This window comes from Acidovorax kalamii (genome assembly GCF_002245625.1).
Classification (GTDB): Bacteria; Pseudomonadota; Gammaproteobacteria; order Burkholderiales; family Burkholderiaceae_C; genus Acidovorax; species Acidovorax kalamii.
In genome coordinates this window covers 170,687-227,593 of record NZ_NOIG01000013.1, presented here as the reverse complement: position 1 = coordinate 227,593, position 56,907 = coordinate 170,687, and the positions used below count along the sequence as shown (strand labels likewise).

Sequence of the window (56,907 nt, the reverse complement as noted above, 5' to 3'; positions counted from 1 at the left end):
CCGATGCCGTGCATGCGCCAGAGGCTCCTGCTAGTGCGGCCGCACCCGCACCGGCTGCCGTTGCGGCTCCTGCTGCTGCGCCTGCCGCTCCAGCCAGCGCCCAGTAAGCGTTCAACCTTGTGGCCTGCAGGCGCCGCTGAGGCGCCCCGCCCCCTGTGGTGGCGCGAAGCAAAAAAGCCCGGTGCGTCAGCCCCGGGCTTTTTTTTAGGTGCTGCTGCGTCAAGCGTCAGCGGCTCCGCGCTTCAGTGCTCCTGCGGCTCAGCGCTTGAAGCGGCCGTCACTGCCAATGATGGACAGATCGGCAAACACCAGGCCACTGTGGTCGGTGGGGCTGTAGCTCAGCTCCACGCCGCCCAGGTCCCATTTCTTGATGCTCTCCAGCCCGGCATGCAGCTTGGCGCGGTCCGGCTTGGGGCCCGCGCGCTTGATGCCTTCCACCAGCACCTTGGCACTCACAAAACCCTCCACCATGGCAGGGGTGAGGTCGGAAATGTTCCTGGCCCGTGCCAGCTCCATCGCCTCCTTGACGACGGGGTAGTTGAGCGAGCGCTCCGACGGAAACACCTGCGTGACCACCACGCCCCGGGCCTGGTCGCCCAGCAGTTTCACAAAGCCGCCAGACGCGTTGTTGGACAGCGTGACGATCTGCCCGGTGACGCCCGCTGACCGCAGTGCCTTGATGCCGTCCACCACCGCCGCCCCGGTACCAATGAAGACCACGGCCTGCGGCTGCTTTTGCGCCACCCGGGGCGCGATCGCGCTGTAGTCGGGCTTGGCGCGGTCAAACTTCTCGATGAAAAGCGCGTCCAGCTGGTTGGCCTTGAAGCCGGATTGCGCGCCTGCGAGGCCATCGGCGCCAAAGGTGTCGTCCACATGCACCACGCCAATGCGCTTGATGCCCAGCGTGTTGAGGTGGGTGATGGCCTTCTCCACCTCGCGCTGGTAGGGAGCCCGCACATTGAAGATGTACTTGGGCACGGGCTGGTGCAGCACCATGGCTCCGGTGGAGGGGCCCACCAGCGGCACGCCATGCTGCTCCAGCAGCGGCATGATGCCCTGCGTGTGGGGTGTGCCGCGTGTCATGAACAGGCCGATCACGCCCTTTTCTTCAATCAGCGTCTTGGCGTTTTGCAGTGTGAGTTTGGGGTCGAACTTGTCGTCGAGCGAAATCACTTCGACCTTCTGGCCGCCTACGCCGCCTTTGGCATTGACATGGTCGATGTACAGGGCTGCGCCCTGCATGGATTCGGCCACCGTGGCGGCGGCCGAGCCGGTGATGCCCACGGTCTGGCCGATCAGGATCTGTGCGTGGGCCGAACTGATGCCCAGGGCGGTAGCCAGGGCGCAGAGCGCGCCGGCCAGGCCAGTTGTCTTCATGGGGTTGTCTCCTGCTTGTGGAGCGCCCGAGTGTAGGGACGCCCCAGCGCGGGACAACTGTAAAAACGCGTAGGCGGACGTTCAGCGGCGGAAGCGCCCGTCCGTGCCGATGATGGCCAGATCGGCAAAATCCAGCCCGGTATGGTCCTCGGGGCTGAAGTTCACCTCCAGCCCGCCCAGGTCCAGCTTCTTGATGCTCTCCAGGGCAGTCTGGATCTTCTCGCGGGTGGGCTTGGGGCCCGCGCGCTTGAGGCCTTCGACCAGCACCTTGGCGGCGGCAAAGCCCTCCAGCATGGCGGGGCTGATTTCGGTGAGCCCCTTGGCCTTGGCCAGCTCCTGGGCTTCCTTGACCATCGGGTAGGTCACGGCACGCTCGTTGGGGAACACTTGGGTCACGATCACGCCTCGGGCGTTGGCCCCCAGGCTCTTGATGAAGCCGCTGGAGGCATTGTTGGACAGCGTCACGATCTGCGCGGCCGAACCTGCCGTGCGCAGGGCGTTGGTGGCGTCCACCACCGCAGAGCCCGAGGCCACCATCAATACCGCCTGCGCATCGGCCTTGGCCACCTTGGCGGCAATGGGGGCGAAGTCGGGCTTGGCGCGGTCAAATTTTTCGGACACCACGGCGGTCAGCTTGGCGGCCGTCAGGCCCTTCTGTGCGCCCTGGATGCCGTCCGCGCCAAAGCTGTCGTCTGCATACACCAGTGCCACGCGGGTGATCCCCATGGAGGCGAGGTGGGTGATCGCCTTTTCCGCTTCGCGCTGGTAGGTGGCGCGCACATTGAAGATGTATTTGCGCACCGGCTGGTGCAGCACCATGGCGCCGGTGGATGGTGCCACCAGCACCACGCCGTGTTTGTCCAGCAGCGGCAGGATGGCTTCGGTGTGGGGGGTGCCCCGGTTGAGGAACAGGGCAGAGACGTTCTTGTCCTCGATCAGCGTGCGGGCGTTTTCCGCTGCCAGCTTGGGGTCGAACTTGTCATCCAGGGAGATCAGCTCGATCTTCTGGCCATTGACCCCGCCTTTGGCGTTGATGGCGTCGATGTACAGCAGTGCGCCGTCGGTGGTCTCTTTTACCCCGGCGGCGACCTGGCCAGAGAAGCCGGCCGTCTGGCCGATCAGGATCTGGGCATGGCTGGCTGCACTGGCCGCAAGCGCCAGGACCATGCCAGCCGCCCGCAGTTGCCATTGTTTTGTCATGGCGGTCTCCTCTAGTTTTGTGTGGAGGCCGCAGTCTAAACGGATGTTTCCGGCCAGAACACCCGCTTTTCCCTAGCCGCTGCCCCATTGCGCCCGCTTTGTCCACGGTCAAAAGCACCGCAGCGCGTCCCGGGGGTAATCGGCACGCGCGGGCGCAAACCCGAAGCGCGTCCCTAGAATGTTCCGCCTCACCCCAGAAAGACCGCCTCCATGACCCAGGGACTGATCCGTATCCGCGGCGCACGCCAGCACAACCTCAAAAATCTGGACCTGGACATCCGCACCGGCGAACTCACGGTGGTGACCGGCCCGAGCGGCTCGGGCAAGTCCAGCTTGGTGTTCGACACGCTGTACGCCGAAGGCCAGCGCCGGTACGTGGAGACCTTCAGCGCCTACGCGCGCCAGTTCCTGGACCGTATGGACAAACCGGCCGTGGACAAGGTCGAGGGCGTGCCTCCGGCCATTGCCATCGACCAGACCAACCCCGTGCGCTCCAGCCGCTCCACTGTGGGCACGATGACGGAGCTGAACGACCACCTCAAGCTGCTGTTTGCGCGCGCGGGCCAGTTGTTTGACAAGCAGACCGCGCAGCCGGTGCGGCACGATTCGCCCGAGACCATTTATGCCGAGCTGCAGCAGCGCAGTGCCGCTGCAGGCGACCCGCGCATCGTGCTGACCTTCCCGGTCGAGCTGCCTGCCAACACATCGGCCGAACAGGTCGAACAATGGCTGTCCGCCAGCGGCTTCACCAAGGTGCAGGCCGAGCGCGAGGTGGCCACGCCCACCGGCCCGCGCAAGGTGCTGGATGTGGTGGCCGACCGCTTCCGCCTGGGCAACGCCGAGAAGGCACGGGTGATCGAAGCCATCGAGGTGGCGTTGAAGCGCGGAACCGGGCGCTTGAATGTGTACCGCCTGGTGGATGAGGGAGAGCCGGAACTCTGGAGGTTCTCGACAGGCCTGCACTGCCCCGACAGCGACCTGCGCTACGGCGACCCCATCCCCTCCATGTTCTCGTTCAACTCGGCCGTGGGCGCCTGCGACAGCTGCCGGGGTTTTGGCCGCGTGATCGGTGTGGACTACGGCCTCGTCATCCCCAACGACAAGCTCACGCTGCGCGCGGGCGCCATCAAGACCATCCAGACTCCCGCCTGGCAAGAGGCGCAGGACGACCTCATGCGCCATGCCGAGGCCGCAGGTATCCCGCGCGACACGCCCTGGTACAAGCTCACCGATGACCAGAAGAAATGGGTGATCGGCGGCGCCCCTGGCTACAAGGAAGGCCAGTGGAGCAAGCAGTGGTATGGCATCAAGCGCTTCTTCGAATACCTGGAGAGCAAGGCCTACAAGATGCACATCCGTGTGCTCTTGTCCAAGTACCGCAGCTACACGCCGTGCCCCACCTGCGCGGGTGCACGCCTCAAGACCGAGAGCCTGCTCTGGCGCATCGGCCGCAAGGAAGACGCCGACGCGGTGCTGGAGCCCGGCAAACGTTTCATGCCCGAGGGCGTGCAATGGTCGCGTGAGCAACTCGAAGCGCTGCCCGGCCTGTGCCTGCACGACCTGATGCTGCTGCCCATCGACCGCCTGCGCCAGTTCTTTGCGCGCATGCAGCTGCCCGTGGGTGACGATGCCAAGGGTGGCGACGCGCAAGCGCTGAAGCTGCTGCACGAAGAAATCACCACGCGCCTGCAGTACCTGTGCGACGTGGGCATTGGCTACCTCACGCTCGACCGGCAAAGCCGCACCCTGAGCGGCGGCGAGGTGCAGCGCATCAACCTCACCACGGCCCTGGGCACCAGCCTGGTCAACACGCTGTTTGTGCTGGACGAGCCCAGCATCGGTCTGCATCCACGCGACATGCACCGCATCACCGAGGCCATGCTGCGCCTGCGCGATGCGGGCAACACCTTGGTGGTGGTGGAGCATGACCCGGCCGTGATGCTCGCGGCGGACCGCATGATCGACATGGGCCCCGGCCCGGGCCGCCTGGGCGGTCAGATCGTGTTCGACGGCACCACGGCGGATTTGCGCAAGGCCGACACCCTCACCGGTGCCTACCTGGGCGGCCGCAAGCATGTGGGCTTTGGCTTCAAGCGCATGGTGACGGAATCGACCCCGCGCCTCATCCTGGAAGGCGCGCGCGAGCACAACCTGAAGGATGTGACGGTCGAATTTCCGCTACAGCGCCTGGTCACCGTGACCGGCGTGAGCGGCTCGGGCAAGTCGAGCCTGATCCAGGACGTGCTGGCCCCTGCGCTCTTGCGCCACTTCGGCAAGGCCACCGACAGCCCGGGCGCGCATGAGCGCATGCTGGGCGCGGACCATTTGTCGGACGTGGTTTTTGTGGACCAGTCTCCCATCGGCAAAACCGCGCGCTCCAACCCGGTGAGCTACGTGGGCGCGTGGGACAGCATCCGCGAGCTGTTTGCCGTGGCACCGCTGTCCAAGCAGCGCAGCTACACCGCCGCCAAGTTCAGCTTCAACAGCGGCGATGGGCGCTGCCCCACCTGCGGCGGCTCGGGCTTTGAGCATGTAGAGATGCAGTTCCTGTCGGACGTGTACCTGCGCTGCCCCGACTGCGATGGCAAGCGCTACCGCCCCGAGATTCTGGAGATCACCATCGACCGGGGCGGGCGCACGTTGAACGTCGCCGACGTGCTGGCCCTCACGGTGGCCGAAGCTGCCGCCTTGTTCGCGGACGACCGCGACGTGATCCGCGCGCTGCAGCCCATTGTGGACGTGGGGCTCGAATACGTCGCGCTGGGCCAGCCGGTGCCGACGCTCAGTGGCGGTGAAGCGCAGCGCCTCAAGCTGGCTGGCTTCCTGGCCGAGGCGGCAAAGACAGCCTCCAAATCCCGCCAGGCCGTGGCGCGCAAGGGCACGCTGTTCCTGTTTGACGAGCCCACCACCGGCCTGCACTTTGACGACATCGCCAAGCTCATGCGCGCATTGCGCAAGCTCATCGATGCGGGGCACTCGCTCATCGTCATCGAGCACAACCTCGACGTGATCCGCGCGAGCGACTGGCTCATCGACCTGGGCCCCGAGGGTGGCGACGGCGGTGGCCTCGTCGTAGCCGAGGGCACGCCCGAAGACGTGCGGGCCCACGCTACATCCCACACCGGGCAGGCGCTGCGAGACTACGAACTGGCACTGGGCGTGGGCGGCCATTCAGTGCACGAAAAAGCTGCAGAGCTACGAAAAAGAGAGCTGCTTGCGCTTGATGGACAAGCGCTAGAGGCCAAAAATGCCATTGAAATCGTCAACGCCAAGGAACACAACCTCAAGAACCTGAGCGTGGACATTCCGCGTGGCAAGTTCAACGTGGTGACGGGTGTGAGCGGCTCGGGCAAGTCCACGCTGGCGTTCGACATTTTGTTCAACGAAGGGCAGCGCCGGTACCTCGAATCGCTCAATGCCTATGCGCGCAGCATCGTGCAACCTGCGGGGCGGCCCGAGGTGGATGCGGTGTACGGCATCCCGCCCACCGTGGCCATCGAGCAGCGCCTGTCGCGCGGCGGGCGCAAGTCCACCGTGGGCACGACCACCGAGGTGTGGCACTTTTTGCGGCTTCTGTACGTCAAGCTCGGCACGCAGCACTGCGTGAACGACGGCGCCGCCGTGCAGCCGCAAACGCCCGAGAGCATCGCCGCGCAGCTGCTCACCCAGTTCCGCGGCCAGCACATTGGCCTGCTCGCGCCGCTGGTGATGAACCGCAAGGGCGTGTACACCGAGCTGGCCGACTGGGCGCGCCCGCGCGGCTACACGCACCTGCGGGTGGACGGCAACTTTTTGCCCACCACCAACTTCCCGCGCATCGACCGCTTCAAGGAGCACACCATCGAGCTGCCCGTGGCCAGCCTCGATGTATCGCCCGAGAACGAGGCCCAACTCCGCACTGCGCTGGCCGATGCGCTCACGCACGGCAAGGGCGTGGTGCATGTTCTCTCAGGCATCACAGGCCTGCGCGAAGCCATGGAGAGCGGCCAGCCCACGGCGGGCATTGGCACGCTGCAGGCGTTCTCCACCAAGCGTGCCTGCCCGGTGTGTGCAACGAGCTATGCCGAGCTGGACCCGCGCCTGTTCAGCTACAACAGCAAGCACGGATGGTGCCCCGACTGCGTGGGCACGGGCGTCAAGCTCACCAAGGACCAGCGCAAGGTGTTTGACGACTCGGTGCAGGACGACAAGGAAAAAGGCCGCGAGCAGACCTTTGCCGAGCCCGAGGTGGAAGACCTGGCCGACACGGCCTGCCCCACCTGCAGCGGCACCCGTCTGAACGCCACGGCCCGCGCTGTGCAGTTTGCGGGCGTGGGCATCACCGACATTGCCGCGCTGTCCGTCACGGACGTGCGCCGCTGGGTGGAGACCCTGCGCGTGGAAGGCGGCATGACGGCCCGCGAGGCCGACATCGCCCGCGACCTGGTGCCCGAGATCCAGAGCCGCCTCGAATTCCTCGAGGAAGTGGGCCTGGGCTACCTCACGCTCGACCGGGGCGCGCCCACGCTCAGCGGTGGGGAGGCCCAGCGCATCCGCCTGGCCGCGCAGCTGGGCAGCAACCTGCAAGGCGTGTGCTACGTGCTCGACGAGCCCACCATCGGCCTGCATGCGCGCGACAACCAGATCCTGCTCAACGCTCTGCACAAGCTCGGCGACAAGGGCAACACGCTGGTGGTGGTGGAGCATGACGAGGACACCATCCGCCGCGCCGACCACATCATCGACATTGGCCCCAGTGCTGGCAAACGTGGCGGGCGCCTGGTGGCGCAGGGTTCGGTGAAAGACCTCACGGCCGCCGAAGATTCTCAAACCGGCCGCTACCTTCTGCACGCGATGAAGCACCCGCTGCAACTGCGCCGCAGCATGGTGGCGGGCGAGGTGAGCGCCGAAGCCACGGCCGCGTTCGCGCAGGCTGAAGCCGCAGCGCCCACGGGCCGCCAAAGCGCCGCCGTGAAGAAGCGTGCCGCCCAGGCCGCTGCGCTGGCCGCCGATGCACTCACCGAGGCCAAGGAGCGCGCAGCCATGCGCTGGCTCACGGTGCACGGCGCGCAGCTGCACAACCTGCAGAACGTCACAGCCACCGTGCCGCTGCACCGCCTGGTGGCGGTGACGGGCGTGAGCGGCTCGGGCAAGTCCACCCTGGCGCGGGATGTGTTGTTGGCCAACGTGCAGGCCTGGGTGCAGCAGCGCAGTACCAAGGCAGGGCGCGATTCCATGGATGCAGGCAAGGCGCCGCCGCTGGTGGGTTGCTCGGGGCTGTCGGGCTTCGAGAGCATCGACCGCGTGCTCGAAGTGGACCAGACGCCCATCGGCAAAACGCCGCGTTCCTGCCCCGCCACCTACATCGGCTTCTGGGACACCATCCGCAAGCTGTTTGCCGAAACGCTGGAGGCCAAGGCCCGTGGCTATGCCGCCGGGCGCTTCAGCTTCAACACCGGCGAAGGCCGCTGCCCCAGCTGCGAAGGCGCGGGCGTGCGCACCATCGAGATGAGCTTTTTGCCCGATGTGAAGGTGCCCTGCGAAACCTGCCACGGCGCGCGCTTCAACCCCGAAACGCTGGCCGTGACCTGGCGCGGCAAGAGCATTGGCGATGTGCTGCAGATGGAGGTGGACGAGGCGGTGGACTTCTTCGCCACCATGCCCAGCATTGCGCACCCGCTGCAACTGCTCAAGGACGTGGGCCTGGGCTACCTCACGCTGGGTCAGCCGTCGCCTACGCTCAGCGGCGGCGAGGCGCAGCGCATCAAGCTGGTGACCGAGTTGACCAAGGTGCGTGACGAGGTGGGCCGCCGGGGCCAGAAGGCGCCGCACACGCTGTATGTGCTGGACGAACCCACGGTGGGCCTGCACATGGCCGATGTGGACAAGCTCATCCGCGTGCTGCACCGCCTGGTGGATGGCGGCCACAGCGTGATCGTGATCGAGCACGACCTGGATGTGATCGCCGAGGCCGACTGGATCCTGGACCTGGGACCGGAGGGTGGCAACGCGGGTGGGCGCATCGTGGCGGCCGCTACGCCGGAGCAGGTAGTGGCGGCAGGCACGCACACGGGCAAGGCGCTGGCGCCGGTGCTGGCGCGCTGAGCTGCGCGAGGGGGGCGAGGGCGCACAGCCCCGTCGGCCGCTGTCCTACGCGCAGCGCGGAACATGGCGCACGCGGTGTGCGGCATGGGCTTCCTACGATGGGTTGCAGGGGATTCGCTCCCCACTTTCCATCCACATCCAAGGACGCCCATCGCCATGAATACGCTCCATTTCCTCAAGACCTGTACCGCTCTCGCGGCCACCTCCGTGTTGCTGGTCGCCTGCGGCGGCGGCAATGACGACGACCCGACACCTAGCAATGAGCCCGGTGTGCTCACGGTGAGCAATGCCACCCTCGATGGCCTCAATGGCGTCTATGGCAACGGCGCGCTCAACCTCACCGAGGTGGACAAGAAGAACCCCATCGGCTCCACACCCGAGCTGTGCACCTTCCGCTTTGATGGCGCCAACAAGGTGGGCTCGTCCGCCACGGCCTTTGGCGACATCCGCTACCGCCCCGATGCCACCAGCCTGCACCAGGTGTTCCTGACCTTTGACGGCAAGGAATACGGCAGCGGCGAAGCGACGGACACCGCCGTGGTGCGCGAGAGTGATCAGGTGCGCTTCACCGGCAAGACGCTGACGGCCACCGATGGCTCCGGCGCCACGCTGCGCGTGAGCGGCATCGTGCCGATGCGTCCCAACCGCCCCCAGGGCTGCTGAGCCTGCATTTCGACACACCCATTGTTTGTCTCCCTCCCGGCCCTTCGGCCGGTTCAGCCTCTGCTGCAATCGTGGCAGGGGCTTTTTTGCTTGCGCAAGGGCCGTGGCAGGCCGCTGTCCTGCGGGTGGTGCTGCATGCTGGGCGGGCGCGTGGCCCCTGCGCTTTCGGAGCGCGCCGAGCTGTGCTGGCGGCACAATGCAGCGGTGTTTTTGCGGCGCCGTGGCCGCGTTGCACTTTGCCCGTCGCCCATGCCAATACCACCTTCTCACCGACCCACCGTGGTCTGGCTGCACCCCGAGGCGCCGCCCAAGCCTGCCGAAGGCGCGCCCTGCAACGGCTGCGGCCTGTGTTGCCTGGCCGAACCCTGCCCGCTGGGTGTGCTGGTCTCGCGCCGCCGCAAGGGCGCTTGTGTGGCCCTGCGCTGGAGCGATGCGGACCAGCGTTACTGGTGCGGCATGGTGGCCGACCCGGGCGGCGTGACGGGGCTCACCCAGCCCTGGGTGGTGCGAGTGATGTCGGCACTGGCGCGGCGCTGGATTGCATCGGGCATTGGCTGCGATGCGCGGCTGGATGTGGAGCCGCCTTCTGACGGGTAGATTTGGTTTGCTATCAAATATATAGCTGTAAAGGTATGACTATCAGGCGGTAACGGCATTTTTTGCTTGAAAAATATCCCGCCGTGCCAGGTGGATGCCCGCCAGCATGCAGCGCACCGACCCACCCGCCAGCTCGATGGTGGGCACGGCCAGGGGCAGCAGCGTGGCGCTGCGGTTGATCACGGCCCTTTGGGCGGGCGACAGGCTGGCGGCCGCGCGCGTTGACATTGCCAGCACCCGGCCCTGGGAGCCCTGCAGCTCCAGCGCATTGCCTGCAAATTCGCCGATCTGCCAGGGGCTCAGCTCCACCAGCTCCCGCCCCGTTTCGCGCAGCCGTGCGCGCACGGCGTGGCGCCGCGCGGGGTCGGTGATCAGGTCGAAGCCGCCCAGTGCAAAGTCGGTGCCCACGCACAACATCACGTTGGTGTGGTAGCAGGCCCGGCCCTCGGTATCGGCCGTGGCAAAGGCCATGGGCTCGTAGTTGAAGTGGGTGCAAAAACGCTCCAGCGCCACCGGGTCGGCGCGGTTGGATTGCGCGGTGTAGGCGATGCGGTGGATGTGGTCGAGCACCATCGCGCCCGTGCCTTCCAGAAACATGCCGTCGGCTTCCAGACCCGAGTAGTCGATCACGTCCTGCACGCGGTACTCGGCCTTGAGCAGCTCGATCACGTCGCTGCGCCGCTCGCGGCGGCGGTTCTCGGCACACATGGGGTAGATGGCCACATGCCCGCCCGCGTGGGTGGAGAACCAGTTGTTGGGGAACACCGCATCGGGCGTGTGGCGCTCGCCCCGGTCGTCGAACAGGTGCACGCGCACACCGGCGCCCTGCAGCGCCGCAGCGGCGGCAGTGACTTCGGCAAAGGCGTGGCGTGCAATGTCATCGGCGGCCAGGCCCGTGGTGCGCGCCTGGAAGCTGTTGTCCCCAGCGGTTTCTGGGTTGGGGTGGAAGTGGTGGGGGCGCACCATCACGACGGCGCTGGGGGCTTGGATGGAGGGGGGCATGGTGGTTGGGGGGACGCCGCAAGCGCGGGGTGGTAGAAGCAAAGAAGGCACCATTTTCTGAACAGCGCATGCTATTCAATAGCACCATGATTGTTCAAAATGCGCTAAAAAATGCCGATCTGACGGTTGCAAGACCCACCATGACCAAACTCGACGACACCGACCGCGAAATCATCAGCATCCTGCGTGCCGACGCGCGCACCCCCGTGGCCACGTTGGCGCAAAAGCTGCGCGTGTCGCGCGGCACGGTGCAGAACCGGCTGCACAAGATGGAGGAGAGCGGCGTCATCACCGGCTACACCGTGCGCCTGCGGCCCGATTCCGAACCCCAGCGCATCCGCGCCTGGATGAGCATTGCGGTCGAAGGCAATGCCGCCCCCGCCGTGATCCGCGCTCTGCGCGGCGAGCCCACGGTGGGCACGCTGCACACCACCAACGGCCGCTGGGACATCGTGGCCGAGGTGCGCGCCGAGAGCCTGGAAGCATTTGACGCAGCCCTGGGCCGCATCCGCCTCACGCCGGGCATTGCCAACACCGAGACCAGCATCCTGCTCTCGACCTACAAGGCGTGACCATCCCGGTGGCGCCTTGGCGACATGGGCTAGGGGGTTTCCGCATGCCCTCGCAGCAAGGGCTGCAGTTCAATGGCGAAGTCTTTGTTTTTGCTTTTCAGGAGCCCCGCCATGCAACGTCGCCAGATCATCCAATGGGGAGCCGCCAGCCTGGCTGCCCCCGCATTCCTGGCACAGGCCCAGAGCTTTCCCAACAAACCCATCAAGCTGGTCATCGCCTTCCCGGCCGGCGGCCCCACCGACATCACCATGCGCGCGCTGGCTGACAACGCCAGCAAGATCCTCGGGCAGACCGTGATTGTGGAAAACAAGCCCGGCGCGGGCGGCACCTTGCCTGCCCAGGCGCTGCAGACGTCGCCTGCTGACGGTTACACCGTCGCGCAGATTCCGCTGGGCGTGTTCCGCCTCCCTTACACCACCAAGATCAACTGGGACCCGGTCAAAGACATCAGCTACGTGCTCAACGTCACAGGCTACGCGTTTGGCCTGGTGGTGCCCGCCGACTCGCCACTCAAGACCTGGACGCACTTCGTGGCCTGGGCCAAGGCCAACCCCGGCAAGCTCAGCTACGGCTCCACCGGCACCATGACCAGCCCGCACCTGACCATGGAGCTCATCGCCCAGCAGCTGGGCCTGGAGCTGCTGCACGTTCCCTACAAGGGCAGCGCCGACCTCATGCAGTCCATCCTGGGCGGGCAGATCATGGCGGCGGCCGACTCCACCGGTTTTGCACCGCAGGTGGAAGCGGGCAAGCTGCGCGTGCTCAACACCTGGGGTGCCGAGCGCCTGGCCAAGTTCCCCGATGCACCCACGCTCAAGGAACTGGGGCTGAATCTGGTGCAGAACTCGCCCTTTGGCATCGGTGCACCCAAGGGCACGCCCGATGCGGTGGTCAAGCGCCTGCACGACGCCTTCAAACAGGCCATGGAGCAGGAGAGCTACAAGACGGCCCTGGCCCGCTACGACATGGTGCCGATGTACATGAGCACGTCGGCGTACAAGAAGTTTGCGCAGGACACGTTCACGCGCGAGAAGGCGCTGGTGGAGAAATTGGGCTTGGCCAAACCCACCTGAGGCCACTCCCTTCGGAGGGGGCAATGCGTTCCGTGTGATGATCCGTCCCAACTTTGAACGGAACACCACGAGCATTTATGGCATCCCCCTCCGACAGCATCAGCATGGCCCTGTTCTGCGACTTTGAAAACGTCGCCCTGGGCGTGCGCGATGCGCAGTACGAAAAGTTCGACATCAAGCCCATCCTGGAGCGCCTGCTGCTCAAGGGCTCCATCGTGGTCAAGAAGGCCTATTGCGATTGGGAGCGCTACAAGGGCTTCAAGGCCACCATGCACGAGGCGAACTTCGAGCTGATTGAAATCCCCCATGTGCGCCAGTCCGGCAAAAATTCGGCCGACATCCGCCTGGTGGTGGACGCGCTGGACCTCTGCTACACCAAGTCGCACGTCAACACCTTCGTCATCATCAGCGGCGACTCGGACTTCTCGCCACTCGTCTCCAAGCTGCGCGAGAACAACAAGCAGGTGATCGGCGTGGGCGTGAAGCAGTCCACATCCGACCTGCTGATCGCCAACTGCGACGAGTTCATCTTCTATGACGACCTGGTGCGCGAAAACCAGCGCGCGCAGGCTCGACGCCAGAGCCCTGGCAGCAACCCGCCACCCGCACCCCGCCGCAGCCCCGAAGAAGAGCGCAGCCGCAAGGAAAACCAGGACGCACGCCGCGCCCAGGGTGTGGAGCTGGCCGCCGAGACCTTTGAAGCCCTGCTGTCCGAGCGCGGCGACACCGGCAAGATCTGGGCCTCGGTGCTCAAGGAGGCGATCAAGCGCCGCAAGCCCGATTTCAGCGAAGGGCGTTACGGCTTCCGCACCTTCGGCAACCTGCTGGAAGAAGCGCAGGCGCGTGGGCTGCTGGAGTTTGGGCGCGATGAAAAGTCGGGAGCGTATGTGTACCGCAGCCATGGTGGGCCAAGCGCCCCATCCGCGCCCGCACGGCCTGAAGGTACTGGAGAGCGTACCCATGAGCGCGCCAGCCAGGGCGGCGCCACGCGGCATGACTTTCATGCGGTGGCGACGGCACCTGATCTGCGCTCTGACAGCAGCGAAGGGCATGGCGCGCCGGGCCGCAGCCGGGGGCGTCGTGGTGAGGGCGCAGACCGTGCAGACACGCGCCCCACGCAGCGCAACGAACACGCTGAGTCCGAGCAGGCCGATGCCCCCTCCGAGCGCCCGGCCAGCCGTTACTTCAGCCAGCCTGTGGCTCCTGAAGCGGCGCCGCCAGAGCCGGAGATCGACACCACCACCACACCGCAAAAAGAGCTGCGCTCCGAGGTGGAAAAGGGTGAGAACACGCCGGTAGGTGGTGCGTCCATCGAGGCTGATGGCTCCGAAGCTGCCACCCCTCGCCGCAGCCGCGCTCGCAGTGGAGACAGCGCAAAGTCGGGCGCCAGCTCCCGCAAAGCGGCCACGCCCCGTGCACGCGGAGTGCGTGCTGGGGTAGGTGCCGGCGATGCGGCCAACGCCGAGTCGCCCGCCGCTGCGCCCGAGACCTCTGCCGCAGAGGCGGAAGGCACCACACCCGCCAAGGCGCCCGCTGCCCGCCCCCGCAGCCGGGCACGTAAACCGGCAGCCAAGCCGGCCGAGTAAAGGCTACCGGCCCGCTGCGGTCGCTGGGCGCCGCAACGCCAGCCGCTCTTGCACTTCTTCGTAGCGGGGTGGCGTGCAACCCGCCCGCTCCACACAGTGGCTGGCGCTGGCCAGCGCGTGGTGCAGCACTGCGCTCAACCGGGCTTCGGTGACGGGAGCCGTCAGGCCGCCCAAGCGTTGGGCCAGCGCTTCCTCCCCCCGCTGGGGCCCGGCCAGCAAGGCCGTGATCAACCCCGCCAGAAAACAGTCGCCCGCGCCTACCGTGTCCACCACCGTGATCGGTGCTTCTTCGCGCGCACGCACGGCCAGGCCATCGCGCTGCAGCAGCCAGGCGCCGTTTGGCCCCAGGGTCAGGGCGAGCCATTGGGCCTGTGTTTGCTGCTGCAAATAGTGGGCACGTTCCAATGCGTTGGCGCCCGGCACAGCCAGCGCCTCCAGGTCATCGTCGCTCACCTTGATGAGATGGGCGTGCTGCAGGGCGCTCATCACGTTGGCGCGGTAGGCCTCCGCTTCGTCCACGGCCGACAGGCGCAGGTTGGCATCCACCGCCACCATGCGGCCCGCAGCGCGTTGCGCTGCCAGCCAGGGCTGGTAAACGGCAGCGTCCTGTGCCACCAGCGCCAGGCAGCCCGTGGCCACTACCTGCAGCTCAGGCAATGCGGCGCAGGCGGCCGTCAGCGCGGCGGCCGTCACCTGGCGGTCGGCCACGCCGTCGCGGTAGAAGCTGTAGCTGGCCTTGCCCTCGGCATCCAGCGCGGCCAGCGCCAGCGCGCTGGGCGCGCGCACCGGCGTGGGGGAGGCCAGGGCCACGCCCGCATCGTGCAGGCCACGCGCCAGTTGCCGCCCCAGCATGTCGCCCGACAGCGGGTTGAGGTACAGCGTGCCCACGCCCTGCAGGCCCAGCGCGCGGGTGAGGTTGTAGACCGCGCCGCCCGCGCAGGGTTTCAGGCGGCCGTCCGGCTCTTCGATCAGGTCAAACAGGGCCTCGCCCGCCGTGGCCACCCGCAGCGGCGGTGCGGTGTGGGCGGGGCTGGAGTCGGCGGACTGGATAGGGAAAACCATAAGTAAATCCACTTGATTTATTAACTTGTCGGCCACTATAGTTCGATCCCATCCACCCGACAAGAGTGGTTCACCTGCCAGCCGCGCAGCACGGGGCCGACAGGAATCTGCCATCCCAACACCTGGAGACAACGCCATGCAACGCACCCCCGCCTTTGCGCTTTCTGCCCTTGCCCTCACCGGCGCCCTGGCCTGTGGCCTGGCCCAGGCGCAAACGTCCGAACCCGTCATCGGCCTCATCACCAAGACCGAGACCAACCCCTTCTTCGTGAAGATGAAAGAGGGCGCCACGGCCGAGGCCAAGAAGCTGGGCGCCAAGCTGGTGTCGGCCGCAGGCAAGACCGACGGCGACAACGCGGGTCAGGTCACGGCCATGGAGAACCTGATCGCTGCCGGTGCCAAGACCATCCTGATCACCCCCAGCGACGCCAAGGCCATCGTGCCCGCCATCAAGAAGGCGCAGGCGCGCGGCGTGATGGTGATCGCACTCGACAGCCCCACCGAGCCCATGGATGCGACGGACGCGCTGTTTGCCACCGACAACTACAAGGCGGGCGAGCTGATCGGCCAGTACGCCAAGGCCGCCGCTGCAGGCAAGAAGCCCGTGATTGCCACGCTGGACCTGTTCCCCGGCCACCCGGTGGGCGCGCAGCGGCACAACGGTTTCCTGAAGGGCTTTGGCCTGCAGGCCAACGATGCCAAGAGCAACGAACTGTCGCGCCCCGCCGAAGTGGTCTGCATGGCCGACAGCTTTGGTGACCGCGCCAAGGGCCAGACCGGCATGGAAAACTGTCTGCAGAAGAACCCCGACATCAACATCGTCTACACCATCAACGAGCCCGCCGCCGCCGGTGCCTACAACGCGCTCAAGGCCGCAGGCAAGGAGAAGAACGTGCTCATCGTCTCGGTGGACGGTGGCTGCGCGGGCATCGCCGACGTGGGCAAGGGCGTGATCGCCGCCACCAGCCAGCAGTACCCGCTGCGCATGGCCGCCATGGGCGTGGCGGCAGGCGTGGAATACGCCAAGACCGGCAAGAAGGTCAGCGGCTACACCGACACCGGCGTGACGCTGATCGCTGCCAAGCCCATGGCGGGCGTGGACAGCAAGGATGTGAAGACCGGCACCGACCTGTGCTGGGGCGCCAAGTAAGAGCCGTTCGAAAAACTCTTCTGGCGTCGTTGCTGCGTCTTGTCGTACTGCCGTACTGCCTGCGACGCAGCGCCTGCCCAGAACCGCTTCGCTGAGTTTTGCGATCGGCTCCCAACGTCAACTGCTTTCTGAGCGCCACCTTTGTCCACCCGCACGGAGCCGCCATGTCCTCGACCGCTTCCAAACTACCGCCGCTGGCCACGCTGGGGCCGTTCATCGCGCTGATCCTGGCGTGCGCGTTCTTTGCCACGCAGAGCGAGCGTTTTCTGTCCGCGCAGAACTTCGCGCTCATCCTGCAGCAGGTCATGGTCGTGGCGGTCATCGCCATTGGCCAGACGCTGGTGATCCTCACCGCGGGCATTGATCTGTCGTGTGGCATGGTGATGGCGCTGGGCGGCATCGTGATGACCAAGATGGCGGCGGACTATGGCCTCTCGGCCCCTGTGGCGATTGCCTGCGGCATGGCGGTGACCATGTTGTTCGGCCTGATCAACGGCCTGCTCGTCACCAAGATCAAGCTGCCGCCCTTCATCGTCACGCTGGGTACGCTCAACATCGCGTTTGCCGCCACGCAGCTGTACTCGGGCGCGCAGACCATCACCGACATCCCTGCGGGCATGACCGCACTGGGCAACACCTTCCAGCTGGGCCAGACCGCCATCGTGTGGGGCGCGGTGCTCATGCTGGTGCTGTACCTCGTCACATGGTTTGCGCTGCGCGAGACCGCACCGGGCCGCCATGTGTACGCCGTGGGCAACAGCCCCGAGGCCACGCGCCTCACCGGCATTGCCACCGACAAGGTGCTGCTGGGCGTGTATGTGCTGGCCGGCCTGTTCTACGGCATTGCGTCGCTGCTGTCGGTGGCGCGCACTGGGGCAGGCGACCCGAACGCGGGCCAGACCGAAAACCTCGACGCCATCAGCGCTGTGGTGCTGGGTGGCACCAGCCTGTTTGGTGGGCGCGGCGTCATCCTGGGCACGCTGGTGGGGGCGCTGATTGTGGGCGTGTTCCGCAACGGGCTCACGCTGATGGGCGTGTCGTCGGTGTACCAGATCCTCGTCACCGGCATCCTCGTGATCCTGGCCGTGGCCACCGACCAACTCTCGCGCAAAGGAGTGCGTTGATCATGACCACCTCCCCACACACAACGAACGCGCCGCTGGTCATGCAGGCCAAAGGCCTGGTCAAGCGCTACGGGCAGGTCACCGCGTTGGATGGCGCCGACTTTGAACTGCGCGCCGGTGAAATCCTGGCCGTGATCGGCGACAACGGCGCGGGCAAGTCGAGCCTCATCAAGGCGCTGTCGGGCGCCACCGTGCCCGACGAAGGTGAGATTCTGCTCGATGGCCAGCGCATCCAGTTCAAGAGCCCTATCGACGCGCGCCGCGCGGGCATCGAGACCGTGTATCAGGACCTGGCCGTGGCTCCGGCCATGACGATTGCTGAAAACCTGTTTCTGGGCCGCGAATTGCGCCGCCCGGGCCTCTTGGGCAGCGCGCTGCGCATGCTCGACAAAAAGAAGATGCTCGAAGAAAGCGTGGCCCGCATGGCCGAACTGAAGGTCGGAATCCGCTCCATGACACAGGCGGTGGAGACACTCTCCGGCGGCCAGCGCCAGTGCGTGGCCGTGGCGCGTGCAGCAGCGTTTGCGCGCCACGTGGTCATCATGGACGAGCCCACCGCCGCCCTCGGCGTGAAGGAGGGCAACATGGTGCTGGAGCTGATCCGCCGCGTGCGCGACAAGGGCCTGCCCGTCATCCTCATCAGCCACAACATGCCCCATGTGTTCGAGATCGCCGACCGCATCCACATCGCCCGCCTGGGCAAGCGCGCCGCCGTCGTAAACCCCAAGAAGATCAGCATGAGCGACACCGTGGCGGTGATGACCGGTGCCATGGCTGCGTCCGACCTGCCCGCCGAGTGCCTTGCCTGAAACGCCCCATGCTGAAGAACATTGATCCCCTGCTGACCCCCGACCTGCTCAAGGTCCTGGCCGAGATGGGCCATGACGACGCCATTGTTTTGGCCGATGCCAACTTCACTGCCATGAGCCTTGGGGCTGGCAAGCCCGTGCTGCGCCTGCCGGGCATTGGCATGGCGCGTGCCGTGCAAGCGGTGGCCAGCGTGCTGCCCCTGGCGCAGGACGTGGCTCACCCCGTGGCCTACATGCAGGTGGGTGGCACCGAGGTGCCGTACCGCTCAGCCCTGCAGCGCGAAACCATGGACGTGCTGGCGCGCGAGGGCGTGGCCAGTGAGCAGGCCGAAGGCGTGGAGCGTTTTGCGTTCTACGAGCGCGTCAAAAAGGCCTACGCCATCGTCGTCACTGGCGAACTGCAGCCCTGGGGCAACTTCCTGCTGCGCAAGGGCGTCATCGGCGACACTCTGAACGCCTGATCGTTTCATCACCATGCTGGACACCGACGCATCTCCACCCGCCGTTGACAACGCTGCCGCCAGCCCCGCGCTGCTGCGCCAGCGCGGCTCCAACCACGTGGGGCTGCGTCAGTTCAACGAACGTGTGGTGCTGCAGGCGCTGCGCACCCACGGCAGTCTGGCCAAGGCCGAGATGGCGCGGGTCACGGGACTCACGGCGCAGACCATTGGCCTCATCACCGCGCGGCTGGACGAAGACCAGCTGCTGCGCCGCGAAGCCCCGGTGCGTGGCCGCGTGGGCCAGCCTTCGGTGCCCATTGGTCTCAACCCCGACGGCGCCTTTGCCATCGGCATCAAGATCGGCCGCCGCAGCGCCGACTGGCTGCTAGTGGACTTCACCGGCCATGTGCGCGAGCGCATCGTGCTCGACTACGCCTTCCCTGACATCGACGTGCTGTTGCCCGCCATCCGCACGCACCTGAACCAGCTGCTCGACGGCCTGGGTCCGCTGCGCTCGCGCGTGGTGGGCGTGGGCGTGGCAGCGCCGTTCCAGCTCGGCGGCTGGCACCGCATGCTGGGGCTGACCGAAGCGCAGTCCGAAGCCTGGAACAACATCGACCTGGCCGAGCAGGTGCAGCAGATGACCGAGCTGCCCGTGAGCTTCGCCAAAGACACCTCCGCCGCCTGCGTGGCCGAGTTGCTGCAGGGGCGCGGGCGCGACATCCCGAGCTTTCTGTACCTGTTCATGGATACCTTTGTGGGCGGCGGGCTGGTTATCAACTCGCACCTGCATCGCGGTCTGCATGGCAACGCCGGCGCCGTGGCCTCGCTGCCGCTGTCACCCGCCCAGCCGGGCCAGGCCCCCGCACAGCTCATCAGCCAGGCCTCGCTGTGGGAGCTGGAGCAGCGCTTTCGCGAACACGGCCTCGACCCCATGGCCGCCTACGACAAACGTGTGCTGCAGGCCCCGTGGCTGGAGCACAGCCGGGGCTGGATTGCGCGCGCTGCGGCGGGCCTGGCGCACTGCATCGTTTCGGCCACGGCGTTCCTGGACCTGGACGCCGTGGTGGTCGATGGCGCCGCTGCCCCCGAGCTGCTGCAGGCACTGTGCGAGAGCGCCCGCCACGCGCTGGCCGACTACAACTGGGAGGGCTTACACCAGCCGCCCCGGCTGGAGCTGGGCACCATGGGCTCGGACGCGCGGGCGCTGGGCGGAGCGCTGCTGCCGCTGCATGCGTGTTTCGCGCCGGATACGGACATCTTTCTCAAGACGTAGTGGCGACCGCGCGGCAGTGAGGGATTGGTTGCTATTAAATGTATAGCTGTCAAGGCATATCCATCGCGCGGAAAGGCCTGGTTTTGTTCAAAAATCTTCGGTGAGACCGAGTGGCAAAAGCCCGCCTGCCACCTTACCGGCCCGCGAGGATCGCCCGCGCCACTTCAGCAAACCCCGCGCCCCGCTCGCCTTGGGTCACATAGCGCGGCAGGTGCGCGAGCTGCGGCACAAACCTCGCGATGTTGGCAACGCCTACGCTGTGGGTGAAGTGCTGGAACATCGCCTGGTCATTGCCCGAGTCGCCCACAAACACCCAGCGATCCAGCTCCTGCGCCAGGTCACGGCCCAGCAGCTCGCGCACGATCCAGTTGGCGCCCTGCCATTTGTTGAAGTCGCCAAAGCAGCCGTGGATGTGGATGCTGCTCACCGTGGTCTGCATGCCTTCGCGCTGCAGCAGGGCCAGAACCTGCTGCACGGTCTCGGGCGTGTGCCGGTCGAACTCGTCGTAGTCAAAGGCCAGGTCGGTCTCGCGCCCGGCGCTGTCGCGGCTCAGGGCCACGCCGGGCACTTCGGCCGCCACCATGGCAGCGATTTCGCGCATCCGTGCCTGGTTGGCGCTGCGTAGGGCGGTGTCTTGCTGGTAGCGCTTGACCAGCGTTGGTTGCAAGCCAGGGCCCCGGGTAAACGCCACAGCGCCGTTCTCGGCCACCATGGCATCCACCGGCCAGGTCGAACCGGCAGGCCCGGCCATGAAAGGTTCACACCAGCCAATCGGCCGCCCCGTGATGGGAATCACCACCAGGCCCGCTGCCTTCAGGTCGGCCAGCGCCTGCAGTGCGTCGGGCGTGATCGCGCCCTCGGTGGTCAGGGTGTCGTCGATGTCTGTGAATACTCCCGCAATAGTGGAGCGGGCGGCCGAGTTCCAGTGAGGCAAAGGCAACATGTCGCAGATACATTAAGACCTGGTCCGATGATCAGCTCGCAGCAGGGGCCTTTCGATGCAGCGGAACCACAGCATGCTTATAGCAACGATTGCGACGGGAAGACCGAGCAGGAAGAACAGCAATGACTGCGGTTCAGAAATACCAAGGGACGTGAGCATTCGACCGCTGGCGTCGAGCAAGAAGGTGTGAAGCAGATACAAACTGTAGGAAGCATCGCCCACCGCGACTAGCCAGGTGGGCGGTGAAAACCTGGTTTGCTCAAGGCACAAGGCAATGACTAGAGTGGCAACGCCCACCACCCCGAAGCTCGCCGCACGCATGATTTCGACACGATCAAAAAACGGCGACAAGGAACCTACCCCGAAGCCCAATAAGATCAGCAGGATGCACAGCGGGATGGTGGTCTTGTGTGTTCGAAAGATTAAAGCTCGTCTGTCATAGGCGTGGGCCACCAGTGCTCCTGCAAGGAACTCCAGTCCCAGTCCAGTCAGTCCATACCGTAGCGGCTGGTAGCCTTCAAAAACAGTCTGCGGGTCTATGGTGAGCCATGCGATGCCCCAGGCCGCAAGGACCAGCATTGCCAATACAATGACCTTGATCTGGTGTCGCAGCGGAAGGATTGCGATGGAAATAATCCATAGGTAGAAGTAGATTTCCATCGTCAGCGACCAAGCTGGAGGTAACCAGTTGTCCCAGATGTTGGGGTACAGCAGCAGCGTGCTGAAGATCATCTTCTTTAGTGGTGGCAGGCTTTCCTCGTATACCCACACCGTTGTTAGTGCAATGAGCAGCAGGATGGGCCAATAACCCATGTAGATGCGTCGGAGTCGCTTCAAAGCAAAAGGTTTGATACCTTTCTTTGGAATAGTGTGAAGGGCCGAACGGTAGACAACGAAGCCGCTAAGAGTGAAAAATATGTCAACCCCTGAAAATCCCCAGCGGGTAAATGTGCTCGTCGTCGACAACATCGGCACCAGGTTCCAGTGGGGGTGCATGTGGAAAAAGAGCACCATGAGCGCCGCCATGCCACGCAGCGCCTGAATCCATACCAAATCTGCCTGCGCGGGGCAAGTCGCTAGGGTTGTACTATCTGTGGGGCCTAATATGCTTTGCACGATAGTCCAGAAGTGGTGGATGAAAATTCATCCTTTGTGACGAAAGAGCCATTTACTGGCCCCCATAAAGTTGACGACCATTCCAAGTAGACTGCCTATGCATACGTATGCACTAAGCCATAAAGGTGCCTGACTGAAGCGTGAAGCCAAGAAGGAATATGTGGCAAGGTTTACCAGCCCACCGCTGAGCATAAGACCTATGTAGCGCAAATACTCGCTAAAAATATGTATACCCGCAGCGCGATCCGCGAATGTAAAGCTTCGGTTTAATATCCATGTAGCCGTCGCCGCTCCAAAAAAAGACACTACGCGGGCAGCATAAATTCCAATCGGCTCCCGCAATATCGCGAGTAGGGTTACATCCACGGCGAGACCAATCACTCCCACCAGTCCAAACCTCAATAGTTCCTGGGCTTGTGTCATGAGGAGGGGGTTGCCTTGCCGCCGTCTCTGATGCTCAAATAGACGAAACGCTTGAGCTCGCGTCGCATCTGGGTGATACCTTGAAGGATCAATCCACTCACGCCCGACACCACGCCGCAGAGCATCAGTCCAGTCACAAGTCCCAGAGTGGGAAAGCGCCGCACAAGACCGGTTTGTTCGAATTCCAGAATGATGGGGGCAGCGAGTGCAACAGAAGCCACCACGAGAACTGCCCCCAAGCAACCGAAGAACTGAAGCGGTTTCTCGCTCAACACGAGGCGTCCTATGGTTTTCAATATGCGCCAACCGTCCCGATAAGTGGAGAGTTTGCTGGTTGAGCCTTCAGGGCGAGCTCCATAGGGCGTATCGATTTCCGCACACGGCATCCGTAACTCGAGAGCGTGCACGTTCAATTCAGTCTCGATCTCGAAGCCGTGCGATTGAGCCGGGAATGATTTCACATAGCGGCGCGAGAAAACACGGTAGCCGGACAGCATATCCCGGAAACTGCCTCCGAAGATTCGTTGTACGCAACCTGTCAATAGCTTGTTGCCTAGTCTATGGCCCGGGCGATAGGTGAGCCCCCTAACTCCTTGGCCGGACTCTACTCGGGCACCGACGACCATGTCTAGTCGTTGATCAATCAGTGTATCAATGAGCGAGCGAGCTGATAGTGCATGGTATGTGGCATCACCGTCCACCATGACGTAAATGTCGGCCTCAACGTCTGCAAACATGCGTCGCACCACGTTTCCTTTGCCGCGTAGCGGTACGTTGACAACAGCAGCACCATGTTCTGCGGCGACTTTGGCTGTTTCATCCGTGGAGTTGTTATCAAACACATACAGCTTGGCTCGTGGTAAAGCGGCCTTGAAGTCGTCTAAAACAATTCCGATAGCAAGTGCCTCGTTAAAGCATGGAATTATGACTGCGACACCTAGCTCAGATCCAGGCGTATTTTTCTCGTGTCCATTCATGAATGGTTCATCAAAGCGGGGAGGGTTGTCTCGCCAGTTTTTTTGGCAGGTAAAAAATGGCGAGAATATAAAACTGGCAATAAAACCAGTGGGGCAGAAAAAAATGGAAGTAAATATCTATATTCGCCTGCGATTGAAAAGAGAAAAACGGCTATCAGATGCAATGCTAGGACGCTGCAAATGAGGAATCCACCATAATCTCTCCGTTGCCAAGTGCGCATGCCGCCAGTAGCTACTAAAAATAAGCCCAGCCATGGAGTCCATAGAATAAATCGATAATCGAGTGAAAAATCGAGCCATTTGGATGCTGTGCGATGAATGGCGCCATTTCGAAAACGTGGTTGCGATTGGGATTTTGTTTTGTGTAAAATTATCTCGGCACTTGCAAGTCCCGGAATCCCGCCATTGGCAAAGGCTGAGTATAAAAAAATATTAACGCGGCTTGCCATGAATGCTGGAAGATTGTGCCAGAGATTGTAGGTGAAGAAATCGCGGACAATTGTCTTTTTTGCCTGCGATGGCAGATTTGTTAATTTTGGACCGTCGTGAAAATATACGAGTGGATCCCAGTAGTAGTGATCGTAGTACTGGCTGATGCGCTCTATGCTTTCGCCCTCGGAAGTCAATGCGTTAATGGTTTGAGAGGTTACTCGGGGCTCATCGCGTTCCCATAGGCCCATCGGGCGATGCTCGAGAAAGCCCACTGTTTCGTAGAGGGCTAATGGAAACATGGCTCCGTGAGATTCCCTTTGAAAATAGGTGCTCGCAAAGATGGCCGTGGCACACCATGGCAGGAAGACCGCAGCTAGCTTCCAGCGATTTGGCGTTGACGAAACCACTGCCAATGCCGTTATGGCTACTATATTAATTATTCCGTTCGGACGTGCAAAAAATGCGAAAGGAATTGTCAAAAAGAGCATCCAGAGGGCACTGTGATCAATTTTCTTGGTCTTGTAGCAGCGCCAGACTTCGAATAGCATCCCAGTTGACGCGATTGCGTATACCCCATCTCCATATAGGCTACTTGAGTAATAAACGACACTAGGCGCGAAGGCGACAAAAAACAAGCAATAGAGGAAGCTCTTATACATTTCATGGCTCAGCATCCAGCCAAGAACCCGTGCGCAAACGATTGCGCACAGAGCCATTTGGAACATAATCGGGACTTCTGTCAACCCCCAGGTGCCATATAGTATTAAATTGTACGCATACCAGAAAGGCGGTTTTCCTGAAGAAAAACTACGATCTGTATCTACCTCTAACATAATCGCGAGACTGTCCTGCCCAAGAACGCCTGGCCAGCATGCAATCATCCAAATTGTGTATGCAAAGCTTAAAATTATCAGTAAGTAGAGAAACCTCTGGAGGTTGGTTAATTGTTGATTTTTTGTTTTGAGAAAATTGAAGGTAAGCGGGAACGATAGGGCTTTATTCTTTGTGGTGGGCTTGAATTTTAAGAATTGTTTCTCAAGCCCGTGCCAACTAATGTATGCAAGAAGGGTGGTCGTAAAAAAGGCAAGGAGCAAAGTCCCTTCAAATCCCCATGAAGGAAAAAGCTGAAGTATTATTGTTTGTTGGATTGGAAAAGCGAAAAGATACATCCCGTAAGAAGGGTCGCCCCATTGCCCAGCTTTGCGGATAAAAGGGGTTGATCGAGTTCCAAAATATATAATAAAAAATGGCAGGCCGATCAAAAGTGCGGTGTGGCGCAAGTCAATTGCCCATGTGATAGCAGTCGCAATAGCTATCACCCCAGCCCATAAGCCCGGACGGCGGCTCCAGTTTGTTTCTAATGTATGTAATGCAGTGCCAGCAAGGAAGAAGGCGCTTAATTCTCGGCCGTAATGAACGACACCTGTTAGATCAGCATTGTTTCTTGCAAGGAACCAGGAAAAATAAATAAAAATGCAGGTTAATAATATCAGTCGATGTTTGAGTAGGCCGATCAAGCCTGCCAAGGCTAAAATGATGTAGCAACGAACTTCAATTGGAATGGTCCACAGTGAGCCGTTTACCCCTCTGGGGTAGAGGTTTTTCTCAAAGACACCAGGCAAAACAAAGTGGATTTTCATCCACAGTCCCTGAAGGTAGTTGGCAGTGGCCCGATGAGTTAAGTAGTCTTTGAGTGGGAGCTCTGTTACCAGGGCGCCAAGGCCATACGCCGTTAGCAACAACGCTGCCGTCAATGCTGGCCAGATACGCAAGAAGCGTCGTAGCACAAAGCGATGGAAATTTGGATCACGTTGCCAGCTGGCGGCGACCAAGTAGCCGCTGATAATGAAAAATACCGCGACGGCCATGCCCCCATAGCTATGGATTCCAAAGAAACTTGGCTCCATCTGTCCCGTCAGGGCGTAGTGGTGACTGATAAGCACCACGGAAGCCGCAACGATACGAATCGCGTCAAAGTTGTTGCCAGCGAATGAAGATCCCCTTGCGGGTGTTTGTGTTGCACTCATTTCTATTTCAGTGCATCAAGCATTGGCCTGCAGCGCCAACCCGGCATGCTCCCGCAGCGGGTGGAAGTGGATCTTGGGAAACCGCTCTTGCGCCAGTCGCACGTCGTAGGGGCTGGTGCACAGGTAGGCCAACGTATCCGCCGCATCGTGCGCCAGCCGCAGCGGGTACGCGTCTGTGAAAGCGCGCAGGTCGGCAGCGTTGTCGGCCGTGATCCAGCGGGCGCCGGTGTACTGGCAGCCTTCCAGCCGCACGTCGGCGTCGTACTCGGCCTTCAGGCGGTGTTGCACCACTTCAAACTGCAGCTGGCCCACGGCGCCCAGCAGCATGTTGCCGCCAGCGTCGGGCTTGAAGACCTGGATCGCGCCTTCCTCGCCCAGCTGGGCCAGGCCCTGCTGCAGCTGCTTGGTGCGCAGCGGGTTCTTGAGCACCACGGTCATGAACATTTCGGGCGCGAAGAACGGCAGGCCGGTGAACTGCAGGTTGGCACCATCGGTGATGGTGTCGCCCAACTGCACGCCGCCGTGGGTGGTGAAGCCGATGATGTCGCCCGCGTAGGCCTCTTCCACGGCCTCGCGGCGCTGCGACATGAAGGTCACGACCGACGTGGGGCGCAGCTCCTTGCCGGTGCGTTGCACCTTGAGCTTCATGCCCGGTGTGTACTTGCCCGAGGCCACACGCACGAAGGCGATGCGGTCGCGGTGGTTGGCGTCCATGTTGGCCTGCACCTTGAACACCACGCCCGAGAAGCCTTCGTCTTCGGGCTGGATGGTCTTGACCACGGGCTGCTTGTTGACTTCGAGCGTACTCACGCGCGGGCCAGGGGGCGGGGCCATGTCCACGAGGGCGTCCAGCACTTCCATCACCCCGAAGTTGTTCACGCCGGAGCCGAAGAACACGGGGGTGAGCTTGCCGGCCAGGAAGGCCTCATGGTCCCAGGCGGGGGATGCGCCGGTGGCCAGCTCCATGCTGTCCATGGCGGCGTCGAACTCGGCGCCGAAGCGCGCACGCAGTGTGTCCACGTCGGTGAGCGGGATGGATTCAAAGTCCTGCGGGCGGCGTTCGCTGCCGGACTCGAACACGGTCATCGTCTTGGTGCGCAGGTTGATGATGCCGCCAAAGCTCTTGCCCTGGCCCACGGGCCAGGTCATGGGGCAGCAGGGCATGCCCAGCTCGCGCTCCACCTCGTCCATGATGTCCAGCGGGTCGCGCACCTCGCGGTCCATCTTGTTGACGAAGGTGATGATGGGCGTGTCGCGCTGGCGGCAGACCTCGATCAGGCGGCGGGTTTGTGCTTCCACGCCGTTGGCCGCGTCAATCACCATCAGGGCCGAATCGACGGCGGTGAGCACGCGGTAGGTGTCTTCCGAGAAGTCCTTGTGGCCGGGCGTGTCGAGCAGGTTGATCACATGCTCGCGGTACAGCATCTGCATCACCGAGCTGGCCACGGAAATGCCGCGCTGCTTTTCGATTTCCATCCAGTCGGACGTGGCGTGGCGGCTGGCCTTGCGGCCCTTGACGGCACCAGCGATCTGGATCGCGCCCGAGAACAGCAGCAGCTTTTCCGTCAGCGTCGTTTTACCGGCGTCGGGGTGGGAAATGATGGCAAAGGTGCGGCGGCGCCGGGTTTCTTGAACTAATGACGTTGTTAACAATTTGATTATCTACGCAATTGATAAGTCGGGGATTTTGGGTGAAGACAGCTAATTACCTCGCTTGTTTTTTTACTTCACTTTGATAGATGACAGGGATTCGTTGAAGAATCTGAATTTTCTCTTGAGGTTTCGCCGCTTCTATTGCGGATATAAATGCCTCCATTGCCTCTGTCACGATTTTGCTTGGATTTGATTCTGCCAATAGAACGCCCTTTAAATAGAGGCTGCTTGCCCTCAAATCGTGCCAAAGTCGACTTCTTAGGTTTAGTGTCTCTATTGCGGTATTTAAATCTTTGGTGCGAATCGCTGTCCTGATGGTGGTTTCGAAGACGTATCGCATCTTTGCATCTGTGTCAATTCTTTTCGGATTTCTTGCCAGATTGATTCCGATTTTGATAATTTCGTCGGTGTTGTTTGTGGTTGAGGCTAGAAAAAATTTTGCAAATAAAAGGCAGTTGGAGTCTTGATGGGATGCCTCAATATCCGAAATTTCTCTTTTGGCCGATGCTATGTCATTGATTTCTGCATAGGCTATGGCGAGATTGCAACGTATGGCAGGTGCGTTGGGTCGTAGTTCCTTCAATAGTCGACTCAACCAGATGAAACTCTCGTGATCCCTGAGGATGCCAATGTCATTTGCCACCGTGCTTAAAAAAAGCCCCTGGTCGGGATAAATCGATAGCCCGGTCTTGATGTCTTTGATTGCCTCAATCTGTTTCTGGGCGGGGAATTGTAATCCATTTGCCTTTTGCTTGGCCATAATGGAGATGGATTGCATGCCCTTGTTGAAATAGTAATCGGCTCGCAGTGCTTGGAATGCCAAGATCGCTGTTGCCGCGGTGGCGACAGTGGCGGCTGCGATTGGAATCAGTTTTGCGGCAGAACTGTCGGGCGTCCAGCTATTTTTTTGAATAGAATTGTGGCTGCTGGTAGGCAGCAAGAGAGTTACAAGAATCGCCAATAGATAAGTGGTGGCAGCGCCATGCAGCGGAAGACCGGCAAGGCTTGTGATGGCTAAAATGCCTATGGATACGATTACTAGCAGCTTTTGAAAATCATCGGTCGTCGATTCGGGGTGACTGACTGCCAGTCTTCTGCCTGAGCGCCATGTTTCTCTTGTGATCAGCCATAGCAATGCCGCAAGTGCAGTCCACCCTAAAATTCCAAATTCTGATACGAGCTGTAGGGGTTCGTTGTGTGCAAGCCAAATATGCTCCACATCTGCTGCATATTCTTTTGGGATGTAGATTGGAAGATTGTAATTCCATGCCCCAGCGCCGACGCCACGCAAAGGGTTTTCCTCGATCATGCGCAAACTGGCTTTCCATCCCACCACTCGAACATCAAACGATGATTGACTTTCATAAGTCTCTGTCTTGGAAAGTGATTTTAGCCTGATGCCCATTTTTTCAATCGGAGTTCGGCCATTATTTTCGGTAAGGACGCCTTCGTTCAATGATGGAATCCATCCTAAGATACCGATGGTTGCGATCGTTGTTATTATTCCGGTGGCTAAGATTATTTTGGGTGTCGCTGATTGATTTTTTTTGTAATATAAAATGGTCAGAATCATCAGAATGGGTAAACTTGCGCTCGCACCCAGGAGAGCGGCTCGTGCTCCTGTGGACATAAGGGATAATGCGATTATTCCTGTGGAGATTCCATGGATAATAATGGCGCGATAGGATTTTGCTCTCAATAGTACCCAGTAAGAAAACGGGATGCCCATGGCAACGAATTCTGCAAAAAAATTTCGATTGCCGAAGGTAGAACCTGGTATTGCGGCGGTGGGAAACCATTCAAGACCTACCCAGAACTGGAGTAATGCTATTATTCCAAGGGCTAGAGAGCACCAATGCAGTGTGCTCGCAATTGCACCAAAATCAGATTGGCGCAAGCTGTTATAGCCCACGATCAGTGCGAGGGAGAATAAAAACCATCTTCCGGCCTCAATAAGGGCCGTGTGTGCTGGGCTCCATGTGGTGCTGACAATGGCAAAAATGGCAAGGGCTAGGGGCGCAAAAAATAAATGATTCCAATTGATTGTTGGATTTTTTCTTGACGTCCAGAGCCAAGTCAAAAGTGATATTTGTACAATTAAGGCTGCGGCGACAGACTTGATTGTGTCTGCGAAAAATAATTGCTGAGGTGTTGCTATCAATGCAACAAATCCTGTGCCAAAAATCAAAATTTTCGAGCTAAATGATGATTCGGGTGGCTCCCAGGTATGGCAATTCTCGGTGGTAGTCGACATGGCAGAGGGCTGTTTACTTCGTTTGTAGATGGCTGGTTGCTATCGCGGCTGGTAATAGTGCACCCAAGAGTTCGTGGCAGCCGATGCGGCAGAATCCGTAGATGCTATCGCATTGGAGTTCCGATGAAAGGTCGTTGTGCCGACGGTGTGCGTTGCTAATTTCGCGTCGTTTTGATGCCGGAGGTGTTGTTGCCTTCCGCTGCGAAAGGACTCTTCTCGCTACAATTGTCGTATCCGAGGAGCGTTGCAGCGCCCCCAGCACAGGCGGGGCGTGAGGCTCGGAGTCACCCAGCAACGACGCTCATCCACTTCTCGTGTGGTGAGCCTTGTCACTCCCCCGACCAGTGGTTTTTCAAACATGCTTTGGAGCACACCACCATGAACGCACGCGTCAACGCCCCGGTCAACACCGACTGCATCATTGCTGACATCGGCCTGGCCGATTGGGGCCGCAAAGAGATCCGCATCGCCGAAACGGAGATGCCCGGCCTGATGGCCATCCGCGAGGAGTTCGCGGCCAAGCAGTCGCTCAAGGGCGCCCGCATCACCGGCAGCCTGCACATGACGATCCAGACCGCCGTGCTGATCGAGACGCTGCAAGCCCTGGGCGCCGACGTGCGCTGGGCCTCGTGCAACATCTTCTCCACGCAGGACCATGCCGCCGCCGCTATCGCTGCCACCGGCACGCCCGTGTTTGCCGTCAAGGGCGAGACCCTGGCCGAATACTGGGACTACACCCACCGCATTTTTGACTTTGGCCCCAAGGGCACCGCAGGCGAAGGCCCCAACCTGATCCTGGACGACGGCGGCGATGCCACGCTGCTGATGCACCTGGGCAAGAAGGCCGAGAAGGACGCGTCCGTGCTGGCCAACCCCGGCAGCGAAGAAGAGCGCATCCTGTTCGCCGCCATCAAGGCCAAGCTGGCCGAAGACAGCACCTGGTACAGCCGCAAGAGCGCCGAGATCATCGGCGTGACCGAAGAGACCACCACCGGCGTGCACCGCCTCAAAGAAATGTCGGCCAAGGGCACGCTGATGTTCCGCGCGATCAACGTGAACGACTCGGTGACCAAGTCCAAGTTCGACAACCTGTACGGCTGCCGCGAGTCGCTGGTGGACGGCATCAAGCGTGCCACTGACGTGATGATCGCCGGCAAGGTGGCCGTGGTGGCCGGCTACGGCGACGTGGGCAAGGGCAGTGCCCAGGCCTTGCGCGCCCTGAGCGCCCAGGTGTGGGTGACCGAGATCGACCCCATCAACGCGCTGCAGGCCGCGATGGAAGGCTTCAAGGTTGTGACCATGGAATGGGCGGCCGACAAGGCCGACATCTTCGTGACCACCACCGGCAACCGCGACGTGATCACCTATGAGCACATGGCTGCGATGAAGGACCAGTCCATCGTCTGCAACATCGGCCACTTCGACAACGAGATCCAGGTCGCCAAGCTCGAAGAACACTGCCAGTGGGAGGAAATCAAACCCCAGGTGGACCACGTGATCTTCCCGGATGGCAAGCGCATCATCCTGCTGGCCAAGGGCCGTCTGGTGAACCTGGGCTGCGGCACGGGCCACCCCAGCTTCGTGATGTCCAACTCGTTCGCCAACCAGACCATCGCCCAGATCGAGCTGTTCACCCACAGCGACTACTACGAAAACGGCAAGGTCTACGTGCTGCCCAAGCACCTGGACGAGAAGGTGGCGCGCCTGCACCTGAAGAAGGTGGGCGCCATGTTGACCGAGCTGAGCGACGACCAGGCCGCCTACATCGGCGTGCCCAAGCAAGGCCCTTACAAGCCCGATACGTACCGGTATTGATGGGCGGACCAAAGGGGCGCAGCCCCTTTCGGTTTGGTTCTGACGCTTCTGTTATCGCAGCCTCTGCGGTAGTGTGTTGCTGCTCGTTGGTGCTATATAAATGATAGCTTATAGCGCTTGATGGTATTGCGCTAGAGGCTGTTTTTAATCATAAAAGGATGGGCGCCATGCGCGCAGATGTGTTTTTGGTGGAGCGGGGGCATGCCGCCACACGCTCGCAGGCCCAGCGCCTGATTGCGTCGGGTGTCGAATGGCGCCTGTCGCCGCTCGCGCCCTGGCAGAAGGTGGCCAAGAATGGCGACGACATCCCGGCCATTGCCGAGGTGCAGTTGCTCGACAGCGCCGAGGCCAAGTACATCTCGCGCGGCGGGCTCAAGCTGGAAGGCGCGCTCGACGCCCTGGGTCTGAAGGTGCAAGGGCTGCGCTGCCTGGACGTGGGGCAGAGCACCGGCGGCTTCACCGACTGCCTGTTGCAGCGCGGTGCCGCCCAGGTGATTGGCGTGGACGTGGGCCACGACCAACTGCACGAGCGGCTGAGGAACGACCCGCGGGTGGTGTGTGTCGAGGGCGTGAACGCCCGCTCGCTGACGCCCGAGGCGCTGCAGCAGGCCTGCGATCTGGCGCTCTCGGAAGTCATCGAGCTGGAAGAGGACAACGAGACCCAGCCCGAGGCCCCCTACAGCTGGATGCGCAACGGCGGCCAGGTGGACGAGGACTATGACGACAGCGACGATGCCAAGGAAAAGGACATCGAAGCCTTCAAGGCCGAACGCGCCGAGCTGGCCAAGGCGCGCGCACAGGGCACGCTGCCGGTGGAGCGCCGCCGCCGCGCCGACCGGGAAGATGTCGATATCACGCCCGAATTTGGCCTGGTGACGGGCGACCTGTCGTTCATCTCGCTCACACTGGTGCTGCCCGCGCTGGTGCCGCTGCTGGCGCCACAGGGCGACCTGGTCATGCTGGTCAAGCCGCAGTTCGAGCTGCAGCCCGGCCAGGTGGGCAAGGGCGGTATCGTGCGCGACGAGGCTCTGTACGCCGTGGTCGAACAACGCATCCGCGATTGCTGCGCCACCGTGGGCCTGGCCGTGCTGGCGTGGCTGGACAGCCCCATCCAGGGCGGCGACGGCAACCGTGAATTTTTTATCCATGCTAGGAGGGCTGCATGAATGCTGCCAATGCACAGGGCACCGGTTTCCCTGTGAGTTTTGAGTTCTTTCCGCCCAAGACGCCCGAAGGCGCCGACAAGCTGCGCGTGGCCCGCCAGCAGCTGTATGCGCTGCACCCGGACTTCTGCTCGGTGACCTACGGCGCCGGGGGCTCCACGCAAGAAGGCACCTTTGGCACCGTGCGCGAAATCCTGGCCGAAGGCGTGGGCGCCGCGTCGCACTTCTCCTGCATCGGCGCCACGCGCCAATCAGTGCGCGAGCAACTCGCCACGCTCAAGGCCATGGGCGTCAAGCGCCTGGTGGCGCTGCGCGGCGACCTGCCCAGCGGCTATGGTGCGGGTGGTGAGTTCCAGTACGCGAGCGACCTGGTGGCCTTCATCCGCGCCGAGACAGGGCGCGACTTCCACATCGAGGTGGCGGCCTACCCCGAGGTGCACCCCCAGGCGCGCTCGCCCGAGGCCGACCTCAAGGCCTATGTGGCCAAGGTACAGGCCGGGGCGGATTCGGCCATCACCCAGTATTTCTACAACAGCGACGCGTACTTCCGTTTTGTCGAAGACACGCAGCGCCTGGGTGCGGATGTGCCGGTGGTGCCGGGCATCATGCCGATTGGCAGCTCCACACAGCTCATGCGCTTTTCCGACGCGTGTGGCGCCGAGATCCCGCGCTGGATCCGTCTGCGCCTGCAGGGGTTTGGCGATGACACGGCCAGCATCAAGGCCTTTGGCCTGGATGTGGTGACCGACCTGTGCGACCAGCTGCGCAGCGCGGGCGTGCCCGCCTTGCACTTCTACACCATGAACCAAAGCGCCGCGACGCTGGAGATCTGTCGCCGCCTGGGGATCTGATGGGTTGGGGTGGCCTGCCGCTGCCCGCCCGCTGTGGGTCCCTGCAGGGGCTTGCCGGGCATGCGGCGTGTGTGGGGTTGTTGTGGGCCCTGGTGACGGCCCCCGCGCTGGCCCAGGGGCTGTCGGCCGAGGCCGATGCGCTGGCCCCCCATCTCCTGACGGTGCCGGGCGAGGCGATGCTGATCGACCCCCCGCCGCCACCGCCGCTCCCGCCCCCCGGGGGAGATGCCTCGTCCCTCGGGCTGGTCACGGCCGACGAGGTGGGGCTGGCCTCGTGGTACGGCGCGCAGTTCCACCGGCGGCGCACAGCCAGCGGGGAGCGCTTTGACATGCGTGCGCTCACGGCGGCGCATCCCACGCTGCCGTTTGGCTCGCGGGTCTGCGTGCGCAGCCAGGCCACGGGGCGCACGGTGGTGGTGCGCATCAACGACCGGGGCCCCCATGTCCGCAACCGGGTGATCGACCTCAGCCGTGGCGCAGCCGAGGCCCTGGGCATGATCGGCCTGGGGCTCAAGCCGGTGGAGCTGTTTGCGCTGGATGAGGATGAAAAGGACTGCCCGGCGGCGCCTTGAGGAGAGCATTCTGGCCCGCGTGTTCACGGCCCATGGCTGGCGCCGGGCGGCGCAGCACCGCAGGGTGGGGCGCCTCAGCCGCCGGATTCGAGCGTGTGCGTGGCGTGTTTGTCCTGCGCCAGCAGCTCGGTCATCTGCGGCAGCGCGGCCTTCAGGGCCGCCTTGAGCGTGTAGGGCGGGTTGATCAGGAACATGCCGCTGGCGGGCAGGCCGGGGCGCTTGGTGTCGCCGGTGACCGTTTCGGTGATCTTGCTGGACTTGACGGTCAGCGTGGCGTGCAGCCAGCTTTTGCCCGCCTTGGTGGCCAGGGTCTTGAGGCGCCGGGGCAGATCATGGGCCTCGGGGCGCGGGATGATCGGGTACCAGAACGCATAGGTGCCCGTGGCAAAACGCTTGAGCGAATCGGCCGCCATGTCGAGCACCTTGGCATAGTCGCTCTTGATTTCATAGCTGGGGTCGCACAGTACAAGCGCGCGGCGGGCCGGTGGGGGCAAGAATTTCTTGATGCCTTCAAACCCGTCTTCGTGCAGTACGGCCACCTGGCGGCCTGCCTCCAGCTGGGCGACATTGCCCGCCAGGGAGCGCAGGTCGGTGGGGTGCAGCTCGAACAGCTTGAGCTTGTCGTGGCTGCGCAGCAGGCGCTGGGTGATGAAGGGCGAGCCGGGGTAGACCCGCAGGGTGTTGCCCTGGTTGAAGGCGGCCACCATGTCCACATAGGCCTGCAGGGCCGGGGCGAGGGCGGGGGTGGTGGGGGCAAACAGGCGGGCGATGCCGTCGGCGGCTTCGCCGCTGGTGCTGGCGTAGTCCCCGTCCAGCCGGTACAGGCCGGCGCCTGCATGGGTGTCCAGCACGGTCAGGGCCGCGTCTTTCTCGGTGAGGTGTTGCAAGGCGGCAATCAGAACCGTGTGCTTGAGCACATCGGCATGGTTGCCCGCGTGGAAGGCGTGGCGATAACTGAACATGGCCCAATGGTAACGAGTGCGCCCCTTGGTGCGCCTTTTTTGTGGTGCCACCCGCCCAGGCGGGGTGCCCTGGGGGCTGCTTGGGTGTATCTTTCCAGGCCACGGCACAATCCGAACCGCCGGTTGGCCGCGAGCGTGATGTTTTTGGCAGACAGGTCGGCATTTGTTAGCCATTTGTTTCGAAATCGCCCCCTGCCATGCCGCATGATCGCGCCTGCGGCGGTGCTGGCGCTCCGTTGCGCTCTTGAACCGCCTTCGACACCGCAAGCACGCCACGTCCTTTGACCATGACCGAAAGCCTCCGCCAAGCCCCTGCCACTGGAGTCAGCCATGTCGATGCGCTGCCCCCCGGCTCCCGGCTGGCCGAATTCGAGATCCTGGCGCTCCTCGGGGTGGGGGGGTTTGGCATGGTCTACAAGGCGTTCGACCACTCCTTGCACCGGGCGGTGGCCATCAAGGAATACATGCCTTCGGCCCTGGCCGGGCGCTCCGAAGGGCAGTCGCTGTGGGTGCGGTCCTCGTCCGACCAGCAGACTTTCCAAGCGGGCCTTGCCTCGTTTGTGGGCGAAGCGCGCCTGCTGGCCCAGTTTGACCACCCGTCGCTGGTCAAGGTGTTCCGGTTCTGGGAGGCCAACAACACAGCCTATATGGTGATGCCGCTCTACAGTGGCATGACCTTCAAGCAGGCACGGGCGCAGATGCGCACGCCCCCGCCCGAAGCCTGGCTGCGCAAGCTGCTGTGGTCGGTGCTGGACGCCCTGCGGGTGCTGCACGACGGGAACACGCTGCACCGCGATATATCGCCTGACAACATCTTTTTGCAGGACAACGGCCCGCCGGTGCTGCTGGACCTGGGCGCGGCCCGGCACGCGATCAATGACCAGGACCGCAAACACACGGCCGTGCTCAAGGTGAACTACGCACCGATCGAGCAGTATTCCGACGGCGACGAGGAGCTGCGCCAGGGGCCGTGGAGTGACCTTTATTCGCTGGCGGCCGTGATGCACGGCTGTCTGGCCAACGACACCCCGCTGCCTGCCACGCTGCGCTCCATCCGCGACCGCATGGTGTCGTTCCCCCGCATCGCCAAGACCGTCAAGCGGCAGTTTGGCGTGGAGTATTCGGCGCCGTTTGTGGCCGCGATTGCGCAAGCACTGGCACTGCGGCCCGAAGACCGGCCGCAGAGCATTGACGCTTTTCTCCAGGCCATGGAGATGACTTCGCCGCCGGACGATGTCCAGCATTTTGATTTCCGCGCCGAACTGGGCGACATCTGGGTGGAGCCTGCCGACCAGCCCGGCCCCGGCTTGCTCACGCCCACGGTGGATGTGACCTCGGCACCGCGCATCGTGGCCGAGATGCAGGCCCAGGCGAAACGCGCAGAGACCTCCGAAGCGGCGGCCCCCGTAGTGGTGGACAGCGGCGTGGGCCGTCCCGCGACGGATCCGGGCGCCGATACGGTCATGCTGGGAGGCCCCGACACCGTGTTTGCTGACCCGGGGGACACGGTGTTCATCGACGCAGGCGACACCGTGGCGGCCGATGATTCGCGCCATGAGGGGGCAGCCCACCACCGCCGACATGGGGGCGAGCCGCGTGCCCTGCCGCTGGAGCGCGACACGGTGCGCGCTGCGGGCAAAACCGCCAGATCCAAGCGGCGGTCACCCCTGGTCGCGGGGCTGGTGGTGGCTGTGCTGGTGGTGGTGGCCTCTGCGGCCGGCCTGCGGTGGATGCAGGGCAACAAGGCGCCCCACGACGACATCATTACCGAGATGGCCGAGCCGCCCGCACCGCCTGCGGCGCCCGCTTCGGCAGAGGTTGTTCTCGCAGAAACTGCCGCCGCTGCCATGGAAGGGGCTTCCAGTCCGGCCGGCCTGGCGGCGGCAGGTGCGGCTGCAGCGGCGTCTGCTGCATCCCCCGCCTCTGCCGCGGCATCGGCGCCCCGGGTGGCACCCCGCACAGCCAAGCGCACCGCGCCGGAGCCCGTGCCGACGCCCATCGTGGTGCGCGAGGAGCCTGAGCCACCACCGCCGCCGCCCGTGGTGGCCGAGCCCAAGCCCAGGCCACCGCCGCCACGCGTTCCATCGCCCCAGGAGGCCTGTGCCGACGCCAACTTCCTGTCGCGCCCCATGTGCATCCACCAGGAATGCCAGAAGCCGTCGCAGGCCGGGCAGCCCATCTGCGTGGAAAACCGCCGCCGCTACGAAGCCGAGGAACAGCGCCGCCGCCAGACGCCCAATTGACTGGGCTTGGCGGGTTTTTGGCGGGTGTCCGAGTCGCTCCGGGCCTGTCGCTTGCGCTCACAAGGGACTAATTCGTATAATCGAGGGCTTCGCAGCGCTTTTGTGGTCCCGCGGCGAAGATCAAGCGCCACCTAAGAGGCTTCCGAAAGAGGAGCACCGACCGTGGAAAAGGACCCGCCAAACCCTCTTTCCAAGAGAAAACTCATGACAACTACTTTCAGCGCAAAGCCCGCTGAGGTCGTGCACGAGTGGTTTGTGATTGACGCGACCGACAAGGTCCTCGGACGAGTAGCCAGCGAAGTTGCTCTCCGTTTGCGCGGCAAACACAAGGCCATTTACACGCCTCACGTCGATACCGGTGACTTCATCGTCATCATCAACGCAGCCAAGCTCAAGGTCACCGGCACCAAGTCCCTGGACAAGGTGTACTACCGCCATTCGGGTTACCCCGGCGGCATCACGGCCACGAACTTCCGCGACCTGCAAGCCAAGCACCCCGGCCGCGCGCTGGAAAAGGCTGTCAAGGGCATGCTGCCCAAGGGCCCCCTTGGTTACGCAATGATCAAGAAACTCAAGGTGTACGGTGGTGCAGAGCATCCCCACACCGCCCAGCAGCCCAAGGCTCTGGAAATCTAAGGAGCCTTGAGATGATTGGTGAATGGAACAATGGCACCGGCCGTCGCAAGTCCAGCGTCGCCCGCGTGTTTCTGAAGAAGGGTTCCGGCAAGATCACTGTGAATGGCAAAGACATTCAGCAGTATTTCGGCCGCGAAACCTCGATCATGATTGCCAAGCAACCGCTGGCGTTGACCAACCATGTCGAAACCTTCGACATCCAGATCAACGTGCACGGTGGCGGTGAATCCGGCCAGGCTGGCGCTGCCCGCCACGGCATCACCCGTGCCCTGATCGACTACGACGCAACGCTCAAGCCCGCACTGAGCCAAGCTGGCTTCGTGACCCGCGACGCCCGTGAAGTCGAACGTAAGAAGGTCGGTCTGCACTCTGCACGCCGCGCCAAGCAGTTCTCCAAGCGTTAAACCTTGGCCCTGCCGGGATGCCGCCCTGTGCGGCATCTGCTGCAAAGCATCCCTGGGGTGCTTTACAGAGAAAAACCGCCTTCGGGCGGTTTTTTCGTTTATGGTGCGCTCTTTTCTTTTGGGGGCTGTATGTCCAAGACACGCCTGTTGATCCTATGCGCTTTCGCCTGCTGCGCCGTCGGCTGACCATCAGTGCCCCCCGGGTGGCCATCCGCAGCGCCTTGCCCTGGCCCTTTCGCTGGCTGGCGCTGGCGGTGGTGCTGGGCTTTTGTGCGGCAGTCGCGCTTTGGGCGTTCGAGTTCGGCAAATCCATCGCCGGGCTGGACACCGTGTCGCGTGATGAGGTGCACCAGATGAAGGCCGAAATCACCCGCCTGCGCGATGAGGGCCAGGAGCGGCAAACGGTGGCACTGACCGCCGAGAGCCTGCTGGCCACCGAACGCGCCGCCAAAGAGAGCCTGATGGCCCAGGTGCGCCAGCTGGAGGCTGACAACCGGACGCTGCGTGAGGATTTGGGTTTTTTTGAAAAACTGATCCCGGCAGCCAAGACCGATGGCCTGGCGATCCGTGCCCTGCAGGCCGAGGTGTTGGGCGGAATGCAGCTGCGCTGGCAGGTGCTGGTCATCCAGGCGACCCGCAATGCGCCCGAGTTCAATGGACGCCTGGAGCTGGTGTTGGCAGGCACCCAGGATGGGAAGCCCTGGACCCAGACCCTGCCGCCCCAGGGGCAGCCCCTGCAGGTCAAGCAGTACCGCCGCATGGAGGGTGTCCTCGATCTGCCGCCCCATGCCGTGGTAAAAACCGTGACCGCGCGCGTGCTGGACGGCGCCACCGTCCGCACCACACAGACCATGGCCATCGAGTAAGAGACAAAGGTGGCGGCCTTCGCCGGTGGCCCCGCGCCACTGCCGCAACCGGTGGGGCCCGCCGTGCTCCCGCCTCAGGTGTGCCAGTGACCCTGTGCAGGTGCGTGGGGTGGTGCCAGCCAATAGCTTCGGTTTTCTCGTTCATCCGCATGTGGGCCGCCCGGCCTGCGCGCTTTTTCAGGAGTCCTGCCCATGTTTTCGCGTAAGAAGCAGCCCCCCATCAAGAGTCTGGTTGCGCAGGGCACCAAAATCGAAGGCAATGTGCTGTTTGCCGAGGGCATGCGCATTGACGGTGAAGTGGTGGGCGACATCCGTGCGGGGGCAGAGCAGCCCAGCATCCTGGTGATTTCGGAAACCGCCCGTGTGGAGGGGGCTGTGCATGCCGACCACGTGATCATCAACGGTCAGGTGCTGGGCCCCGTGCATGCGGGTGAGCTGCTGGAGCTGCAGCCCAAGGCGCAGATCACCGGCAACGTGCACTACAGGGCGCTAGAGATGCACCAGGGCGCTGTGATTGCCGGGCAGTTGTTCCCGACGGCCGTGCTGGTCGAGGAAAAGCCCCCACTGAAGTTGGCGTCAAACAATCCGTGATCTGAATTCCCGAGCGGTTTGCAGTAGTATTAACCCCAAATACCGAACCCGGAGTACCCCATGAGCGCCGTTGCCGACAACATCCAGACCGAAATGCCCGCCCCGATCCTCTTCACCGACAGTGCTGCGGCCAAGGTGGCGGACCTGATTGCCGAAGAAGGCAACCCTGACCTGAAGCTGCGCGTGTTTGTGCAGGGTGGTGGATGCTCCGGCTTCCAGTACGGCTTCACGTTTGACGAAATCACCAACGAAGACGACACCACCATGACCAAGAATGGCGTGTCGCTGTTGATCGATGCGATGAGCTACCAGTACCTGGTGGGTGCCGAGATCGACTACAAGGAAGACCTGCAGGGCGCCCAGTTTGTGATCAAGAACCCCAACGCTACCACCACCTGCGGGTGTGGCTCCAGCTTCTCGGCCTGATAGGCCTAAGGGCGGGCCGGGAGGCCGATGCCCTGGATGCACCAAAGACAAAAACCGCCTTCGGGCGGTTTTTTCATGGTGGGAGGGCTTCGCTGCTGCGCTCAGGCCGGGTACACCGCGCCCAGCACGCGTGCGCCCGCTGCGCCGGTCACGCTGGGCAGGTTGCCAGGGGCCTGGTGCATTGCCTGGCGCGCCAGCCAGGCAAAGGCGGCGGCTTCGACCTGCAGCGCGGGCAGCCCCAGGGCATCGGTGGCCACGACCTGCAGCGAAGGGCACAGGGCCTGCAGGCGGCGCATCAGCTGGGCGTTGAGCGCACCGCCCCCACACACCGCCAGGGTTTTGCTATCTATTTTGTAGCTATCAACGCAAGCTGAGCAGGCGGTGGCAGTGAATTCTGTCAATGTGGCTTGCACGTCGGCGGGATTGGCATGCCCGAAGGGCTCCAGGTGGGTGGCCAGCCAGGGGGGGTTGAACAGGTCGCGCCCCGTGCTTTTGGGTGGCGGCTTGTGCAGAAAAGGCTCCTGCATCAGCGATGTCAGCAGGCCGGGCAGCACCTGCCCGGTGGCGGCCCAGGCGCCGTCCCTGTCGAAAGGCTGGCCAGTGTGCAGCTGGCACCAGTGGTCCATCAGCGCATTGCCAGGGCCGCAATCAAACCCCAGCACGCGGCCGTCCGCGCCGAGCACGCTGAGGTTGGAGATGCCGCCAATGTTCAGCACCAGCACCGTTTCATCCGGCCGTCCGAAGATGCCCTGGTGGAAGGCGGGCACCAGCGGCGCACCCTGGCCGCCTGCTGCCACGTCGCGGCTGCGCAGGTCGGCCACCACGGTGATGCCGGTCCGCTCGGCCAGCAGGGCGGGGTTGAGCAGCTGCAGGGTGTAGCCCGTGCCGTCGAATTCCTGGGGGCGGTGGCGCACGGTTTGCCCGTGGGCGCCGATGGCGCGGATGGCATGGGCAGGCAGGCCGCTGCGCTGCAGCAGTGCCTGCACCACCTCGGCATAGGCGCGCGACAGCGCGTTGCCAGCAAGGGCCGCCCGGTGCAGTTCATTGTCGCCGGGGGTGTTCAGGGCCAGCAACTCGGCGCGCAATGCGGGTGCAAAGGCGGCGCTGGCGTGGTGCGTCACCCGCATGCGCGGGCCAGAGAAGTCGGCCAGCACCCCGTCGATGCCATCGAGCGAGGTGCCCGACATCAGGCCGATGTACAGATCGGACATGGCCTGACGGGTGGAGTGCGTCGTTGGTAAGTCGGGATCAGTCTGCGCTGGCCTGCTCGATGAGCGCAGCGGCGTTCAGCTGGACGCGCATGTTGGCCGCGAGGCGGTCAAACGCAGGACGGCCGGCGACCGAGACGGGGGCAGCGGCTTCGCTCTGGGTCACGATGGTCATGGGGTCCTGGTGCACACCATTGACGCGGAACTCGAAGTGCAGGTGCGGGCCGGTGGCCCAGCCGGTGGCGCCCACGGCGCCCAGGGTCTGGCCCTGCTCCACCGACTGGCCCTGGCGCACGTCGATGCGGCTCAGGTGGGCGTACACCGTGACATGCTGGTTGCGGTGCTTGATGAACACCACGTTGCCGTAACCGTTCTGCACGCCCGCAAATTCCACCACGCCATCGCCCACCGTGCGCACGGCGGTGCCCGTGGGGGCTGCAAAGTCGGTGCCCAGGTGGGCGCGCCAGGTTTGCAGGATGGGGTGCAGGCGCATCTTGAAGCCGCTGGTCACGCGCGAGAACTCGACCGGCGAGGCCAGATAGGCGCGGCGCATGCTTTCGCCGTCCAGCGTGTAGTAAGCGCCCTTGGCGGCGCCGGGCTCCTGGAACCAAACAGCCTGGTGAGTCTTGCCGTTGTTGACGAACTCGGCGCTCAGCACGCGGCCGCTGGACAGGGGTTCGCCGTCGGCTTCCAGGGTTTCATACACCACCGAGAAGCGGTCGCCCTTGCGCAGCGAGCGACGGAAATCGATGTTGCCCGAGAACAGTTCGGCCACCTGTACAGCCACGGCGTCGGGGATGTTCGACGCGTCGGTGGCGGCGAACAGCGAGCTGTGGATGATGCCGCCCGCCAGCCGGCTGTTGGTCGTCATCTTGGCGGTTTCGATGCGCGTCGCAAACTTGTTGTCGCCTGTGCGCTCGACGATCAGGCGGCGGAAGTTGCCGCTGTCGTCCGGCACCCAGCGCACGGTCAGGCGCACCAGGCGGTGGTCGTCGGTGGTCTCGGCCGACACGCTGCGGCCGGTGCGGCCCAGCACGTTCTGGCGCACGGGGGTATCGCCACGCATGAAGGCGGCGGCGGCCGGGTCGGCCACGCCCAGGCGCTGCAGCAGGGATTCGGGGGTGTCGCTGGAGCGCACCTGCTCGGAGCGGAACAGCGAGAAGCCCGGGGCGTCCAGCTCGCCCAGCACCAGGTTCTCGGCCAGCGATTCGACGGGGTAGCTCACCATGCGCACGGGCAGCTCGGCCGGATCGGGCGCGAAGGAAGCCACAGCGAAGGCGCCACCGCCACCCGTCAGCAGGACGGCGGCAACGGCGGCGGTGATGCGTTTGGGGTGTTGTTGGATCGTGCGGGACAGTCGGTCAAGCAAAGCGGTGCTGGCGGTGCGGACCGTGGTGAGGCCGTGAATCAAAGGTCTATCCCCAGGGTGATTGCGGATCCATGGCACACCCCCGGTGCGAATACGGGGCGGGGCCAGGAGCACAGACTGTCAGGCTGCAGCCATCCGACAGGTTGATAAAAACAGGTCGAAACGGCGGGCCCACTAGAATCCGCCTCTGCAATGTGGGCTGAAGTATAGCGGCGCATGCTGTCTAGACATCCCAAAAAACCCTTATGAATCAATCTGCTGTTACAACAACCCCGGTCTCCGATGGTGTAGGACGGGCCCTCGAAATCTCGCTGCGCGGCGTGCAAGAGCTGCTGCCACAGGACGAATGGGTCAAGAAGCTGGCGCGCTCGGAGGCCACGGGCCAGCCGCTGCGCATCAAGCTGGGTCTGGACCCCACGGCCCCCGACATCCACATCGGCCACACGGTGGTGCTGAACAAGATGCGGCAATTGCAAGATCTGGGCCACCAGGTCATCTTCTTGATCGGCGACTTCACCAGCCTGATCGGCGACCCCTCGGGCCGCAACAGCACGCGCCCGCCGCTCACGCCCGAGCAGATCAAGGTGAATGCCGAGACCTACTACAAGCAGGCCAGCCTGGTGCTGGACCCGGCCCGCACCGAGATCCGCTACAACAGCGAATGGAGCGAGCCCCTGGGCGCCACCGGGATGATCCAGTTGGCCGCCAAGTACACCGTGGCACGCATGATGGAGCGCGACGACTTCCACAAGCGCTTCACCACCGGCCAGTCCATTTCGGTGCACGAATTCTTGTACCCGCTGATGCAGGGTTACGACTCGGTGGCTTTGAAGAGCGACCTGGAGCTGGGCGGCACGGACCAGAAGTTCAACCTGCTCATGGGTCGCCACCTGCAGCAGGAATACGGTCAGGAGCCGCAGTGTGTGCTCACCATGCCGCTGCTGGTGGGGCTCGATGGCGTGGACAAGATGTCCAAGTCCAAGAACAACTACATCGGCATTGCCGAAGACGCGAACACCATGTTTGCCAAGGTGCTGTCGATCAGCGACACCCTGATGTGGGACTGGTTCACCCTGCTGTCGTTCAAGAGCCTGGCCGAGATCGCCGCGCTCAAGGCCGAGGTGGAGGGCGGGCGCAACCCCAAGGACGCCAAGGTGATGCTGGCCAAGGAAATCACCACGCGCTTCCACAGCGCTGCCGCCGCCGACGCGGCCGAGCAGGACTTCATCAACCGCAGCAAGGGCGGCGTGCCCGATGAAATCCCCGAGGTGAGCCTGTCCGGCGCACCACTGGGCATTGGCGCTCTGCTCAAGCAGGCCAACCTGGCCCCCTCGACCAGCGAGGCCAACCGCCTGATCGACGGCGGCGGTGTGCGTGTGGATGGCAGTGTGGTCAGCGACAAGGGCCTGAAGCTGGCCGCTGGCACCTACGTGGTGCAAGTGGGCAAACGCAAGTTCGCACGGGTCACATTGGCCTGATTTATTGAGCTGAATGGGCCTTCACCGCCCGCTGGATAATCGGTGATTGCTATAAAAATGGAAGCAAAAGCGCCGAGCCTGCACAGGCCGGCGCTTTTTTCTTTTCAGGCCCCGTCCAGGTTGTCGTTCAAATCCGGGTCGGGCACATCACCAATCGCCTGGCGGGTGGCCTCGGCCTGCACCTGCAGCCAGGCGCAGAAGGCCTTGATCTCCGGCCGGTTGACGCTTCGCGGCCCCACCATCAGCCAATAGGACAGTGGCGAGTCGATGCGGTGGCCGGGCAGCACTTCCACCAGGTCGCCTGCAGCCAGGGCATCGGCAATCAGCGGCATGCGGGCCAATGCCAGCCCCTGGCCCGCCAGCGCGGCCTGCACGATCTGGTGGGCGTAGTTGAAGTAGAGCCAGCGCTCAGGCTGCAGTTTGGTCAGGTCGCGGGTGTCGAACCAGCGGCGCCAGCTCAGATATTCCAGATAGTGCGTGCGATGGGCGTCGCCCGCCTCGATCAGGGTGAACTGCGCTACATCGGCGGGGGTGCGCAGCGGTTTGCCGCTCTTGAGCAGCCAGGGGCTGGCCACCACGGCCAGTTGCTCGCCAAACAGGCGGATGCCGCCCTGCGTGGCTCCGGCGGGCATGGCATAGCGCAATGCCAGGTCCACGTCCGAGGTTTCCAGATCGACCTGCACGTCGCTCGCATCAATGCGGATGTCGATACCCGGGTTGTCGCGCTGGAACTCCTCCATGCGCGGAATCAGCCACATCGACGCAAAGCTGGCCCAGGTGGTGATGGCCACGCTGCGGCGCCCGGCCGTCTGGCGCACCAGGCGCACGGCAGCGTCCATGCGCTCCAGCGCCGGGCCCACCGCGCGCTGCAGTTGCGCGCCCGCGCTGGTCAGCTCCACCGCGCGCGTGTGGCGCAGGAACAGGGGCACGCCCACTTCTTCTTCCAGCGCCTGGATCTGGCGGCTCACGGCCGACTGGGTGAGCGCCAGCTCGTCGGCCGCAGCGCGGAAGTTCAGGTGCCGCGCCACGGCCAGAAAGGCGCGCCAGTGGCCCATGGCCACCGGACGGGTGCGCAGGACAGCGGGGGAGTATTCGGCTGAGGCCATGGCAGGGCTCCCGGAGAGTATTGATTCATGCGTTGATGGAATGAATAGCGTACCGCGTTTTCATTGGACTGTGTGTGGCGAAAGGATCACTATTCATGCTCCAAAACACCTGTTTTCCCACTCTAAGGAGCCTGTCATGTCTGCCCGCAACGTTCTGGAATCGCAACAATCCGTGCAAGCCGCCGTGGCTGGCCGTTCTGCGGCCGGTTGCTGGAAACTGACCCCAGGCCGCGCCCTGTCGCTGCACCCGCGTGAGCGCAGCGTGCTGGAGATTGCCCAGGGCCGGGTCTGGCTCACGCTGAGCGGGGCCTTGCCCCGCCACCAGCCGGCCGACATGCCCGCAGATTTGCTCCTTGGCGTGGCCGACCACCTGCTGCAAGCCGGTGACCGCCTCGACATCGCAGCGGGCCAGCATGTGGTGATGGAGGTCTGGACCCCGGCGGGCTCGCCCGGCGAGGACGTGGCTTTCCATTGGCATGGCGCCCCCGCCCCGGTGCCCGCGCAAGGCCGGTGCGCCCTGCGGCCCGGTGCTGAATGGGAATGTGGCGTGGTCCAGCCCCTGCGCGACCTGGTGCAGGCACTCGCCCAGGGTGGGCGCGCCGTGGGGCTGGCGGGGGGCCAGGCGATCGGCGCCGGAGGGCGTCTGGTGCTCGGAATCGCCCGCTTTGCTCTCATTCGGATAGCGGCACCACGCGAAAGCAAGCCCGCTTGAGACCGACATGCAAGAAGAGCATCAATTGGTGCATTCCTTTTCATTGGACGCTGCGGCTAGCACAGAGCACCATAGAGTCCATCAAGGGTAAACCCGGAGATTCATATGACCACCTCGCAGATTTTCAAGTTCTTTTCCACCGCTGCCACGGCTGCTGCCGCCTACGGTGTCAGCACCTTGCTGCCAGGCAAGGCCCTCAGCCTCACACCCCGCGCGCCCATGGCCCTGCGCATTGCCGAAGGCCAAGCCTGGGTCACGCTGGATGCGGGCCCCTACGGCACCGGCACCGAAGCTGGCGACGTGTTCCTGCACGCCGGCCAGACCCTGTGGGTGGCCGCCGGCCAACACGCCGTGGTCGAGCCCGTGGGCCAGCAGCGCCTGCAATACCGCTTCACGCGCACGCCGGTGGACGTGGCCAGCACCGCCACCCCCTGGTGGCGCCGTGCGGCTTTTGGCAGCCCGTCGGTGGCGGTGGCCAGCGACGCCTGCTGCGCCTGAGTCTTTGTGAAAAGGGGGCGATCAGCGATGGGCTGGTGGCCCTGGCCGTTTCTTGCAGCCTCTTTCAGAAAGAGCTCAGCGCCTGGGACATCACCCCACCAGCGCTGCAAGCTCTGGGGGCCACTCCAAGCCCCCGCAATCTTTTCGTGCAGTTCAGCGAAAGAGTGAGAAGCAGACACTGAGGTTTTCGCCCGAGGCAATGTTGCTTGCAACATCCACGGTCACCAGCAGGTCGATGATGTTGTCGCGTTTGACGGTGGCTGCCATGCTCCGGCCCGGGCTGCTTCGGATGTCCAACAGCACGGAGGAGTCCAAGCCTCCCGGCGGCTGGTCGAAGAAAATAAAGTACGACCGCGTCTGTCCCCCTCCATACGCCGACGTCACGGTGTAGCCGTTGCCACTGATCCGTGTGGCGGGCGCCAGAGTGTTAGAGAGCGGGTCTGTGACTGAAAAGCAGCCGTGGCGCATGACAGATACACCCGCCACAGCGCCCTGCGGCCCCGCCGGACCTGTGGCTCCTGTCGGGCCAGCCGGGCCAGAGGGCCCTGCTGGGCCTACAGGGCCTGCTGGACCCGTGGCACCTGCCGGGCCCGTCGGGCCTGTAGCACCGGTTGCCCCTGTCGAGCCGGTGGCTCCTGCGGGGCCTGCTGATCCGGCGGGGCCCGTCGCTCCGGTATCTCCCTTGTCCCCCTTTTCCCCGGGGTCACCTTTGTCACCTTTCGGCCCCTGGGATGCCAGCGGGTTGCAGCGGCCCAGGGCGCCTGTGGCGTCGTGGCACACCATGGTGGTGCCGATGGCGGGGGTTGCGGGCAGGTTGGGCAAGCGCACCTCGCCTCCTGGCAGCACCTGTAGCGCGGGCGTTCCGGGTGCGGAGTGGATGACCACACGGCTCCCGGCGGCGGGCGTGAGGGTCATGTCGGCTGCGCCAGCGTGCGTGGCCACGATGCCAAGGCAAAGGACAAGAGAGCGGGAGAGTTGTCGAAGCATGGAATCGATGAATCTCGGTAAGGTCAATGTTGTGCGGGTTTCCTGCGCCGCCGGGTTGCCAGTGCGAGCACGGCTGGCGTGAGCAAAGCCAGCGTCCAGGGGCCCAGCATGGGCACCGGAACGGGCGCAACTGCGCTGCCGCCCAGCGGGATAGGGCCTGCAGGGCCGGCCAAAAGGCAGCCAGGGCTGGCAGTGCGCAGTACCTGGCCGCCGCTGGCATGTGTGGGGTTGGCCCATGTCCACTGTCCAGCCAGTTCCACCCGGCCCCCATTCAGGGACAGCGACGCACCGGCCGATGCGGAGACATCGCGCGCTGCCAAAAGCGCACCACTGGCGCCCAAGGCCAGCGAGCCGCCATTCACGGCAACGTCCGTGCAACCCAGGGATACCGTGCCGCCGCCCAGGTCGGCCGCAGTGCCGGGAGGCAGGGCCCAGTCGGCCCTGGTGGGGGCTGCGGTGGTGAGAAGCAAGGCGGCGATGGCGCCCGCATGCAATAGGGATTTGTGCATGAAATGGGGCTCTAGGGCTTATGTAGAAAGCGTAAGACGCTCTTAATTGAGGAGTGACTCCCGCAGTCGGCGCGAGGCCGTGCCCGCTGCGAGCAGCGACAGCAGTACCAGCGCCCAGGGGCCGAGAGCAGGGATGGCCTGCGCACCCGTTGGGGCGGCTGCCAGCAGGGCGGGCAAACCTGGGTCGGTGATCTGGCCGTCGGCGTTGCCGTCGCTGTCGCCTGCGCCGCCATCGGTCAGGGTGAAGGTCACGCTCAGGCCATCGGGTGCGATTGCCGCGCCTGGCAGTGCATACCAGTGCGCCGCCGCGCAGGCCGCAGCACCAGTGCAACCCAGGCCTTCTGGGCTGGCGCCGTACTTCAGGTAGACGGCGCCTGGCGGCACCGGCTGGGTGTAGCGCACGGTGACATTGGCGCTGGCGCCCGGTGTGCCGCCTGCCAAGGTGAGTGCGAGTGGGGCAAAGTCCGAGCGAGCACCCGCAGGCAAAGGCGCCGGCAGACTGGCGCCGAAAGCGGCAGACTGGACCTGCCAGCCGCCCGAACCCGCTACTTGCACGCTGCCCTTGCCCGTGCCAACAGCGGCCCAGGGAGCGCTGCACAGGCCAGAGTCGCTGCCGCCGTGGGTGCCTGCGCAGGTCCAGGTGTATCCCCCGGCGGCCGATTGCACCGTGCTGGCCGAGCCCGCGCCGCAAAAATCGGTGCTGGGAGTGGTGATGCTGGGGCGACCGGCCGCAGCGCCGCAGGTGCCGTTCACCGACTGTATGAAGCCGAAACCCATGTGCTGTGCAGTGCCGTGTGGCGTGATGACCTCCACGGTGGCCGCGCCTGCCGCATGGGCAGGGGTGGTGGCGGTGATCTGCGTTGCACTGTCCACCGTGAAGCGTGCGGCTGCCACACCACCGAATGTGACCGCCGTCGCCCCACTGAAGGCGTGGCCGGTCAACCTGACCTGATCGCCCCCGTTGCTGCCCGCACTGGCAGGGTTGGCATGGGTGATGAACGGCAGCAGCGACGGCGCCGTGCATTGTGGCGAGGTGGTGCCGCCATAAAGGCCAGCACAGGTCCACCGGTAGATCGTCCGGTCGCCGGGCGGCAGCAGCACGCTGCTGGCCTGGCCCGCGCTGCACAGGTTGGCTGAGGGGGCTGCGGATGTTGGCTGCCCCTGGGCGTTGCCGCAGGCACCATCCACGGGGGCGACGAAGGCGAAGCCTGCGTCCAGCGTGGCGGTGCCATCGGGCGTGGTGACCTCGATGGCCACCGGGCCCACCGCGTGAGCGGGGGTGACGGCTGTGATGCGGGTGTCGCTGTCCACCCGAAAGCTGGCCGCCGGGGTGCCGCCGAAGGCCACGGCCGTGGCGCCGGTGAGCCGGGCGCCTTCGATGCTCACCGTGAGTCCCCCATTGAACAGGCCCGTGGCGGGGCTGGCGCTGCTGGCAATGGGCAAGAGCGTGCCTTGCAGCTGCATCACCCAGGACTGGGGGTAACACCGCCACCCCATGTAGTCGCGGCAGAGGTGTCCGCCGGTGCTGCTGCGGTTGACCTGCCGATAGCCCCTGCCCGCAGGTCCGTTGGGATCCGCAAAGATCACCCAGACCTGGCTCGAAGCCCGAGCGGTGTAGCTGCCGGTGAAGGTGGTGGGCCCTGGTGACGGCGCCATGGCCGTGGCGGTGAACGGCTGGCAGTCGTTCGCGGGCGCCCCATCGCCCGGGGCGCTGCCGCAGACCTCCATGGTGAAGGGCGTATCGGGGTTGTGGGCGTTCACCATGTCCAGCGCCACTTGGGTGATGCGGGCTGGAGCCGGGCCCACCGGCACACGGTTGGCCCAGCGCATGGGAACCTGCACCGTGTAGCCAACGTTGTCGCCTGTGCCCAGGTTGTCGAAAAGCACTTCGGCGCGAACGGCGCCGACGCTGGCGAGGGCCACGAGCAGCAGAATGCGCGGCCTGAAGAAAGAAGCCATGTGTTTTTTGTGAGAAGGCCTCCGGCGCTTTGCCATAAAGCGCAAGAAGCTATGCTTTTGAGAGCATCAGGTTGTGTGCCTGACGTACCCGTCGGATCGTCGCGGCAGACGGCTCCAGCGGCTTGACTGGGCGTTTGCCCGGTTCTTGACTGGGCGTCTCATTCGGGGGCCAGCAGCTGCAATCAGCGGGTGCAGTGGGTAAGGTGTGCGCGGACTTGGCGTGGGGGTTTTGACGAAAGCAAGGCGCGGTCGGCACTGCCGCAAGCAGCTGCGTCACAGCCGCTGTGATGGGGCGGGGGCTTGTGTGGCGCTGTCTGCGCTTGAGCGATGGTCCGCACCCCGGTGGGAGCGCTCACCGCGCAGGGGCTTCTCGCGCCAGCCCCACCAGCAGCACAAGAAGCTCTTTGATGGCAATGGACCTGGTCTGGGACCCGGTGTCTCAGGCGCTTGGCGTGTCCAGCAGGCGGATCAGCTGATCCTGCAGGGTAATCAGAATCTCCTCAGACAACCCCGGCTGCGCGGCCGCTGTGGCGCGGGCCAGTACCAGGCCGCCGACCATGGTGGCCAGCACCTGCATGGCGTGCGCGCGGTGGGTGGCTGCAGTGGCGGCTGCCGTTGTTTCGTCGGCATCCTGCGGCGCGGTGCCCGCGGACACGGCGGGCATAGCAGGCTCGGCGTCGGCCAGCAGTTGCGCAAAGCGCTGGATGTTGCGCTCGATGCCTTCGGCAAACACCTGCGACAACTCGCCGCCCGCGCGTGCTGCGTCCACTGCCAGCGCGGCGGCGGGGCAGCCGCTGCCGGGGGCGTCGCGGTGCTGGGGCGAGAGGTAGCTTTGGATGCGGTCGGCCACGCTGGCGTTGGGCATGTGGCCGTCCAGCGGCGCAATCGACCAGTCGAACGCACGGGCGCAGGCTTCGCGCACCAGGGCGTCCTTGGACTCGAAATGCCGGTACAGCCCGCCGTGGGTGAGCCCCGCGTCGCGTGTGATGTCGGCCACGCCCACGCCCGTGAGGCCGCGCTCGCGGTAGAGCCGGGCGGCGGCGTCCAGGATGCCCTGGCGGTTTTCGGCGGCCTGTGCCTTGGAGACTTTCATGGGGTGGGCCTTCTATTGATTGCGATCGTACGCAAAGCGGTGTTTTGTGTTTATGATGACGGCCCTAATCATAAATGCCCGATCCTTCTGTGGCGGTGTGACCGCGTGGCCCGCCACCGGGCAGCCGCTGGCCCCGTCAACCCCGGGGCCGCAGAGGCGCCGGGCGGCAACCAGCGAGGTGATTCCATGACCCCCACCCCTCTTTCCCACCGCAGCGCCCTGGCGCCTGCCGCACACGGAGCGGCCCGCTGATGCGCCGCGTCGTCATCACCGGCATGGGCTTGGTGTCACCACTGGGTTGCAATGTCGAGCTGGCCTGGCAGCGCCTGCTGGCGGGCCGCTCGGGCATCACCGTGCTGCCCGAGGCCGTGACCGAAGGAGTGCCCGCCAAGGTGGCCGGGCGGGTGCTGCCGCTGTCCGAGGACCCCGAGGGCGGCTGGGATGTGGATGCCATCATCTCGGCCAAGGACCAGCGCAAGATGGACCGCTTCATCCCCTTTGCGCTGGGCGCTGCCGACCAGGCGCTGGCCCAGGCGGGCTGGCCGGTGGTGGGGGGGGACGAGTCGGCGCTCGCGCGCACGGCCACCGTCATTGCCTCGGGCATTGGCGGCTTTGGCGCGATTGCCGACGCGGTGCGCACCACCGAAACGCGCGGGCCGCAGCGGCTGTCGCCGTTCACCGTGCCGTCGTTTCTGGTCAACCTGGCGGCGGGGCAGGTGTCGATCCGCCACGGGCTCAAGGGGCCGCTGGGTGCGCCGGTCACGGCCTGCGCGGCCAGCGTGCAGGCGCTGGGCGACGCGGCCCGGTTGATCCGCGCGGGCGAGGCCGATATCGCCGTGTGTGGTGGCAGCGAGGCCGCCATCGACCGCGTGAGCCTGGGCGGCTTTGCGGCGGCCAAGTCGCTGTCCACGGGGTTCAATGCCACGCCCGAGCAAGCCTCACGCCCGTTCGATGCACAGCGTGACGGCTTTGTGATGGGTGAGGGCGCGGGCATGCTGGTGATCGAGGCGCTGGACCACGCCCTCGCACGCGGCGCGCAGCCGCTGGCGGAGCTGGTGGGCTACGGCACGTCGGCCGACGCGCACCACATCACCTCGGGGCCGGAAGATGGCGACGGCGCCGCGCGCAGCATGGCCGCCGCGCTGGCGCAGGCGGGGCTGCGGGCTGACGAGGTGCAGCACCTCAATGCCCACGCCACCTCCACCCCGGTGGGCGACCGGGGCGAACTCGCCGCCATTCGCCGCGTGTTTGGCACGGGTGCAGGGCCTGCGATCGTCTCCACCAAGTCGGCCACGGGCCATCTGCTGGGTGCGGCGGGCGCGGTGGCCACCATCTTCACGGTGCAGGCGCTGCGCGACCAGGTGGTGCCCGGCACGCTGAACCTGCACGCGCCGGATGAACTGGCGCAAGGCCTGGATCTGGTGGCGCTGACGCCACGCCGCATGGCGCTCACGCACGCCATGGTCAACGGTTTTGGTTTTGGCGGGGTGAATGCGACCCTGGTGTTGCGGCGCTGGCAGCCTGGGGCGGCCTGAGGGCGGGAGGCTGCTGGTGGGGCGCGGGCGGCGCAGCCGATAATCCCGCACCGGCCCGCGCGGCGCACCGCCCCGGGCTACTGATCTCCAGACGCATTCCATGACCCCAATCGACATCCTCATCATGGCGGCCGGCAAGGGCACGCGCATGAAAAGCCGCCTCCCCAAAGTGCTACAGCGCCTGGCCGGACGCCCGCTGCTGCACCACGTGCTGGACCAGGCGGCCCACCTGCAGGCGCGCAGCGCCATCGTCATCACGGGCCATGGTGCTATAGAAGTAGAAGCGGCTTGCGCAGGTGCAGCGGGCGCAGACAGCAGTTTTGCCCTGAAATTTGTGCGCCAGGAACCCCAGCTGGGCACGGGCCACGCCGTGTTGCAGGCCGTACCCCACCTGCGCGATGACGGCACGGCCGTGGTGCTGTCGGGCGATGTGCCGCTGACCCAGGCCGACACGCTGCGCGCGCTGGTGGCGGCCAGTGGCGGCGAGCAGTTGGCGCTGCTCACGGTGACCCTGCCCGACCCCACGGGCTATGGCCGCATCCTGCGCAACGCCGATGGCGCCGTGCAGGGCATCGTCGAACACAAGGATGCGAATGACGCCCAGCGCGCCATCACCGAGATCTACAGCGGCATCATGGCCGTGCCCGCGCGGCTGCTGCGCGGCTGGCTGGCGCGGCTGACCAATGACAATGCCCAGGGCGAGTACTACCTCACCGACATCGTCGCCATGGCCGTGGCCGACGGCGTGCCTGTGGTGGCCCACCACATCACCGACGCGCTGCAGGTGGCGGGCGTCAACAGCCCGCTGCAACTGGCCGAGCTGGAACGCGCGCACCAGCTGCGCCAGGCCCGTGCCTTGATGGAGCAGGGCGTGCGCCTGGCCGACCCCGCGCGGTTCGATGTGCGCGACGACACCCGCACCGGCGTGCGCGGCGAGCTGCTGTGTGGGCAGGACGTGGAGATCGACGTGAACTGCGTCTTCACCGGCCGCGTGGAACTGGGCGAGGGCGTGAGCATTGGCGCGAACTGCTGCATCGCCAACGCACGCATCGCTGCAGGCGCGGTGATCCATCCCTACACCCACATCGACGGCGAAAAGGCCGGAGCCACCGTGGGCGAGGGCGCGCTGATCGGCCCCTTTGCCCGCTTGCGCCCCGGCGCGCAACTGGGCCGCGAGGTGCACATCGGCAACTTTGTGGAAGTGAAGAACAGCACCATGGCCGACGGCGCCAAGGCCAACCATCTGGCCTACCTGGGCGACGCCACCGTGGGCGAGCGCGTGAACTACGGCGCGGGCAGCATCACCGCCAACTACGACGGTGCCAACAAGCACCGCACGGTGATCGAGGCCGACGTACACATCGGCAGCAACTGCGTGCTGGTGGCGCCCGTGACCATTGGCGCAGGCGGCACGGTGGGCGGTGGCAGCACCATCACCAAGAGCACGGCGCCTGGCGCGCTGAGCGTGGCGCGGGGCAAGCAGGTGAGCATTGCCAACTGGTCTCGCCCGAAAAAATGAAGCACCCCCTGAGTCGCTTCGCGCCTTCCCCCTCCAGGGGGACGACAGCCTTTGCTGCGGGGCGGCCCTTGCTGGCTGTCCTCGCCTGCGTCTTCGTCTTCGTGCATAGCGCGTTGGCGCCTCGTTGTGCCATGCACGCTTCTGTGACCTGCGGCGGGAGATGAAAGTGGCTGGTGCAGACATGACCCCCGAACAGCTGCGCGCCGAACTGGCCCGCAGCCAGCAGCAGGTGGCCGACATGGCGGCTGCGCAGGAGGAGTTCTTGCGCGCCGTCTCGCACGACCTGCGCGCGCCGCTGCGGCATGTAACGTCGTACGGCACGCTGGTGCGCGAGGTGCTGGGCGACTTGCCGCCCGAGGTGGCGCGGGGCGCCGAGGTACAGGAGGCCCTGGGTTTCCTCGCCACCATGGACCAGTCCGCCCGGCGCATGGGGCTCATGATCGACGGCCTGCAAGCCCTGGTGCGTGCCAGCCGCGCCCCACTGCGCCTGCAGCCTGTGCCGCTGGCCGATGCGATGGCCCAGGCGCGCGCCACGCTGGCCCCTGCCAAGGCTGGGCGTGCCGTGGAATGGCGCGTGGATGCCGACCTGCCCACGCTGTGGGCCGACCCGGTGTTGCTGCAGGAGTTGCTGGTGCAGTTGCTGGGCAATGCGCTCAAGTTCACACGCCCCGTGGCCCAGCCCTGCATCACCGTGCGGGCCGATGCGGCACCGGCAGGTAGCGTGGCCTTCACGCTGCAGGACAACGGCGTGGGCTTTGACCCGGCGCGTGCGGGCACCCTGTTCGGCGTGTTCCAGCGCCTGCACCGTGAGACCGAGTTTGACGGCGTGGGCACGGGGCTGGCGCTGTGCCGCGCGATTGCCCAGCGCCATGGCGCCACGGTGACCGCCACGGCGGCGCCGGGAGCGGGCTGCACGGTGCGGGTGGCGTGGCCTGTGGCCGCTTTGGCTGCTGAGGCAGCGTAAGAGCCGACGTCTCTGTAAAAAACGCGTTTAGACCGCTGGCGCCAGCGCGGGCTCCATGTAGCCCGACACGCGGTTGCGCCCCTCGTGCTTGGCCACATACAGCGCCGCGTCGGCCGCATCGATCCAGGCGCGCAGGTTGCTGTGGCGGTGGTCGGCCGGGGCCACGCCGATGCTGCTGGTGATGCGCAGATCGGGCAGGTGGCGCAGCCGCACGCATTCGGTCTGCTCGCGGATACGCTGGGCAATCGCCAGGGCGTCGCGGGCGTGCATGCCGGGCAGCACGATGGCAAACTCATCGCCGCCAAAGCGCCCCGCGCAGTCGCCCGCGCGCACATGGCCGCGCACCACATGGGCCAGGGCCCGGATCACCTCGTCCCCCACGGTGTGGCCGTGCAGGTCGTTGATGCTTTTGAAATGGTCGATGTCCAGCATCAGCATGCAGGCGGGTTCGTCGGTGGTGTGGTGGCGGCGCAGCGCGGCTTCGGCCTGTTCCTGCCAGTGGCCACGGCCGAACAGGCCGGTGAGCGCGTCCACGCGCCGCAGCTCGTCGAGCATCAGGTTGCTGTGCGTGGCCTTGCGGATGAGCTGGTAGCTCACGATGCTGACGGAAAGCGTGTGCAGCACCATCACGGGCAGGCAGGCCACCATCACCCGCATGGAGGTCTCGGGCGCCCAGTGCATGCCGGTGAGCAGGGTGCTGGCGGCGCCTGCCACCAGCATCGCCACCAGGGCGCGCGCCCACAGCCCCCGGATACCGGTGGTGATCTTGTCCACCATGGTCAGGGTGAGCAGCAGCACGCTGGGCAGCAGGTTGAAATGCATGAGCGGCACCAGCGCAGCGGTCAGGGCCGAGTCGATGAGCAGATTGCGGGTTTCGGTGCGGTAAGGGTCGGCGCTGCGCTGGGTGAGCAGGTAGGCCACATGGGGCCAGGCAAAGCAGGGCAGCGCCATGCACAGCCAAGCCAGGGCGGAAGCCTGGCGCTCCCATAGCACCACGCCCACCACCATGCCGCCCAGCCCCATGCCCAGTATGCGCAGTGGATAGATGCGGCGGGGCATCTGGCGTCGGGAGGTTGGCATCGGTCTGTGGGAGCGCCCGCACGGGCAAAGGTCAAGGATGCGCGGGAGCTTACAGCGCACATCCAGACGATGCCAGCAAGAAATGACCATCTGGCGCCAGGCGCTCTGGTAGGGGTTTGGGCTATCAAATTTGATAGCTAGAAGCGCTTGTCAGCCGAGCGCAAGAGGCACTTTTGTGTCAAATTTTGCGCGCCGGGTGGCGAAGAAGGCCTTCACATTGCGCACATTGGCGTCACCCGTAAACAGCCGCTGCGACAGCGCCAGGTACCCCGGCATGTCGCGCGTGTGCACCACCAACACAAAGTCCGGGCCGGGCGATACGCGCCAGCATTGCTGCACGGCGTCGTCAGCCACGGCGCGGGCTTCGAACGCGTCAAGCTGTTCGGCGCCCTGGCGGTCCAGCGACACCTCGACGATGCAGGCCAGTCCGTGGCCCTGCAGCGCGGCCAGCCGGTCGGGCTGCAGGATGGCCACCTGGCGTTCGATCAGCCCCGCATCCTGCAGGCGCTTGACGCGGCGC

General features: G+C 64.4%; 48 protein-coding genes and 1 riboswitch (2 of these 49 only partly in view). Of the genes, 28 read left to right on the top strand and 20 right to left on the bottom strand.

Going from position 1 to position 56,907, the window contains the following annotated elements:
• Positions 1 to 107 carry the 3' portion of a hypothetical protein gene (locus tag CBY09_RS21835; RefSeq protein ID WP_094291667.1) on the top strand. The gene continues 103 nt to the left of window position 1, outside the view, so 107 of the gene's 210 nt are visible here — the last part of the coding sequence; the start codon falls outside the window, past its left edge; it ends in the stop codon at positions 105 to 107.
• Positions 108 to 258: 151 nt separating this feature from the next.
• On the opposite strand, the gene CBY09_RS21830 is transcribed toward CBY09_RS21835, so the two are convergent.
• Entirely contained in the window at positions 259 to 1,377 is a 1,119-nt protein-coding gene (locus CBY09_RS21830) for an ABC transporter substrate-binding protein (protein WP_094291666.1), read from the bottom strand.
• 81 nt (positions 1,378 to 1,458) lie between these two features.
• Positions 1,459 to 2,544, bottom strand: a complete 1,086-nt coding sequence (locus CBY09_RS21825) for an ABC transporter substrate-binding protein (protein ID WP_094291665.1) — start codon at positions 2,542 to 2,544, stop codon at positions 1,459 to 1,461.
• A 243-nt stretch (positions 2,545 to 2,787) separates the two neighbouring features.
• Here CBY09_RS21825 and uvrA point away from each other — a divergent pair, with 243 nt between their 5' ends.
• The 3 genes from uvrA (at position 2,788) to CBY09_RS21810 (ending at position 9,921) form a co-directional block, all read left to right on the top strand.
• Complete coding sequence (uvrA, locus tag CBY09_RS21820) at positions 2,788 to 8,661, top strand: excinuclease ABC subunit UvrA (protein ID WP_094291664.1); 5,874 nt, start codon at positions 2,788 to 2,790, stop codon at positions 8,659 to 8,661.
• A gap of 156 nt (positions 8,662 to 8,817) precedes the next feature.
• Entirely contained in the window at positions 8,818 to 9,324 is a 507-nt protein-coding gene (locus CBY09_RS21815; protein ID WP_094291663.1) for a hypothetical protein, read from the top strand.
• Between the two features lie 249 nt (positions 9,325 to 9,573).
• Positions 9,574 to 9,921, top strand: coding sequence for a hypothetical protein (locus tag CBY09_RS21810; RefSeq protein ID WP_094291716.1), 348 nt, complete (start codon positions 9,574 to 9,576; stop codon positions 9,919 to 9,921).
• A gap of 42 nt (positions 9,922 to 9,963) precedes the next feature.
• Here CBY09_RS21810 and ctlX read toward each other — a convergent pair whose 3' ends face one another.
• Positions 9,964 to 10,923 (bottom strand): citrulline utilization hydrolase CtlX, encoded by a 960-nt coding sequence (ctlX, locus tag CBY09_RS21805; RefSeq protein ID WP_094291662.1) that lies wholly within the window; start codon positions 10,921 to 10,923, stop codon positions 9,964 to 9,966.
• A gap of 140 nt (positions 10,924 to 11,063) precedes the next feature.
• Here ctlX and CBY09_RS21800 point away from each other — a divergent pair, with 140 nt between their 5' ends.
• The 3 genes from CBY09_RS21800 (at position 11,064) to CBY09_RS21790 (ending at position 14,155) form a co-directional block, all read left to right on the top strand.
• Complete coding sequence (locus CBY09_RS21800) at positions 11,064 to 11,495, top strand: Lrp/AsnC family transcriptional regulator (RefSeq protein WP_015015737.1); 432 nt, start codon at positions 11,064 to 11,066, stop codon at positions 11,493 to 11,495.
• Positions 11,496 to 11,606: 111 nt separating this feature from the next.
• Positions 11,607 to 12,569: a Bug family tripartite tricarboxylate transporter substrate binding protein gene (locus tag CBY09_RS21795; RefSeq protein ID WP_094291661.1), complete on the top strand. Its 963-nt coding sequence runs from the start codon at positions 11,607 to 11,609 to the stop codon at positions 12,567 to 12,569.
• A 77-nt stretch (positions 12,570 to 12,646) separates the two neighbouring features.
• A complete protein-coding gene (locus tag CBY09_RS21790) occupies positions 12,647 to 14,155 on the top strand; it encodes an NYN domain-containing protein (protein WP_094291660.1) in 1,509 nt (502 codons plus the stop codon).
• 3 nt (positions 14,156 to 14,158) lie between these two features.
• Here CBY09_RS21790 and CBY09_RS21785 read toward each other — a convergent pair whose 3' ends face one another.
• The gene (locus CBY09_RS21785; protein ID WP_094291659.1) at positions 14,159 to 15,217 is read right to left on the bottom strand and encodes a PfkB family carbohydrate kinase; all 1,059 of its coding nucleotides are present in this window, start codon (positions 15,215 to 15,217) and stop codon (positions 14,159 to 14,161) included.
• 136 nt (positions 15,218 to 15,353) lie between these two features.
• Here CBY09_RS21785 and CBY09_RS21780 point away from each other — a divergent pair, with 136 nt between their 5' ends.
• The 5 genes from CBY09_RS21780 (at position 15,354) to CBY09_RS21760 (ending at position 20,016) form a co-directional block, all read left to right on the top strand.
• Positions 15,354 to 16,367 carry a sugar ABC transporter substrate-binding protein gene (locus tag CBY09_RS21780; protein ID WP_056638934.1) on the top strand — a complete coding sequence of 338 codons (1,014 nt, stop codon included), beginning with the start codon at positions 15,354 to 15,356 and terminating at the stop codon, positions 16,365 to 16,367.
• Positions 16,368 to 16,531: 164 nt separating this feature from the next.
• The gene (locus CBY09_RS21775; protein ID WP_094291658.1) at positions 16,532 to 17,491 is read left to right on the top strand and encodes an ABC transporter permease; all 960 of its coding nucleotides are present in this window, start codon (positions 16,532 to 16,534) and stop codon (positions 17,489 to 17,491) included.
• 2 nt (positions 17,492 to 17,493) lie between these two features.
• Complete coding sequence (locus CBY09_RS21770; protein WP_055393072.1) at positions 17,494 to 18,300, top strand: ATP-binding cassette domain-containing protein; 807 nt, start codon at positions 17,494 to 17,496, stop codon at positions 18,298 to 18,300.
• Positions 18,301 to 18,308: 8 nt separating this feature from the next.
• Positions 18,309 to 18,761, top strand: a complete 453-nt coding sequence (locus CBY09_RS21765; RefSeq protein ID WP_094291657.1) for an RbsD/FucU family protein — start codon at positions 18,309 to 18,311, stop codon at positions 18,759 to 18,761.
• 13 nt (positions 18,762 to 18,774) lie between these two features.
• Positions 18,775 to 20,016 (top strand): ROK family transcriptional regulator, encoded by a 1,242-nt coding sequence (locus CBY09_RS21760; RefSeq protein ID WP_094291656.1) that lies wholly within the window; start codon positions 18,775 to 18,777, stop codon positions 20,014 to 20,016.
• A 133-nt stretch (positions 20,017 to 20,149) separates the two neighbouring features.
• On the opposite strand, the gene CBY09_RS21755 is transcribed toward CBY09_RS21760, so the two are convergent.
• Genes CBY09_RS21755 through CBY09_RS21725 form a run of 7 tightly spaced genes read right to left on the bottom strand, consistent with a single transcriptional unit; the run spans position 20,150 to position 29,841 of the window.
• Positions 20,150 to 20,959 (bottom strand): HAD-IIB family hydrolase, encoded by an 810-nt coding sequence (locus tag CBY09_RS21755; protein ID WP_094291655.1) that lies wholly within the window; start codon positions 20,957 to 20,959, stop codon positions 20,150 to 20,152.
• Between the two features lie 12 nt (positions 20,960 to 20,971).
• The gene (locus tag CBY09_RS21750; protein ID WP_276208319.1) at positions 20,972 to 22,075 is read right to left on the bottom strand and encodes an acyltransferase family protein; all 1,104 of its coding nucleotides are present in this window, start codon (positions 22,073 to 22,075) and stop codon (positions 20,972 to 20,974) included.
• A gap of 27 nt (positions 22,076 to 22,102) precedes the next feature.
• Positions 22,103 to 22,498: a GtrA family protein gene (locus CBY09_RS24335; RefSeq protein WP_094291653.1), complete on the bottom strand. Its 396-nt coding sequence runs from the start codon at positions 22,496 to 22,498 to the stop codon at positions 22,103 to 22,105.
• Positions 22,495 to 23,475 (bottom strand): glycosyltransferase family 2 protein, encoded by a 981-nt coding sequence (locus CBY09_RS21740; protein ID WP_094291652.1) that lies wholly within the window; start codon positions 23,473 to 23,475, stop codon positions 22,495 to 22,497. The genes CBY09_RS24335 and CBY09_RS21740 overlap by 4 nt, the downstream gene beginning before the upstream one ends.
• Positions 23,472 to 25,934, bottom strand: coding sequence for an acyltransferase family protein (locus tag CBY09_RS21735; RefSeq protein ID WP_094291651.1), 2,463 nt, complete (start codon positions 25,932 to 25,934; stop codon positions 23,472 to 23,474). The genes CBY09_RS21740 and CBY09_RS21735 overlap by 4 nt, the downstream gene beginning before the upstream one ends.
• Before the next feature lie 15 nt (positions 25,935 to 25,949).
• The gene (locus CBY09_RS21730) at positions 25,950 to 27,587 is read right to left on the bottom strand and encodes a peptide chain release factor 3 (RefSeq protein ID WP_094291650.1); all 1,638 of its coding nucleotides are present in this window, start codon (positions 27,585 to 27,587) and stop codon (positions 25,950 to 25,952) included.
• 52 nt (positions 27,588 to 27,639) lie between these two features.
• Entirely contained in the window at positions 27,640 to 29,841 is a 2,202-nt protein-coding gene (locus CBY09_RS21725) for an O-antigen ligase family protein (protein ID WP_094291649.1), read from the bottom strand.
• A 230-nt stretch (positions 29,842 to 30,071) separates the two neighbouring features.
• Positions 30,072 to 30,151, top strand: a riboswitch (S-adenosyl-L-homocysteine riboswitch).
• 68 nt (positions 30,152 to 30,219) lie between these two features.
• Here CBY09_RS21725 and ahcY point away from each other — a divergent pair.
• The 4 genes from ahcY (at position 30,220) to CBY09_RS21705 (ending at position 34,242) form a co-directional block, all read left to right on the top strand.
• Positions 30,220 to 31,656 (top strand): adenosylhomocysteinase, encoded by a 1,437-nt coding sequence (gene ahcY / locus CBY09_RS21720; RefSeq protein WP_094291715.1) that lies wholly within the window; start codon positions 30,220 to 30,222, stop codon positions 31,654 to 31,656.
• A gap of 167 nt (positions 31,657 to 31,823) precedes the next feature.
• Positions 31,824 to 32,822, top strand: coding sequence for a TlyA family RNA methyltransferase (locus CBY09_RS21715; RefSeq protein WP_094291714.1), 999 nt, complete (start codon positions 31,824 to 31,826; stop codon positions 32,820 to 32,822).
• Positions 32,819 to 33,670: a methylenetetrahydrofolate reductase [NAD(P)H] gene (gene metF / locus CBY09_RS21710; RefSeq protein WP_094291648.1), complete on the top strand. Its 852-nt coding sequence runs from the start codon at positions 32,819 to 32,821 to the stop codon at positions 33,668 to 33,670. Before CBY09_RS21715 ends, metF begins: the two co-directional genes overlap by 4 nt.
• The gene (locus CBY09_RS21705) at positions 33,670 to 34,242 is read left to right on the top strand and encodes a septal ring lytic transglycosylase RlpA family protein (protein WP_094291647.1); all 573 of its coding nucleotides are present in this window, start codon (positions 33,670 to 33,672) and stop codon (positions 34,240 to 34,242) included. The genes metF and CBY09_RS21705 overlap by 1 nt, the downstream gene beginning before the upstream one ends.
• A gap of 74 nt (positions 34,243 to 34,316) precedes the next feature.
• Here the strand turns inward: CBY09_RS21705 and CBY09_RS21700 are convergent, their stop codons facing one another.
• Positions 34,317 to 35,204 (bottom strand): 23S rRNA (adenine(2030)-N(6))-methyltransferase RlmJ, encoded by an 888-nt coding sequence (locus CBY09_RS21700; protein WP_094291646.1) that lies wholly within the window; start codon positions 35,202 to 35,204, stop codon positions 34,317 to 34,319.
• Positions 35,205 to 35,491: 287 nt separating this feature from the next.
• On the opposite strand from CBY09_RS21700, the gene CBY09_RS21695 reads away from it, so the two are divergent.
• The 6 genes from CBY09_RS21695 to erpA all read left to right on the top strand — a co-directional run bounded on the left by CBY09_RS21695 (position 35,492) and on the right by erpA (position 40,370).
• Complete coding sequence (locus CBY09_RS21695; RefSeq protein WP_094291645.1) at positions 35,492 to 37,447, top strand: serine/threonine protein kinase; 1,956 nt, start codon at positions 35,492 to 35,494, stop codon at positions 37,445 to 37,447.
• 204 nt (positions 37,448 to 37,651) lie between these two features.
• The gene (gene rplM / locus CBY09_RS21690) at positions 37,652 to 38,083 is read left to right on the top strand and encodes a 50S ribosomal protein L13 (protein ID WP_026437700.1); all 432 of its coding nucleotides are present in this window, start codon (positions 37,652 to 37,654) and stop codon (positions 38,081 to 38,083) included.
• Positions 38,084 to 38,094: 11 nt separating this feature from the next.
• Positions 38,095 to 38,487, top strand: a complete 393-nt coding sequence (gene rpsI, locus CBY09_RS21685; protein ID WP_011804080.1) for a 30S ribosomal protein S9 — start codon at positions 38,095 to 38,097, stop codon at positions 38,485 to 38,487.
• 155 nt (positions 38,488 to 38,642) lie between these two features.
• Positions 38,643 to 39,353 carry a DUF6776 family protein gene (locus tag CBY09_RS21680; RefSeq protein WP_094291644.1) on the top strand — a complete coding sequence of 237 codons (711 nt, stop codon included), beginning with the start codon at positions 38,643 to 38,645 and terminating at the stop codon, positions 39,351 to 39,353.
• Between the two features lie 192 nt (positions 39,354 to 39,545).
• Complete coding sequence (locus CBY09_RS21675) at positions 39,546 to 39,944, top strand: bactofilin family protein (protein WP_094291643.1); 399 nt, start codon at positions 39,546 to 39,548, stop codon at positions 39,942 to 39,944.
• Between the two features lie 60 nt (positions 39,945 to 40,004).
• Entirely contained in the window at positions 40,005 to 40,370 is a 366-nt protein-coding gene (gene erpA / locus CBY09_RS21670) for an iron-sulfur cluster insertion protein ErpA (RefSeq protein WP_056414289.1), read from the top strand.
• A 101-nt stretch (positions 40,371 to 40,471) separates the two neighbouring features.
• Here the strand turns inward: erpA and CBY09_RS21665 are convergent, their stop codons facing one another.
• Together CBY09_RS21665 and CBY09_RS21660 are read right to left on the bottom strand one after the other, a co-directional pair.
• On the bottom strand, positions 40,472 to 41,581 hold the full coding sequence (locus tag CBY09_RS21665) for an anhydro-N-acetylmuramic acid kinase (protein ID WP_094291642.1): 1,110 nt from the start codon (positions 41,579 to 41,581) through the stop codon (positions 40,472 to 40,474).
• 37 nt (positions 41,582 to 41,618) lie between these two features.
• Entirely contained in the window at positions 41,619 to 42,989 is a 1,371-nt protein-coding gene (locus CBY09_RS21660; RefSeq protein WP_094291641.1) for a M23 family metallopeptidase, read from the bottom strand.
• Positions 42,990 to 43,192: 203 nt separating this feature from the next.
• Here CBY09_RS21660 and tyrS point away from each other — a divergent pair, with 203 nt between their 5' ends.
• Positions 43,193 to 44,425, top strand: coding sequence for a tyrosine--tRNA ligase (tyrS, locus tag CBY09_RS21655; RefSeq protein WP_094291640.1), 1,233 nt, complete (start codon positions 43,193 to 43,195; stop codon positions 44,423 to 44,425).
• Positions 44,426 to 44,529: 104 nt separating this feature from the next.
• On the opposite strand, the gene CBY09_RS21650 is transcribed toward tyrS, so the two are convergent.
• On the bottom strand, positions 44,530 to 45,531 hold the full coding sequence (locus CBY09_RS21650) for a LysR substrate-binding domain-containing protein (RefSeq protein ID WP_094291639.1): 1,002 nt from the start codon (positions 45,529 to 45,531) through the stop codon (positions 44,530 to 44,532).
• Between the two features lie 136 nt (positions 45,532 to 45,667).
• Here CBY09_RS21650 and CBY09_RS21645 point away from each other — a divergent pair, with 136 nt between their 5' ends.
• Together CBY09_RS21645 and CBY09_RS21640 are read left to right on the top strand one after the other, a co-directional pair.
• Entirely contained in the window at positions 45,668 to 46,243 is a 576-nt protein-coding gene (locus CBY09_RS21645) for a DUF2917 domain-containing protein (protein ID WP_094291638.1), read from the top strand.
• Between the two features lie 105 nt (positions 46,244 to 46,348).
• A complete protein-coding gene (locus CBY09_RS21640) occupies positions 46,349 to 46,741 on the top strand; it encodes a DUF2917 domain-containing protein (protein WP_094291637.1) in 393 nt (130 codons plus the stop codon).
• 1,010 nt (positions 46,742 to 47,751) lie between these two features.
• Here CBY09_RS21640 and CBY09_RS21630 read toward each other — a convergent pair.
• The 3 genes from CBY09_RS21630 to CBY09_RS21620 form a co-directional block, all read right to left on the bottom strand.
• Positions 47,752 to 48,237, bottom strand: coding sequence for a hypothetical protein (locus CBY09_RS21630; protein ID WP_133066330.1), 486 nt, complete (start codon positions 48,235 to 48,237; stop codon positions 47,752 to 47,754).
• 42 nt (positions 48,238 to 48,279) lie between these two features.
• The gene (locus tag CBY09_RS21625) at positions 48,280 to 50,196 is read right to left on the bottom strand and encodes an IPTL-CTERM sorting domain-containing protein (RefSeq protein WP_165773963.1); all 1,917 of its coding nucleotides are present in this window, start codon (positions 50,194 to 50,196) and stop codon (positions 48,280 to 48,282) included.
• A 439-nt stretch (positions 50,197 to 50,635) separates the two neighbouring features.
• Positions 50,636 to 51,289 carry a TetR/AcrR family transcriptional regulator gene (locus tag CBY09_RS21620; protein WP_094291634.1) on the bottom strand — a complete coding sequence of 218 codons (654 nt, stop codon included), beginning with the start codon at positions 51,287 to 51,289 and terminating at the stop codon, positions 50,636 to 50,638.
• Positions 51,290 to 51,540: 251 nt separating this feature from the next.
• On the opposite strand from CBY09_RS21620, the gene fabF reads away from it, so the two are divergent.
• The 3 genes from fabF (at position 51,541) to CBY09_RS21605 (ending at position 55,307) form a co-directional block, all read left to right on the top strand.
• A complete protein-coding gene (fabF, locus tag CBY09_RS21615) occupies positions 51,541 to 52,824 on the top strand; it encodes a beta-ketoacyl-ACP synthase II (protein ID WP_094291633.1) in 1,284 nt (427 codons plus the stop codon).
• Positions 52,825 to 52,924: 100 nt separating this feature from the next.
• Entirely contained in the window at positions 52,925 to 54,343 is a 1,419-nt protein-coding gene (gene glmU / locus CBY09_RS21610; RefSeq protein WP_094291632.1) for a bifunctional UDP-N-acetylglucosamine diphosphorylase/glucosamine-1-phosphate N-acetyltransferase GlmU, read from the top strand.
• A gap of 181 nt (positions 54,344 to 54,524) precedes the next feature.
• The gene (locus tag CBY09_RS21605; protein ID WP_205734192.1) at positions 54,525 to 55,307 is read left to right on the top strand and encodes a sensor histidine kinase; all 783 of its coding nucleotides are present in this window, start codon (positions 54,525 to 54,527) and stop codon (positions 55,305 to 55,307) included.
• A gap of 27 nt (positions 55,308 to 55,334) precedes the next feature.
• Here CBY09_RS21605 and CBY09_RS21600 read toward each other — a convergent pair whose 3' ends face one another.
• Together CBY09_RS21600 and CBY09_RS21595 are read right to left on the bottom strand one after the other, a co-directional pair.
• Positions 55,335 to 56,387, bottom strand: coding sequence for a sensor domain-containing diguanylate cyclase (locus CBY09_RS21600; protein WP_094291630.1), 1,053 nt, complete (start codon positions 56,385 to 56,387; stop codon positions 55,335 to 55,337).
• Positions 56,388 to 56,537: 150 nt separating this feature from the next.
• Positions 56,538 to 56,907, bottom strand: partial view of an Lrp/AsnC family transcriptional regulator gene (locus tag CBY09_RS21595; RefSeq protein WP_094291713.1) — the 3' portion only. The gene runs 122 nt beyond the window's last position; 370 of the gene's 492 nt are visible here — the last part of the coding sequence; the start codon falls outside the window, past its right edge; its stop codon occupies positions 56,538 to 56,540.

Coding starts and splice junctions, on each gene's coding strand:
- CBY09_RS21830 (WP_094291666.1), bottom strand. CDS start 1,377: ATGAAGACAACTGGCCTGGCCGGCGCGCTCTGCGCCCTGGCTACCGCC.
- CBY09_RS21825 (WP_094291665.1), bottom strand. CDS start 2,544: ATGGTCCTGGCGCTTGCGGCCAGTGCAGCCAGCCATGCCCAGATCCTG.
- uvrA (WP_094291664.1), top strand. CDS start 2,788: ATGACCCAGGGACTGATCCGTATCCGCGGCGCACGCCAGCACAACCTC.
- CBY09_RS21815 (WP_094291663.1), top strand. CDS start 8,818: ATGAATACGCTCCATTTCCTCAAGACCTGTACCGCTCTCGCGGCCACC.
- CBY09_RS21810 (WP_094291716.1), top strand. CDS start 9,574: ATGCCAATACCACCTTCTCACCGACCCACCGTGGTCTGGCTGCACCCC.
- ctlX (WP_094291662.1), bottom strand. CDS start 10,923: ATGCCCCCCTCCATCCAAGCCCCCAGCGCCGTCGTGATGGTGCGCCCC.
- CBY09_RS21800 (WP_015015737.1), top strand. CDS start 11,064: ATGACCAAACTCGACGACACCGACCGCGAAATCATCAGCATCCTGCGT.
- CBY09_RS21795 (WP_094291661.1), top strand. CDS start 11,607: ATGCAACGTCGCCAGATCATCCAATGGGGAGCCGCCAGCCTGGCTGCC.
- CBY09_RS21790 (WP_094291660.1), top strand. CDS start 12,647: ATGGCATCCCCCTCCGACAGCATCAGCATGGCCCTGTTCTGCGACTTT.
- CBY09_RS21785 (WP_094291659.1), bottom strand. CDS start 15,217: ATGGTTTTCCCTATCCAGTCCGCCGACTCCAGCCCCGCCCACACCGCA.
- CBY09_RS21780 (WP_056638934.1), top strand. CDS start 15,354: ATGCAACGCACCCCCGCCTTTGCGCTTTCTGCCCTTGCCCTCACCGGC.
- CBY09_RS21775 (WP_094291658.1), top strand. CDS start 16,532: ATGTCCTCGACCGCTTCCAAACTACCGCCGCTGGCCACGCTGGGGCCG.
- CBY09_RS21770 (WP_055393072.1), top strand. CDS start 17,494: ATGACCACCTCCCCACACACAACGAACGCGCCGCTGGTCATGCAGGCC.
- CBY09_RS21765 (WP_094291657.1), top strand. CDS start 18,309: ATGCTGAAGAACATTGATCCCCTGCTGACCCCCGACCTGCTCAAGGTC.
- CBY09_RS21760 (WP_094291656.1), top strand. CDS start 18,775: ATGCTGGACACCGACGCATCTCCACCCGCCGTTGACAACGCTGCCGCC.
- CBY09_RS21755 (WP_094291655.1), bottom strand. CDS start 20,959: ATGTTGCCTTTGCCTCACTGGAACTCGGCCGCCCGCTCCACTATTGCG.
- CBY09_RS24335 (WP_094291653.1), bottom strand. CDS start 22,498: ATGACACAAGCCCAGGAACTATTGAGGTTTGGACTGGTGGGAGTGATT.
- CBY09_RS21740 (WP_094291652.1), bottom strand. CDS start 23,475: ATGAATGGACACGAGAAAAATACGCCTGGATCTGAGCTAGGTGTCGCA.
- CBY09_RS21735 (WP_094291651.1), bottom strand. CDS start 25,934: ATGAGTGCAACACAAACACCCGCAAGGGGATCTTCATTCGCTGGCAAC.
- CBY09_RS21725 (WP_094291649.1), bottom strand. CDS start 29,841: ATGTCGACTACCACCGAGAATTGCCATACCTGGGAGCCACCCGAATCA.
- ahcY (WP_094291715.1), top strand. CDS start 30,220: ATGAACGCACGCGTCAACGCCCCGGTCAACACCGACTGCATCATTGCT.
- CBY09_RS21715 (WP_094291714.1), top strand. CDS start 31,824: ATGCGCGCAGATGTGTTTTTGGTGGAGCGGGGGCATGCCGCCACACGC.
- metF (WP_094291648.1), top strand. CDS start 32,819: ATGAATGCTGCCAATGCACAGGGCACCGGTTTCCCTGTGAGTTTTGAG.
- CBY09_RS21705 (WP_094291647.1), top strand. CDS start 33,670: ATGGGTTGGGGTGGCCTGCCGCTGCCCGCCCGCTGTGGGTCCCTGCAG.
- CBY09_RS21700 (WP_094291646.1), bottom strand. CDS start 35,204: ATGTTCAGTTATCGCCACGCCTTCCACGCGGGCAACCATGCCGATGTG.
- CBY09_RS21695 (WP_094291645.1), top strand. CDS start 35,492: ATGACCGAAAGCCTCCGCCAAGCCCCTGCCACTGGAGTCAGCCATGTC.
- rplM (WP_026437700.1), top strand. CDS start 37,652: ATGACAACTACTTTCAGCGCAAAGCCCGCTGAGGTCGTGCACGAGTGG.
- rpsI (WP_011804080.1), top strand. CDS start 38,095: ATGATTGGTGAATGGAACAATGGCACCGGCCGTCGCAAGTCCAGCGTC.
- CBY09_RS21680 (WP_094291644.1), top strand. CDS start 38,643: ATGCGCTTTCGCCTGCTGCGCCGTCGGCTGACCATCAGTGCCCCCCGG.
- CBY09_RS21675 (WP_094291643.1), top strand. CDS start 39,546: ATGTTTTCGCGTAAGAAGCAGCCCCCCATCAAGAGTCTGGTTGCGCAG.
- erpA (WP_056414289.1), top strand. CDS start 40,005: ATGAGCGCCGTTGCCGACAACATCCAGACCGAAATGCCCGCCCCGATC.
- CBY09_RS21665 (WP_094291642.1), bottom strand. CDS start 41,581: ATGTCCGATCTGTACATCGGCCTGATGTCGGGCACCTCGCTCGATGGC.
- tyrS (WP_094291640.1), top strand. CDS start 43,193: ATGAATCAATCTGCTGTTACAACAACCCCGGTCTCCGATGGTGTAGGA.
- CBY09_RS21650 (WP_094291639.1), bottom strand. CDS start 45,531: ATGGCCTCAGCCGAATACTCCCCCGCTGTCCTGCGCACCCGTCCGGTG.
- CBY09_RS21645 (WP_094291638.1), top strand. CDS start 45,668: ATGTCTGCCCGCAACGTTCTGGAATCGCAACAATCCGTGCAAGCCGCC.
- CBY09_RS21640 (WP_094291637.1), top strand. CDS start 46,349: ATGACCACCTCGCAGATTTTCAAGTTCTTTTCCACCGCTGCCACGGCT.
- CBY09_RS21630 (WP_133066330.1), bottom strand. CDS start 48,237: ATGCACAAATCCCTATTGCATGCGGGCGCCATCGCCGCCTTGCTTCTC.
- CBY09_RS21625 (WP_165773963.1), bottom strand. CDS start 50,196: ATGGCTTCTTTCTTCAGGCCGCGCATTCTGCTGCTCGTGGCCCTCGCC.
- CBY09_RS21620 (WP_094291634.1), bottom strand. CDS start 51,289: ATGAAAGTCTCCAAGGCACAGGCCGCCGAAAACCGCCAGGGCATCCTG.
- fabF (WP_094291633.1), top strand. CDS start 51,541: ATGCGCCGCGTCGTCATCACCGGCATGGGCTTGGTGTCACCACTGGGT.
- glmU (WP_094291632.1), top strand. CDS start 52,925: ATGACCCCAATCGACATCCTCATCATGGCGGCCGGCAAGGGCACGCGC.
- CBY09_RS21605 (WP_205734192.1), top strand. CDS start 54,525: ATGACCCCCGAACAGCTGCGCGCCGAACTGGCCCGCAGCCAGCAGCAG.
- CBY09_RS21600 (WP_094291630.1), bottom strand. CDS start 56,387: ATGCCAACCTCCCGACGCCAGATGCCCCGCCGCATCTATCCACTGCGC.